Below are 57,375 nucleotides of genomic sequence, written 5' to 3'. Positions count from 1 at the left end.
GAGGCTGGGCGCGATCTGCTCGGCGATGAGCCAGCGGGCGAACGCCTCGGCGCCGGGGAGGGCGAGGGATTCGGTGATCGTCTCGACGTCGGCGAGGGCGCCGAGGTAGGCGAGGGTGGAGTGGACGCCGTTGAGGGTGCGGAGTTTCAAGCGCTCCCAGCCGGCGACGTCGTGGGTGTAGGTGGCGTCCCAGGCGGGGCGGGGCCCGGCGAAGTCGTCTTCGATGACCCATTGGGTGAACGGTTCGGCTTCGACGGCGGCGAGGTCGGTGACCCCGAGTTCGCTTAGGGCGCGTTCGTAGGTGGCCTGGGTGGAGGCGGGGACGATCCGGTCGACCATGGAGGACGGGAAGGTGACGTTCGCCTCGACCCAGGCGCGGGTGGCACCGTTTTTGGAGGCGCTGTCGAGGAGGGGTTCGACGGCGGCCCTGGTGGTCTTGCCGTTGTCGGGCAGGTTGTCGCAGCACAGGACGGTGAGGGGCGGGCCGCCTCGGGCGGCGCGCTTGGCGAGTCCGGCGGCGAGGAGGCCGGGGACGCCCTGGGCGTCGCGGTAGGCCTTCTCGGTGACGGTGAGGGTGACGACGTGGGTGGTCTCGGCGGCGACGAGGTCGATGGCGCGGTCGCGTTCGGAGGCGATGTGGACGGTGTCCACGATCGAGCCGATGACGCGCATCGAAGCGCCCTCAGGGCCGAGGGTGGCGACGGAGAAGAGGCCGTCCTGTTCGGCGAGGGCGTCGATGACGCCGCGCGAGTTCGGCGCGGCGACGGTGATGCCCCAGTCGGTGTCGTCGGTGTAGACGGCCTGGTGGGCGCGGTGGAAGGCGCCCGCGCCGAGGTGGAGGACGCCGGCGGTCTGGGGGCGGTCCCCGGGGACGCGCACGTCCCCGGGGAGCCGCTTCAAGACCGAATTGCTTAGGCGTTCCATGCGGGCCCGTTCGGGAACGAGAACTCGGCGATGGACTCGTCCTTGAGCGTCACGGAGTATCCGGGCTGGGTGGGCAGCCGGTAGCGGCCGTCCACCACGGTGACCGGGTCGGTGTAGTGCTCGTGCAGGTGGTCGACGTACTCGATCATGCGGCCCTCCAGGGTCTTCCCCACTCGAAGGTATTCGAACATGCCGAGGTGCTGCACGTATTCGCAGAGGCCCACGCCGCCGGAGTGGGGGCAGACGTCGACGCCGTGCTTGGCGGCCATGAGGAGGGTGGCGAGGACTTCGGGGATGCCGGCGACGCGGCAGGCGTCGATCTGGCAGACCTGGATGGCCTCGGCCTGGAGGAGCTGCTTGAAGATGACGCGGTTGGCGGCGACCTCGCCGGTGGCGACGCGGATGGGGGCGACGGCCTTGGCGATCTTGGCGTGGCCGAGGATGTCGTCGGGGTGGGTGGGCTCCTCGATCCAGTACGGGTCGAAGGCGGCGAGCTGCCGCATGTTGGCGATGGCCTCGGGGACGGACCAGATCTGGTTGGCGTCCATCATGAGCTTGCGGTCGGGGCCGAGGACGTCGCGGATGATGCCGGCGCGGCGCACGTCGTCGGCGACGTCGGGCGAGCCGACTTTCATCTTGGCGGCGGTCCAGCCTTCGGCGACGGCCTGTTCGGTGAGGGCGCGGACCTTGTCGTCGGAGTAGCCGAGCCAGCCGACGGAGGTGGTGTACGCGGGGAAGCCGTCGTTCTGGAGGACCTTGAGGCGGTCCTCGTAGCCGTTGCGGCCTTCGTCGAGGATCGCTTCGGCCTCGGCGGGGGTGAGCTCGTCCTCGATGTGCCGGTAGTCGATCTGGGCGGCGAGTTCGGCGGAGTCCATCTCGGCGAGGAGCTGCCACATGGGCTTGCCTTCGAGCTTGGCGCGGAGGTCCCACACGGCGTTGACGATGGCGCCGACGGCCATGTGGGTGGCGCCCTTCTCGGGGCCGAGCCAGCGGATCTGCGGTTCCTGGATGATCGAGCGGGAGAACTCGACCGGATTGGCGAAGATCGCTTCGACGGTCTTGCCGACGACGAGGTGGGCGAAGGCCTTGACGGCGGCGGCGACGATCTCGGTGCCGCGGCCGCCGGTGAAGGTGAAGCCGGTGCCGGTGGGGCCGCCGTCGGTGAACAGCTCGACGTAGCACGCCGAGTAGTCGGCGCGGTTGATCGAGTCGGAGCCGTCGCCGGCGGTCGCGGTCGGGAACCGCACGTCGTGGACTTCGAGTCGTTCGATGCGGGTCACTTAGCTGTCCAATCCGTAGATCTTGCGGGGCTGGTGGTAGGCGAGGTCGATCGCGACCTCGGCGGCTTCCTGCTCGGTCATGCGGTGCTCGGCGACGAGGCGCGCCAGGTAGGCGGCGTCGATGCGGCGGGCCACGTCGTGGCGGGCGGGGATCGAGCAGAACGCGCGGGTGTCGTCCACGAACCCGGCGGTGTTGTAGAACCCGGCGGTCTCGTGCACGGCTTCTCTGAAGCGGCGCATGCCTTCCGGGGAGTCGAGGAACCACCAGGGCGCGCCGAGGAACACCGCCGAGTAGCCGCCGGCGAGCGGGGCGAGCTCGCGGCTGAACACGGTCTCGTCCAACGTGTACAGGACGATGCGGAAGCGCGGGTGGTTGCCGAACGCGTCCAGGAGCGGTTTGAGCGCGCGCGTGTACTCGGTGGCGTGCGGGATGTCGCCGCCCACGTCGCGGCCCCAGCCTTCGTAGAGCCACTGGTTGTGGTTGCGGTTGGCGCCCGGGTGGAGCTGCATGACCAGGCCGTCCTCGACGCTCATGCGCGCGAACTCGGTGAGCATGAGCGCCGGGAAGCGCAGGATCTCGGTCTCTGCCGCCTCGCCCTTGAGGGCCTTGGCGTAGATCTCGGCGGCGGCCTTCGGGTCGTCTTCCGTTGCGGCCGTGAGGTTGCCGTGGTCGGTGCAGGTCGCTCCGGCGGCGATGAAGTCCTGGCGGCGCCGGCGGAGCGCGGCGAGGAAGCCGTCGAAGGTGGACGTGTCCTCGCCGGTGATCTCGGCCAGGCGCTCGACGCGCTCGAGCCAGCCGGGCCAGCCGGGTTCGACCATGTTGTCCGGGCGGAACGTGGTGACGACCTTGCCGCCCTTGCCGCCCCACGTGCGGCCGCCGGTGGCGGGCATCGCGGCCAGCGCGGCGTGCGGCTCCAGCGAGTCCACCGGGGACTCGGTGGTGGCGAGCACTTCGATGTTGAAGCGGTCGAACAGGGCCCGGGGCCGGTAGGCCGGTTCGGCGAGGCGCGCGGAGAGGTGGTCGTAGAACTCGTCGGCGGTGTCGGGGCCGAGCTCCTTGTAGATCCCGAAGACCTCCGCGAAGGTGTAGTCGAGCCACATCTTCGAAGGGGTGCCGCGGAAGAGGCGGTAGTGCTCGGCGAAGCGGCGCCAGATCGCGCGTCCGTCGACTTCGGACGGTTCGTCGTCGACGGAGGGGACGCCCATCTCGCCGGGGGTCACGCCCTGGCTGTAGAGCATCCGGGTCAGGTAGTGGTCGGGGACGACGAAGAGGCGGGCGGGGTCGGGGAACGGCCGGTTCTCCGACATCAGGCGGGGGTCGACGTGCCCGTGGGGGCTGACCAGCGGCAGGTCCGCGGTGCGCTGGTGGAGTTCCCTGGCGATGGCGCGCGTGCGCTCGTCGGCTGGGAACAGCCGGTCGGGGTGCAGAGTCATTGAGGTGTCCTACTTCAGGAGGTCGGCGACGTCGACCGGCTGGCCGGTGGCGATGGAGGCGTTCGCGGCGAGGCCGGCGGCGAGGGCGTTCACGCCGTCCTGCGCGTTCGCGGAGCGGTCGTGCGGGTCGGTGTCGCCGTCGAAGAGGACGCCGAGCATCCGCACGTCGCCGCCGCCGTGCCCGGCGCGCTGGTAGTCGCCGAGGTCGATCTTGGCGGGCTTGGTCCAGAAGGGGTGGAGGGTCAGCTCGTACCAGCCCTCTTCGGGGGATGCGTCCGTGCCGTGCAGGCTGGCGCCGTTGGGGCCCTTGAGGGCCGGGTTGACGTGGTCGTTCTCGACGACGAGGAGTTCCAGGCGGCCCTGGGTGCCGTTGAAGTGCACCCGGTAGCCCTCCCAAGGGGAGTAGGCGGTGAGCCGGTAGGAGAGCGTGACGCCGGAGTCGTAGTCGACGAGGGCCATCATGTCGTCGTAGATGGTGATGCCGGGGGCGAACACGGACTGGTCGCGGATGTAGCCGTCCTCGTCCTCCGCGTCGAGGTACATCTCCTTGAGGCCAGGGTTGTCGGCCATGTGGAGCGCGAAGGGGTCGTCCGAGGCGAGCGCGGAGCCGTGGACGCGGGCGTAGCCGCGGTCGTGGCCGGTGCGCTTGCCGTTCTCGCCGTAGAACGCGAGCTTGCCTTTCGCGAAGGCGCGCACGGGGGCCGCGTCGAGCCACCAGTTGACGAGGTCGAAGTGGTGGCCGGACTTGTGGACGAGGAGGCCGCCGGAGTTCTCGGACTCGCGGTGCCAGCGGCGGAAGTAGTCGGCGCCGTGGCGGGTGTCGAGCAGCCAGTCGAAGCCGACGGAGGTGATCTCTCCGATCGCGCCGTCGCGCAGGAGCTCGGCGACCTTCTCGTGCAGCGGATTGTAGCGGTAGTTGAAGGTGACGTGGACCGTGCCCTTCGACCGCGCCTCGGCTGCGAGGATCGCGGCGGCGTGCTCACCGGTGGTCGTCAGCGGCTTCTCGCAGATGACGTCCTTGTCGGCGGCGAGCGCGGCGAGGATGTACTCGTGATGGGTGGCGTCGACCGAGGTGACGATGACGGTGTCCGGGTCGGTCTCGGCGAGGAGCTTGTCGAAGTCGGCCGCGGCGTACGCGGCGGGGGCGGGCAGGCCCGCCGCCTCGATGGCTTCGCGGTGGCGGGCGATGCGCTTGGGGTTGGTGTCCGCGAGGGCGACGAGGCGGGCTTTGTCACTCCGCTCGGTGATGGCCTTGCGGTACATCGTGGCGCGTGAGCCGGTCCCCACGAGGGCATAGCGATGCGGCGTGCCAGGCATGTGACTCCTTCGTCGGCGAGTTTTGGTAAACGCTATCGGAGAAACTTGCCGCAATCAAGAGCCGGGTCTCGCTGGGCTTACTTCGGCGTGGCTTTCGTGAAGGGCGGCTTGACGACTCGAATTGGCAACCGGCGGCCACGCACATCGAGCTCAAGCTCGGCGCCCGGCTTGTACGACGCGTCGAGCAGGGCCAGCGCGACGCCCTTCTTCAGCGTCGGCGCGTGCGTGCCCGATGTGGTCTCCCCCACTGTGTCGTCGCCGTCCATCACGGCCATGTGCGCGCGCGGCACCCCCTTGCCGGTGGCCTCCAGGCCCCACAGCCGCCGCTTCGGGCCCGCGGCGCGCTCGGCCTCGAGCGCCTCCTTGCCCCAGAACTCCGGCTTGTCCCAGCCGATCGCCCAGTTCAGGCGCGCCTGCACCGGCGTGATCTCCAGGCTCAGGTCCTGGCCGTGCAGCGGGTAACCCATCTCCAGGCGCAGCGTGTCGCGCGCGCCGAGCCCGCACGGGACCGCGCCCGCCACGAGGATCCCGTCCCACAGGTCCACGGCCGCCTCGTTCGGCACCACCAGCTCGAAACCGGTCTCGCCCGTGTAGCCCGAGCGGCAGACGATCACGTCCGCGGTGTCCACCAGGTGCTCGCGGAAGGTCATGTACTCGTGGTCGTGCGGCAGGCCCAGGTACTCGAGGATCCGCGGCGACTCCGGGCCCTGCACCGCGATCACCGCGAACCCGCGGTGTACGTTCCGCACCTCGATCCCCTCGGGGGCGGCCTCGGTCAGGCGGCGCGCGACCTCGGCGGTGTTGGCGGCGTTGGGGATCAGGAAGACCTCGTCGTCCGAGAACCGGTACGCGATGAGGTCGTCGACCACGCCCCCGCTCTCGTCCAGGCACAGCGTGTACTGCGCCCCGCCCGGCCCGATCCGGTCGAGGTCGTTGGCCAGGCAGCGGTTCACGAACGCCGCCGCGCCCGGCCCGGTGACCCAGACCTTGCCGAGGTGCGAGACGTCGAACGCGCCCACGCCGGTGCGCACCGCCTGGTGCTCGGCGAGGACCCCGCTCGCGTACTGGAGCGGCATGTTCCAACCCGCGAACTCGGCGAACTTCGCGCCGTGGACCAGGTGGCGTTCGTGCAGGGGCGAGGTGAGCAGTGTCTCCGACATGGCACAGAGACTATCTCCCCCGTCTCAGTGATTAGGATCGGAGCATTTGGTCCCCAGAACAGCTAAGGATGGATCGTGACAGCTCTGATCTCCGCCTCCGGCGACATCGCCACGGCTGACGCCGAAGTGCTCGTCGTCGGCGTCTTCTCCGGCGAGGACGCCCCCGCGCTCCCCGAGAGCCTCGCGGGCGTCGACGCCGCCTTCGGCGGACGCCTCGCCGAGCAGTTGGCGGTCCTCGGCAACACCGGCGGGGCCTCCTCCCTCACCCGCCTCCCCGCCCCCGCGGGCCTCGCCGCCAAGCTCGTCTACGCCGTGGGCCTCGGCGACGCCGACGACCTCGACGACGAGACCCTCCGCCGCGCCGCCGGCACCGCCGTCCGCGCCGCCTTCGGCAAGGCCAGCGCGGCCATCGCGTTCGAAGGCGACCCCGAGGCCACCGCCGTCGGCGCCGCCCTCGCCGCCTACCGGTTCGAGGGGTACAAGACCGACGGCAACGGCGACGACGCCCCCGCCGAGATCCGCGTCTACGGCGCGAACGAGACCGCCGTCACCAAGGCGACCGTGCTCGCCGAGAGCGTCGCTCTCGTCAAGGACTGGGCCGACGCCCCCGCCAACCTCCTGCGCCCGCCCACGTTCGCGATCGAGATCGAGCAGGCCGCCGCCGCGGCCGGCCTCGAGGTCGAGATCCTGAACGCCGAAGCACTCTCCGAAGGCGGTTACGGCGGCGTCCTCGCCGTCGGCGGCGGCTCCTCCGCCGAACCGCGCCTCGTGCGCCTCTCCTACCGGCCCGAGGGAGCGACCAAGCACGTCGCGCTCGTCGGCAAGGGCATCACCTTCGACTCCGGCGGCATCAACATCAAGCCCGGCGCCGGCATGTGGGACATGAAGGGCGACATGGCCGGAGCCGCGGCCGTCGTCGGCGCGACCCTCGCCGCCGCGAAGCTCGGCCTGAACGTCAACGTGACGTGCACGGTGGCGCTGGCCGAGAACATGCTCTCCGGCTCCTCGTTCCGCCCGTCCGATGTGATCACCATCCGCAACGGCATGACCGTGGAGGTGCTCAACACCGACGCCGAGGGGCGGCTCGTGCTCGCGGACGCGATCTCGCGCGCCCTCGAGGACGAGCCCGACGCGCTCTACGATGTGGCGACGCTCACCGGCGGGCAGCTCATCGCCCTCGGCCGGCGCACCATGGGCCTCATGGGGACCGACTCGGAGACCGAGCGGCTGCGCCGCCTCGGCGAGGTCACCGGCGAGCACGGCTGGCCGATGCCGTTCCCCGAGGACATCGTGAAGCTCATGGAGTCCCCGATCGCGGACGTCTCGCAGTGCGCGACCGGCCTGAAGCGCGACGGGCACATGGTCCAGGGCGGGATCTTCCTGTCCAAGTTCGTGCCCGAGGAGCTGCCGTGGGCGCACCTCGACATCGCGGGCCCGGCCGACTCGGACTCGACGTACGGGTACATCGCGAAGGGCGCCACCGGCTTCCCGGTGCGCACGCTCGTGGCGCTGCTCGAGGAGTTCGCCGCGGAGTAATCAAGTGGTGTGAGCGAGGGCCCGGCGAATGCCGGGCCCTTTCGCGTCCGTTCGCCCTCACCACCAAGTGGCGGGACGGTGCGGTGAATATTGCGCAATCGTTGTCTTTCCGGGGGCGGAAACCGCTAGGAACGGCGCTGCTGCTCGAGCTTGCGGCGGGCGTCGTAATCGCGCTTACGCTGCGGATATCCGGTCTTCGCGACCTCGTACACGGGGGTGTTGTACTTGCGGCCCAGGGCGAACGCGCCCGCCGGGCCGTCGACGCGGCGTCGCGTCCACTCGCCGTCGTGCGCGATGAGCATGACCGTCGTCTCGGTGACGGTGGTCTTCGGCTCGAGGTAGGCCTCGACGCCGACCCGCGTCTTGATGAAGTCGATGAGATGCCGCTGGTCAGCGTTGTCAGAGGCTCGGTCCAGCGTTCCCTTGCCCTGTTTCTTCTTGCGTCCGAACAAGCCCACGGCCTAATCCTCCAGCACCACTCGAGGCGTGATTTCCAAGCGTACACATGCGCTAGGACACCTGTGTCCAGCCGCACACGAAGGGGACTTTCCGAATGCTCACAGCAAGCGGTTGAATGGTGTTGCACACTCCAACCACCGGGTCTGGACGATCACGAGTCGCCGCCGGTGGAAGGATGGGCTCCGAACCTAAGCATCGTTAAGTGGGGAGAGCAATGAGCGACCCGAACGCAGGATACGACGTCGTCATCCTGGGCGGCGGCAGCGGCGGCTACGCCGCGGCCTTCCGGGCGGCCGAGCTGGGGCTGTCGGTGGCCCTGATCGAGAAGGACAAGGTCGGCGGCACCTGTCTGCACCGCGGCTGCATCCCCACCAAGGCGCTGCTCCACGCCGGCGAGGTCGCCGACACCGCCCGCGAGTCCGAGCAGTTCGGCATCCTGGCCGAGTTCAAGGGCGTCGACATGCCGGCGGTCAAGAAGTACAAGGACGACGTCGTCTCGAAGCTGTACAAGGGCCTCCAGGGCCTGGTCAAGGCCCACAAGGTCGAGTTCATCCAGGGCACCGGCAAGCTCGTCGGCCCGAACACGATCGAGGTCGACAACGGCCAGACCGTCACCGGCAAGAACATCATCCTCGCCACCGGCTCGTACTCCAAGACCCTTCCGGGCCTTGAGATCGACGGCGAGAAGATCATCGCCTCCGAGCACGCGCTCGAGCTCACCGAGCTGCCGAACAAGGCCATCGTCATCGGCGGCGGCGTCATCGGCGTCGAATTCGCCTCCGCCTGGAAGTCCCTGGGCGTCGAGGTCGAGATCATCGAAGGCCTCCCCCGCCTCATCGCGGCCGAGGACGCCGACTCGTCGAAGCAGCTCGAGCGGGCGTTCCGCAAGCGCGGCATCAAGTTCCACACCGGCAAGTTCTTCGAGAAGGTCGAGAAGACCGCCACCGGCGTGCAGGTCACGATCCAGGGCGGCACCGTCGTCGAGGGCGACATCGTGCTCGTGGCCGTCGGCCGCGGCCCGGTCACCGCGAACATCGGCTACGAGGAGCAGGGCATCACGCTCGACCGCGGCTTCGTCCCGGTGAACGAGCACCTGCAGACCAGCGTCCCCGGCGTCTACGCCGTCGGCGACATCGTCCCCGGCATCCAGCTCGCGCACCGCGGCTTCCTGCAGGGCATCTTCGTGGCCGAGCACATCGCCGGCCTCAACCCGAACCCGATCGACGAGACCGGCATCCCGCGCGTCACCTTCACCGAGCCCGAGGTGGCCTCCATGGGCCTCAACGAGGACAAGGCGAAGGAGAAGTACGGGGCCGACAAGATCAAGTCGGTCAACTACAACCTCGCGGGCAACGGCAAGTCGAACATCCTCAAGACCCAGGGCTTCATCAAGCTCGTGGCGGTCGAGGACGGCCCGATCGTCGGCGTCCACATGGTCGGCGCGCGCATCTCCGAGCAGATCGGCGAAGCCGAGCTGATCTACAACTGGGAGGCCTACGCGACGGACGTCGCCAACCTCATCCACATGCACCCCACCCAGAACGAGGCGATCGGCGAAGCGGCGATGCTGCTGGCCGGCAAGCCGCTGCACGCCCACGACTAATCCACAACCGCAGGAGTTGAACGAACGATGCCGACATCGGTAACGATGCCCGCTCTCGGTGAGTCGGTCACCGAGGGGACTGTCACCCAGTGGCTCAAGAAGGAAGGCGACACCGTCGAGGTCGACGAGCCGCTGCTCGAAGTGTCGACCGACAAGGTCGACACCGAGGTGCCTTCGCCGGTCGCCGGTGTGCTGCTGAAGATCGTGGTCCCCGAGGACACGGATGTCGAGGTCGGCGGCGAGCTGGCGATCATCGGCGACCCGTCCGAGGCCTCCGGGGACGCCCCGGCCGCCCCGGCCCCGGCCCAGGAGCCGCTGCCCGAGCCCGAGCCCGAGGCGAAGACCGAGGCCCCGGCCCCGGCCCCCGCCGCTGAAGCCCCCGCCGCCCCCGCTCCGGGTGCCGTGGAGGGGACCGAGGTCGTGCTCCCCGAACTGGGCGAGTCGGTCACCGAAGGCACCGTGACGTCGTGGCTCAAGGCCGTCGGCGACACCGTCGAGGTGGACGAGCCGCTGCTGGAGATCTCGACCGACAAGGTCGACACTGAGATCCCGTCCCCCGCCGCGGGGACGCTGCTGGAGATCCGGGTCGCCGAGGACGAGACCACCGAGGTCGGTTCCGTGCTGGCGATCATCGGCTCCGGTTCCGCCGCGCCCGCCGCGGCGCCGACCCCCGCCGAGCCGACCCCGGCTGTGAAGTCCGAGCCGGCCTCGGCGACGCCTGCGAGCCGTCAATCAGCTCAGTCCGCTCCGGCGAAGGCCGAGTCCACGCCGACCGCTCCGGCCCCGGCCGCGCCCGAGGTCGCCCAGGCCCCGGTCACGGCTCCGGCCGCTCCCGCCGCGTCGAAGCCGTCCGGCTCCTACGTGACGCCGCTGGTGCGCAAGCTCGCCTCCGAGAACGGCGTTGACCTCTCCGAGGTCACCGGTTCCGGTGTGGGCGGACGCATCCGCAAGGAGGACGTGCAGGCCGTCATCGACGCGAAGAAGGCCCCGGAGCCCGCTCCGGCCGCCGCCGCGCCGGCGAAGGCCGCCCCGGCCCCGGCCGAGGTGAGCCCGCTGCGCGGCCGCACCGAGAAGATGAGCCGCCTGCGTCAGGCCGCCGCCAAGGCGCTCCTGAACTCGATGCAGTCCACGGCGCAGCTCACGACGGTGCGCGAAGTGGACGTCACGAAGGTGGCGAAGCTCCGCGCGGCCAAGAAGGACGAGTTCCTCGCCCGCCACGGCGTGAAGCTCTCCTTCCTGCCGTTCTTCTCGATCGCCGCGATCGAGGCGCTGCAGCAGTACCCGGTCGTCAACGCCTCCATGAACATGGAGGAGAAGACGATCACCTACCCCGAGGCCGAGCACGTGGGCTTCGCGGTGGACACGCCGAAGGGCCTCATCGTCCCGGTCGTCAAGAACGCCGGCGACCTGAACATCCCGGGCCTGGCCAAGCGGATCGCCGAGATCGCCAAGAAGGCCCGCGACGGCGGCCTGGCGCCCGACGACCTGTTCGGCGCCACCTTCACCATCACCAACACCGGTTCGGTGGGCGCGCTGTTCGACACGCCGATCGTCCCGCTCGGGCAGTCCGCGATCCTCGGCACCGCCGCGATCGTCAAGCGCCCCCGCGTGATCAACGACCCGGAACTGGGCGAGGTCATCGCGGTGCGCTCGGTCATGCACCTGACGCTGAGCTACGACCACCGCCTCATCGACGGCGCCGACGCGGCCCGTTACCTCGAAGCGGTGACGAAGCGCATCGAAGAGGGCAACTTCGAACACCACCCGGGCCTGTCCGGGGGCCCCGCCGCCCCGGCGGGGCCGCCGCTCACCCCCCCCCGCCCCCCCTTCCGTATGCAAGTGCCACACTCCTGCAGGTGCAGGCGGCCTCAACAAGGCGCGACTCCTACCCGTAACCGGCAAAGCGTGTCCTCGTTGTTCCTACAACCCACCTTTTGTGACCCCACGCGGAAGTTAGGAACTCGAATGTCGATCGAGTACAACGAACTCCTCGCCATGCTGATGGAGACCCGCCCCGAATTCGCGACCGAACTGTACAACTGGACCGACGGCCCCGACCTTCCCGACTACGACGCCATCACCGTCTCCCGCAGGACCATCACCCTCCCCGACAGCCTCCGCGTCTGCGTCGCGGCCTCCTACTCCAAATCGGGCGAACGGGTCGTCGCGCTCCTGTTCGACGCCGTCCTCGCACCCGACCCCGTGCAGGCCGAATCGTGGCTGCGGTTCATGACCGAGGCGCAGCGGGCGCTGAGCTGCATGGTCGCGCTCGTCGTCCTGTGCCGCGACGCGCAGACCGCGAAATGGGCCCTCACGTACAGCGCCGTCGGCGACATCGGCTGCTATGTACTGCCGGTGGTCATTCCCTCCTTGCTCGCGAACGCCTAGAATGGAACCCGGCCCTCGCCGCCGTCCCCACCACGGCAGCGGGGGCCGCTCGCCTTCCCGCGGCTCGCCGCGTCACCGCAGAACCTCATGGGACGCTTGCGAACGGGGGCGCCTTCCCGCCGCGCGATGCGAAGACCGACCCCGGATCCGCCCCAGCGCACGCCTAAACCCGTTGCGACGCAGCCCCTCCCCGTCCACACTCTTCCCATGTCCCGATTCGGACCCACGGTCCCCTACGACGCCACCGCCGTCCGCGCCACCTGGTCGACCCTCCCGCCGTACGTCCAGCAGCGCATCATCGCCGAACTCGGCGGCGAGCCCGCCGACATCCGCATGGCCGGCGGCGGCTTCAGCGGCGGCTTCGCCGCCCGCGTCCGCGCCGAATCCGGGGCCGAGCTCTTCGTCAAGGCCGCCGGCCGGGACAAGTCCTGGGCGCTCGACGCCTACCGGCAGGAAGCGCGCGTCAACACCGCACTCCCCCAAGGCGTCCCGGCCCCGCGCCTCGAATTCGCCGCCGACTTCGAGGACTGGACCGTGCTCGGCTTCGAAGCCGTCGACGGCCGCGCCCCGACCCTCCCGATGAGCCCCCGCGACCTCGACCTCATGCTCGACGCCTGGGCGCAGGCGGCCGCCGCCCTGACTCCGGCCCCGCAGGCGCTGCTCGACCTCGGCGTGAGCGCCCTCCCCATCGCCGATGACCTCCGGCTCTTCTCCCGTATCGCCGCCGGTGAAGCGGACCCGTTCCCGGTCCCGCCCGCGCTGCAGAATCGCATCGATGAACTCGCCGAAATCGAGAGCGGCATCGACGAGGCCATGGCCGCCGACTCGGTCATGCACTTCGACCTGCGCCCGGACAACATGATCGTCGGCGCCGACCGGGCCTGGATCTGCGACTGGAACTGGGTCCAGGTCCACGCGACCTGGTTCGACACCGCGTGCTTCCTCGTCGCGGCCCACGGCGACGGCCATGACGCGGACGCCCTCTTCTGGGCCCACCCGACCGCCGCAGGCGTCACGCCGGACCAGCTCGACACCGGACTGGCCGCGATCACCGGCTACTACCTGGCCCGGTCCGCCGAACCCCCGATCCCGGACGTCTCCCCGCACCTCCGCGCCCACCAGCGCTGGAGCGGCCTCGCCGCGGCCGACTGGCTCGCCCAGCGCCGAGGGTGGACGTGACGGACTCCGGGCGCACGTTCCGCGGCGCCGAACCGCTCGACTACGCCGACACCGCGATCCGGCCCTCATACGCGTCGCTGCCCGCGTCGGTGCGCGCCCGCATCGCGGTCGAACTCGGCGGCGAACCGGTCGCCGTCACCGTCGCGGGCGGCGGCTTCACGACGGGTTTCGCGGGCCGCGTCCGGTCCGCGTCGGGGGCCGAGCTGTTCGTCAAGGCGGCCGGGGCGCACCCGCCGGAGGTCCACGGCCTCTACCGGGACGAAGGCCGCATGACGGCCGCTCTGCCGCCCGAAGTGCCGGCCCCCGCCGTCCGTTTCCACGCCGACGTCGACGACTGGACGGTCACGGGATTCGAAGCGCTCCAAGGCGAGCCGTTCAGACTCCCCATGCGGCCGGAAGCGCTCGACCTCATGCTCAGCGCTTGGGCGGTGGCCGCGGCGGCCCTCGATCCGCCCCCGCCGGAACTCGTCGCGGCGGGCATCCGCCCGAAGACCGCGGAGAACCTCCGCGTCTTCCAGAAGATCGCGAACGGCGAGAAGGCGCCGATCGCACTGCCGCCCAAGCTGGAACGCCGATCGGTGGACCTCGCGGCCATCGAGTCCGGCATCGACCGGATCTTCGTCACCGACCAGGTGACCCACGGCGACCTGCGGCCGGACAACTTCGTCCTCGGTCGCGACCGCGCCTGGATCTGCGACTGGTCGAAGCCGAGGTACACGCCGCCTTGGGTCGACACCGTGAACGTGCTGATCGTCGCCAACGGCGACGGCCATGACGCGGATCGGCGCTTCTGGACTCATCCGACCGCCGAAGGCGTCACCGGCGACGAACTCGACACCGTGCTCGCGGCGATCACCGGCGCGCTGCTCGACGGCTGGGACGACGCCCCGAGGGCGATCGTCTCCCCCGCGATCCACGTCCACATGCGCTGGGCCGCATCTGCGGCGGCCGACTGGCTCGCGCAGCGGCGCGGCTGGGTCTAGTCCTCGTCGAAGAGCTCTGCCGCGTTCGCGATGAACGGGGCCTTGAACAGCCAGGACTCCACGAGCGCGTCGTCGGTGCAGGAGGCCACCCGCGCCCGCTCGTCCTCGCTCACCCGCACGCCGTTCCCGTCGAGGAACGCCAGGACCGCCCTCACCAGCCTCGCCCGCGTCTCGACGCGGACCGTTTCACGACCCGCGGCGTGGGCTTCGACGCGGCGCTCCAGTGGGAGGTTCCTCATGGCATCACGTTAGGCGGCAACGGGACGAAGGCCGGGCATCCCGATCCCGTGTCGCCTGTCGAGTTCGCGACACTCCACAAGATCATCGTTCCATTATTCAAGAAACAGCTCCCACATTCTAGGCAGCGCTCGATAAGGTCTCCCCATGGCGAAAGAGACTGCGACCTACATCCACGGCCACCACGAGTCGGTCCTGCGTTCCCACGCTTGGCGTACGGCGGAGAACTCGGCGGCATACCTGCTGGCGGAACTGCGACCGGACAGCACGATCCTCGACATCGGCTGCGGCCCGGGCACCATCTCGGCCGACTTCGCCGCGCTCGTACCGGACGGCCACGTCACGGCCGTGGACTACGCGCCGGCCATCGTGGACCAGGCCGCGAAGGAGGCCGAGTCCCGCCGCCTGGCGAACATGACCTTCGGGGTAGCGGACGTGCACGAGCTGCAGTACGGGGACGGCACTTTCGATGTGGTGCACGCACACCAGATGCTCCAGCATGTGGGCGACCCCGTCCAGGCCTTGAGAGAGATGCGACGGGTGACCAAGCCGGGTGGCGTCGTCGCGGTGCGCGACAGCGACTACCGGGCGTTCACCTGGTTCCCCGCGTCCCAGGGCCTGGCGAACTGGCTGGACCTGTACGAGGAGGTCGCGAGGGCCGGCGGCGGCGAACCGGACGCGGGCCGCCACCTCAAAGCATGGGCGCTGCGAGCCGGCTTCAAAGAGACCTCGGTCAAGGCCACCTCGACGACCTGGACGTTCAGCAATGAGCAGGAACGCGACTGGTGGGGCGGACTCTGGGCCGACCGGGCGCTGCACTCGGACTTCGCGAAGCAGGCCGTCGCGGGCGGTTACGCGGCCCAAGCCGACCTGGAGGCCATCTCCGAGGCATGGAAGGCCTGGGCCAGGAATCCGGAGAGCTGGCTGATGATCCCCCACGGAGAAATCCTGGCGAGAGTCTGACCTCATCAAACCCTTGGGGCGGAAGGCTTTTACCTTCCGCCCCGAAGTCTGTTCGGAACCCCGCCCAGCGCTGGCGAGCAAAACTGTCAGTGCCTGTCTCTACACTTTCCGCAACGTGGCGATCTCGCCCGACACAACTGCACAACAACTGGAGGCACCGATGTCCGCACCCGAACTCGAGCACCTCGCCGATTCCATAACCGCACTCGCCGGCGCCCGCAAGCGCATCCCACTCAACCACCTGCTCCGCGAGACCGCGCTCAACATCCTCATCCTCGCCCGCATCGCCTCGAACCGCCTGGACGACCGGCTCCGCCGCGAGGACATCGAATCGGCAGCGGACCACCTGGTGGCCCAGCTCCGCCACGCCGCCTGGGAACTCCCGGCCCCACCCGAGATCGCGCCGCCCTCACCGCCCGACCCCGCACCGCCACCGGCACTGCCTCCGGCGCGCTGACCTGATGCGGCCGCGGCTCACTTCGCGCTGTTGAGGCGGGTCGCGGCCGTCCACTGCAGCAGCCACTCGGGCACCTGCAGCTCAGTCGGGAAGCCGCCCGCGAGCTTCTCCAGCTCGTCGTGCTCGACCGATCCCCCGGACTTCTTGAGGAACCGGGTCCGCACGAAGGCCTGGGCGTACACGGTGCTCCCGACGCAGAAGGTCTGCTCGATGTACCCCCACCGCTCGTCGAACCCGAGCACGCGGGTCCGCAGCTCGAACAACTGCCACGGCCGCAACGACTTCCGGTACGTGATCGTCTGCCCGGCCACGACCGGGTACCAGCCCTGCGCCTTCATCTTCGACCAGAACCCGGACCGCATCATCAGATCGATCCGTCCGACGTCCATGATCGTCAGATACCGGCCGTTGGTCATGTGCCCCAACGGATCAAGGTCCGTCGGCACGACCCGGAAAGGAGTCTCGGCCGTATCCCACAACGCCAGCGGACCCCGCCGGCGCAGTCGCAGCAACAGCATGAGCAGCCGAAAGTAGAGGTTCATCAAGCACCACCGAAGTCAGACCGGCATCGTTACCCGCCAACAAAGTTACCCGAGAGTAGCATAAGTTTCACCGCGTTCCGCGGCGTGGAAGGCATCGAGCACGCGTGCATGTCCCCCACGACGGCCGCGGGTGCGCACCGCTCCGGAGAAAAGCTCGGCTCGCAGCCTGTTGCAGCCGTTACGATCCGAAGATGATCGAGCTCACGGACCACTTCAGCGGCGACGCGGCGGCCACCTACGACCAGAGTTCCGCCGAGATGTTCGCACCGGAAAAGGTCGACCCCGTCGTCGACGTCCTGGCCGACCTCGCCGGCAACGGCCGCGCCCTCGAGTTCGCCTCCGGCACCGGCAGAATCGCCCTCCCCCTCGCCGCCCGAGGCGTCCCGGTCAGCGGCATCGACCTCTCACCCGACATGACCGCGCAACTCCGCGCCAAACCCGGCGGCCAGGACATCGCCATCACCATCGGCGACATCACCTCCACCCGCGCCGAGGGCACCTTCAGCGTGGTCTACCTCGTCTTCAACACGATCGGCAACCTCACCTCCCAGGACGCCCAAGTCGCCTGCTTCGAGAACGCCGCCGCCCACCTCGAACCCGGCGGCTGCTTCGTCATCGAAACCGGCATCCCCAGACTCCGCGAACTCCCGCCCGGCCAAGAAGCCGTCCCCTACGCGATCGGCCCCCGCCGCTTCGCCTTCGACCGCTACGACTGCGCCACCCAGCAGATGAGCTCCAACTACATCACCCTCAACGACGACGGCACCGCCCGCCAGAAGTCCATCCCCTTCCGCTACACCTGGCCCGCCGAACTCGACCTCATGGCTCGCATCGCCGGCATGACCCTCCGCACCCGCTGGCAGGACTGGCACGCCACCCCCTTCACCCACGAAAGCAGAACCCACATCTCAACCTGGCAAAAACCCGCCTAGCTCCCGCCGACCGGCCAACCTACGAAGGCTCCGTTCTCTTCGTAGACGAGGGCGATCCCGACCGACTCGATGAGGCTGCGAAGATCCGGCTCCGGCGCTTCAGGAAGCAAGATTGCCAACAACGGCGACGGTTCGATCGAACGGCGGTAGTCGAAGAGCTGCCCGATCGCCATCCTCACCGAGTTTCGATCGGCCTTGCCCTTCGCCTCATACAGGACATTCGCGGTGTCATCGAACAGGTCTGTCTGGAAGCCCCGCCGATGACCGCGAGGGCTGACGAACCACCGCTTGGCGACGTGTTGCCTCTTGGCCAGGAATTCTTCAAAACGGTCAACAAGCGCGCCTTCACGGCGTTCGATCTTCATTTCGGAAGTCGCCCTGCGAATGAATTCGCCCGCTGAATTCTTTTCAAGCTCGATCAGCTTGCTTGATGCTTCGTCGATTGGATCAAGCAGAGGCCCCGGGTGAGTCTCCGTGTAGGTCGTTTCGATGGTCACCGGCATGTAGTCGATCGGCGGCTTCGCGATAGCCCCCACTGGCCGTAGCCGGAAGACGTAGACGTCGCGCTCGCCATCGCTGCCATGGTCAGCGCGCAGGAAGTACGGCCTGGTCTTGTCGACCGCAAACTTGCCGACATACTGGTGGCGTCTTTGTTTGCGACCTTCGACTTCACCAACCGCCCAGAAAAGCAGCAGGTCTCGTCCTTCAGCGCGATGGTTGAGGATTGCGCTGTTCCCATCGCTAAGCTTCTGCGTGCCCTGAGACCGTTGACCTTCACCGCTGTAATACGCAAGTGCTCCAAGCTCGTCCTCTTCGGCATCCAAGCTGTCGTGGTAACCGTGCCCCCTGCCTTTCGAGGGGTCTGCGTACAGGAGGACATACGGGCCCTTCGATGCGCGGGCGATTCCCCTCATACGGCGGCCGCCGAAGATGGCTTCCAGATCGTCGCGGGTGTAGATGCCGCCGAGCTGCAGATGCTGGTCCTCATCCATCGGATGTTGCTACCTCCTTGGGGCCCTTCATAAGCGGAGAGGCCAGTCTAGTTCCGTGGAGCGCTCGCCGGGGTCCGGAAGCGCGAGGTCGATTTTTGGCCAGCGGGGGTGGGGGTGGGGCGGGTTGAGTTGGGGCTCTCGGTTCAGTTGGAGGGCGTCATGCATGTTGAAGCGGATCTGAAGGTGTTGTACTTCGGAACGCCGGTGGTGTTGATCAGCAGCCGGAACGGGGATGGGTCGGCGAATGTGGCGCCGATGTCTTCGGCGTGGTGGTTGGGGCAGTCGGCGATGTTGGGCATGGGGAATCGGTCGAAGACGACGGAGAACCTGTTGCGGGAGCGGGAGTGCGTGGTCAATCTGGTGCCGTCGGCGCTGGTGGATGCGGTGGACCTGCTGGCGCCGTTGACGGGGCGGGATCCGGTGCCGGATACGAAGGTCGCCAAGGGGTACCGGTTCGAGGCGGACAAGTTCGCCGCCGCCGGGTTGACGCCGCAGCGGTCCGAGGTGGTCGGGGCGCCGCGGGTGGCGGAGTGTCCGATTCAGTTGGAGTGCGCGGTGGAGCGGGCGCATGACTTCTCGGGCACGGCCACGGCGTTCGAGGTGCGGGTGGTGCGGGCGCATATCGAGGAGGGGCTGCTGGTGCCAGGGACGGACTATGTGGACCCGGTGGGTTGGGACCCGCTGATCATGAAGTTCTGCGAGTACTTCGGGGGCGCGGAGAACCTGCGGCCGTCGACGCTGGCGGAGGCCTGGCGGATGCCGCATCAAGGGCTCCGTAAGGAGGAGACTCCGATCAGTTGACCGGGCGTCGCGAGGCTGGCATATTGACGCTACGCGCCAGTAGGCGTCGTGTGCTGCTGGGGAGGCGTGGGCGATGGACAGTGACGTCATCGTTGTCGGGGCGGGGTTGGCCGGGTTGGCCGCTGCTGTCGAGCTGGTCGGGCTCGGGAAGAGCGTGACGGTGCTCGAGCAGGAGGGCGAGCAGTCGCTCGGGGGGCAGGCGTTCTGGTCGTTCGGGGGGTTGTTCCTGGTCGATTCGCCGGAGCAGCGGCGGATGGGGATCAAGGACTCGCACGAGCTCGCGTGGCAGGACTGGCTCGGGACGGCCGGGTTCGACCGGCCGGAGGACGAGTGGCCGCGGAAGTGGGCCGAGGCGTACGTGGACTTCGCATCCGGGGAGAAGCGGGCCTGGCTGCACGCCATGGGAGTGCGGTTCTTCCCGGTGGTCGGGTGGGCCGAGCGCGGGGGTTATACGGCGCAGGGGCACGGGAACTCGGTGCCGCGCTTCCACATCACCTGGGGCACGGGACCGGGGATCGTGGAGCCGTTCGCGCAGCGGGTGCGGCAGGCCGAGCGGGACGGGAAGCTGCAGCTCAAGTTCCGCCATCGGGTGGATCAGCTGGTAACGACCGATGGGGTCGTCACGGGCGTCTCGGGGACGCTCCTCTCCCCGGACGAGTCGGCGCGCGGGGTGGCGACGACGCGGGAGGCGCTGGGCGAGTTCGAACTCGGCGCCGAGGCCGTGGTCGTCACGTCGGGCGGGATCGGCGGGAACTTCGACCTGGTGCGGCAGAACTGGCCCGAGCGGCTGGGAAAGCCGCCGAAGCGGCTCATCTCGGGCGTGCCGGCGCATGTGGACGGCCGGATGCTCGGGATCGCCGAGGCGGCCGGGGCGAACCTCATCAACCGCGACCGGATGTGGCACTACACCGAGGGCATCGAGAACTGGGACCCGATCTGGCCGCACCACGGCATCCGGATCCTGCCCGGGCCGTCGTCGCTGTGGCTGGACGCGACCGGGAAGCGGCTTCCGGCGCCGCTGTTCCCCGGGTTCGACACGCTGGGCACGCTGGAGCACATCATGACCACGGGCCACGAATACACGTGGTTCGTGCTGACGCAGAAGATCCTGGAGAAGGAGTTCGCGCTCTCCGGGTCCGAGCAGAACCCGGATCTGACGGGCAAGGACATCAAGCTGCTGCTCAAGCGGGTTCTGCCGGGCGCTCCGGCGCCGGTGGAGGCGTTCAAGAAGCACGGCGCGGACTTCGCGGTGGCGGCGACGCTGCCGGAGCTGGTGGCGAAGATGAACGGCATCACCGGCGAGGGGCTGCTCGACTACGAGACGGTGCGCGCGGCGGTCGAGGCGCGGGACGCCGAGATGGACAACAAGTTCACGAAGGACCTGCAGATCACGGCCCTGCGAGGGGCGCGGAACTACCGCGGCGACAAGCTCATCCGGGTCGCGAGCCCGCACCGGCTGCTCGACCCGAAGGCCGGGCCGCTCATCGGGGTCCGGTTGAACCTGTTGACACGGAAGACCTTGGGCGGCTTGCAGACCGATCTGGACGGCCGGGTCCTGCGGGCGGACGGTTCGGTGCTGCCGGGCCTGTACGCGGCCGGCGAGGCGGCCGGGTTCGGCGGCGGGGGGATGCACGGGTACCGGTCGCTGGAAGGCACGTTCCTGGGCGGCTGCCTGTTCTCGGGGAGGCAGGCCGCGCGGGGCGTCGCGAAGGAGGCGGCCGGGTAGCAAGGTGAACGGCAGGGCCGCGGGGGGTGCTGCCGGGTGGTGACGGTGTGTACCGGTTCGTCACCGGCGTGCCGGTTACCGTGTGGCGGTAAGGGTCTAAGGTGGTCGATAAGCGGCCTTCCTCACCCGGGAAACCGAGCACTCCTCGCCTACCGGGCGTGGTCCGCTAACATCCAAGGTTCTGCGGGCGCCAGCCTAACTGCTCCTCAGCAGCGCTCGCCGAAGCCGATCGCAGGCCGCACGCCGCGGGTCGGCACCTCACAACTCGTGGATGGTTGAGCATGAGCGACTTTCAGCACCCTGCCCCGCACCACCAGGCCGGTCCCCCTCCAGGCCCGCGGGTAGGTCCTCCGGCGGGTCCGCCCGCCGGACCGCCGGTCGGCCCTCCTGCCGGTCCTTCCTACGGTCCCCCGCCCGGCCCTCCCGCCGGTGCTCCCTCCGGCGCTCCGGTGGGCCCGCCGTCGGTCGCCGGCGGCGGCAACATGGGCCGCGCGTCCGTGGTCGGCGCGGCGAAGCCGAAGCCGGTCCCCGGCGCGGCGAAGCAGGGGCGCAAGAAGAAGAAGAAGAAGATGTCGGTGCGCCGCCGCCGCGTCTACGCGGCGCTCATCATGGCGTGCCTGATGTTCCTCGGCGCGATCACCGTGGCCGGGTCCTGGTTCTTCCAGAGCGTCCCCGCCCCCGAGGACCTCGAGTTCGGCGAGTCCACCACGTTCACGCTCGCGGGCAGCGAGACGCCGATCGCCGGCTACGGCGAGTACACCCGCAAGCTCGTGGACGACTACGAGGACATCCCCGACCAGGTCATCTGGTCGCTGCTGGCCCTCGAGGACAAGGACTACTTCGAGCACGAGGGCGTCGACTACAAGGGCACCATGCGCGCCCTGGTCAACAACCTCAAGGGCGGCGACACGCAGGGCGCCTCGACGATCAGCCAGCAGTACGCGGGCATGGTCACCGACATCCGCGGCGACATCTCGTACGGCCGCAAGGCCCGCGAGGCCGTCATGGCCATGAAGCTGGAGCAGGACAACTCGAAGGAGACGATCCTCCTCCACTACCTCAACCTCAACTTCTACGGCCGCGGCGCGTACGGCATCGAGGCCGCCGCCGAGGTCTGGTTCAACAAGAAGGTCGAAGACCTCACCTGGGCCGAGGGCATGATGCTGGTCATGCAGGTCAAGGCCGGTGACGGCTCGTTCGACCCGCTCATCGCCGACGAGAAGAGCACCGCCCCGCTCGACCGCTGGACCTTCGGCATGGAGTCCCTGCTGACGCTGACCGACGACCTGAGCGATGAGCAGCTGGCGGAGATCCAGACGCAGTTGGACGCCGGCATGCCCGAGACCCAGAAGGCGCTGCAGAACCCGGGCACGTGGGGCCACGACACGCCCACCGGCTTCATCACCAACCCGACCGACGGCTACGTCTGGGACGAGCTGGAGAGCCGCTACGGCCTCACGCAGGAGGACTTCTACGGCAAGGAGGCGAACACCGGCGGCTACACCGTGGAGCTCACCCTCGACCCGGACATCCAGGCCGAGGCCGTGTCGACCGCGGGTCGCGGCGACCTCAAGCGCCAGGAGAACGAGGCGGGCGAGCCCGTCGACGACGACGGCAACCCGGTCGGCGTGGAGAACGCCGCCGCAGCGGCCGAGTACGTCAACGACGACGGCTACTTCGAGTTCGTCAACAACAACAAGGACGCGGCGCTCTACGAGTACAACGCGTCGATGGCCAGCGCCGTCGTCGCGGTCGAGCCGGGCACCGGCCGGGTGCTGGGCTACTACGGCGGGCAGAACGGCCTCGGCATCGACAAGGCCGGCCTGGAGAACCCGCACCCGCCGTCGTCGACGTTCAAGATGATCACGGCGGCGACGGCGATCGAGAACGGGGCGTCGATCGACTCGTGGTGGAACGCCCAGTCGCCGCGCGAGTTCGAGTCCCTCGCCGACTTCGAGGACCCCACGATCTCGAACGCGGGCTCGAACACGAACGGGCCGGACCACATGACCCTCACCGAGGCGGTGCGGCAGTCCAAGAACACCCCGATGTACGCGATCGCCGAGAAGTACGGCGCGACCTCGATCCTGAAGACCGCGGTCGACATGGGCCTGCGGCAGTTGACGCAGACCGATGAGAACGGCAACGCGGTCACGTACCGGTTCTACCGCGCCGCGGACGGGACGATCACCTACTCGCGGCACGGTGTCATCGAGCACGAGGACGGCTCGTTCGAGACGGACGCGAACGGCAACATGGACCTCTACGCCTCGCTCGACGGCTACGAGGACGACGGTGTGACGCCGAAGAAGACCGAGTTGGACCTGGACTCGAAGAACTCGCCGTTCTACTACCACATCAGCTTCGGGCAGTACCCGACCTCGGTGTCGTACATGGCGAGCGTGTACGCGACGATCGCGGCCGACGGCAAGTACAACGAGATGCACTATGTCGAGGCGGTGTACGACCGCGACGGCAACAAGGTCCCCGAGCAGCGGAAGCTCGAGTCGTACCAGGCGATCGACGCGGGCATCGCGCGCAATCTGCAGTTCGTGGGTTCGACCATCACCGGTGAGGGCGACAAGATCGACGGCGATCGGCCGCTCACGGGCAAGACCGGTACCTGGCAGGCGGGCGACGAGTACGGGGACGCGAACGCGCACACCTGGTACGTGGGCGCGATCCCGCAGTTGAGCATCGCGGCCTGGGTGGGCAACGCGACGGCGGAGTCCGCGCCGCTGCTGAACAAGGACGGCGGCACGGACGGCGTCTACGGTTCGAAGCTCAGCTACCCGGTGTGGATCAAGTTCATGAACGGCGCGATCGAGTCCGAGGGGTATGAGGTCAAGGCCTGGTCGGAGGCCACGCACGCGGGCAGTCCGATCGTGGATGACATCCTGAACGACCAGGGGAAGATCGACGCGAGCAGCGCGTACTGCGTGGCGAACCCGGGCGACACGAAGTGCGTGGCGGCGACGCCGCCGCCGGGCCAGGACACGTGCGACCCGTTCTCGCAGGCGCTCGGCCTGTGCGAGCCGGGTGGCGGAGGCGGCGGCGGTGGCGGCGGCGGCCGCAACCACGACTGATCGATGCACGCGGAAGGGCCCGGCGGGAATCCCCGTCGGGCCCTTCCGCGTTGCGGCGCTCAGGCGAAGGCGTGGCCTTCGCCGCGGTAGGTGGGGACCTCGTCGACGAGTTCGCCGTTCCGGACGAGGTGGATCGTGTTGACGCGCTCGGCGAGTTCGCCGGCTTTGGCGTGGCGCATCCAGACCCGGTCGCCGATGGCGAGGCCGTCGGCCGCGCGGCCCTTGAGCGGGGTCTGGACCTCGCCTGCGCCTTCGGTCTTCGAGAAGCGCATCCCGGCGGGGAAGGTGGGTTTGGGGAGCCGGTCGGGGCCAGGCGCGCCCGAGGCGATCCAGCCGCCGCCGAGGGCGGTGACGATGCCCGGGCGCGGGCGCCGGACCACCGGCAGTGCGAAGAACGCGGCGGGGATCGGGCGGATCGACCGGTAGCCGTCGAAGAGGGCGGGCGAGTACAGGCCGGAGCCGGCGGCGATCTCGGTGACGGACGGGTCGGCGGCGGTGGAGATGACGGAGCCGGTGCCGCCGCCGTTGACGAATTCGAGGTCGGCGACGCTGCGCACGGCGGCGACGGCCTCGGCGCGGCGTTCGGCGAGTTCGATGCGGGAGACGCGCTGCATGAGCCGCACGAGCGGGGATTTCAGGGCGGCGGCGGAGAAGGCGTCCTGGACGCCCGCGATCTGGCCTTCGTAGCCCATGATGCCGACGAGGTCGACGCCTGGGCGCTTGTCGATCTCGTGGGCCATGTCGAGTGCGTGTTCGGGGGTGCGGACCGGGGAGCGGTGCGCGCCGATGTGGACGCGGCCGCCGAGGAGTTCGAGCGAGACGTCGAGTTCGAGGCAGAGGCGCAGCGGCCGGGACGGGTTCGGTTCGACGTGGCAACGTAGGAAGTCCAGGTGCTCGACCGAGTCGACCATGAGGGTGACGCGGCGGGCGAGCTCGTCGTCGGCGGCCAGCGCGCGCAGCGCGTCGGTGTCGGCTGTCGGATAGGCGACGACGATGTCCTCGAACTCCTCGGCCAGCCACAGGGCTTCGGGGAGGGTGAAGCCGAGGATGCCTTTGAAGCCGGGTTGGGCGAGGGCGCGGCGCATGAGGGCGCGGCAGCGCAGGGACTTGCTGGCGAGGCGGAGGGGTTTGCCGATGGCGTTGCGGCGCAGGATGGCCGCGTTGGTGTCGAAGGCGGCGAGGTCGACGACGGCGAACGGGGGTTGGAGCCCGGCCGTGGCGCGGCCGAGTTCGGCGAAGCGGTGTTCGAGCGCGGCGGGGGCGTCGGCCCCGCTGATTCGCTGGTGGCCCATCCGACTTCCCTTCGGCAGCGTATTTGGGGTTAGATGAAAGCTACCGTGAAGTTCGCCTCACATTCAACCGGAGTAGCTATGGGAGCTGCCGTGGGATCCTCGATCTGGCAGAACTGGTCGGGCACCGAGACCGCCGACCCCGCCCGCACCGTCAGGCCCGCGGGGGTGGAGGAGCTGGCCGCGGCGGTGGCCGCGGCGGCCGCGGACGGGTTGCGGGTGAAGGCGGTCGGGGCGGGGCATTCGTTCAGCGGGATCGCGGTGGCGGACGGCGTGCAGGTCGACATGGGCGGTCTCGACCAGGTCGTGGCGGTGGATCCGCGGTCGGGGCTGGTGACGGTGGAGGCGGGGATGCCGCTGTGGCGGTTGAACGAGGTCCTCGACGCGCACGGGCTGGCGCTGGAGAACATGGGCGACATCGACCGGCAGACGATCTCGGGGGCGATCTCGACGGGGACGCACGGCACCGGTGACCGGTACCGGGGGTTCGCGTGGCAGGTCAAGGGGTTGAAGCTGATCCTCGCGGACGGCTCGGTCGTACATTGTACGGAGTTCGAGCGGCCGGAGTTGTTCGCGGCGGCCCGGCTGGGGCTGGGGGCGCTCGGGGTGATTATCGAGGTGACGCTGCAGTGCGTGCCGGCGTTCCGGTTGAAGGCGGTCGAGCGGCCGGAGCGGCTGGACACGGTGCTGGACAACCTGGACGAGCTCGTCTCGGAGAACGACCATTTCGAGTTCTACTGGTTCCCGCACACGGCGCGGACGCTGACGAAGCGGAACAACCGGTACGCGATGTCGGAGCCGAGCCGGGCGCCGAGCCGCCTGTCGTACTGGTGGAGCGAGGGTTTCACCGAGAACACGCTGTTCGAGGCGAGCAACCGGGTGGGCGTGCGGTTCCCGGCCATGGTGCCGAAGCTGAACAGGTTGGCGGGCCGGGTGTGGAGCGCGCGGGAGTACACGGACGTGTCGCACCGGGTCTTCGCGTCGCCGCGGTCGGTGGTGTTCCGGGAGATGGAGTACGCGCTGCCGCGGGAGGCGCTGCCAGGGGTGCTGCGGGAGCTGCAGGCGACGGTGGAGCGGGAGCGGCACCTGGTGTCGTTCCCGGTGGAGGTGCGGTTCGCGGCCGCGGACGACATCTGGCTCTCGACGGCGCAGGGCCGGCGGACGGCGTACGTTGCGGTGCACCAGTACCACCGGCACGACCACGAGCCGTACTTCAAGGACTGCGCGGCGATCTTCGACGCGGCGGGCGGGCGCCCGCACTGGGGGAAGATGCACGCGCTGGACGCCGAGCGGCTGGGCGACCTGTACGAGCATTTCGACGACTTCCTCGCGGTGAGGAAAGAGGTCGATCCCGACCGGCGCTTCTCGAACCCGTACTTGGAGCGGGTCCTCGGGGACTGAACGGTTCGCCTTGCGCTCAGTGGCTTCGGTCGAACGGCAGGATCTCGAACGCGTCGAACCCCGGGGTGAGCGGCTTGATCGCGCGGAAGTCCCGCTGGTCGAGCGTAAAGATCCTGTTGACGCCGTACCGTCCCGCCAGCGCGACGCCGACCGTGTCGGCGAGATCGAGTTCCAAACCGTCGTGATCCTTGCGGGTCCGGTGCGCGGTCTCAAGGTCACCGTCGGGAGCTGTGATATCGATGTCGGGGCCGTGGGCTACCTTCTTGCCGTGGCAGAGGTGCGGTTCCGAAAACTCGATGAGATGACCGACGACGAGGTCTACGCGGCGTACGCGCCGCCCGCCGCCGACTGGCTGCGGGTCAACTTCGTCTCCAGCGCGGACGGCGCGGCGACCCTGGAGGGCCTCTCCGGTCCCCTTTCGGGTGAAGAGGACAAGCGGGTGTTCAAGGTCCTGCGGGCGCGCTGCGACGTGCTCCTGGCGGGCTCGGGAACGGTTGCGGCCGAAGGGTACGGGCCGCTGGTCCTCTCCGCCGAGCGGATGGCCTGGCGCCGCGCGCAGGGCCTGCCGGAGGTGCCGGTCATGGCCGTCGTCTCGCGCAGCCTCGCCGGGCTGGACCCGGAGGCGGGGATCTTCACGGAGGCGCCGCGCCGCCCGATCGTGGTCGTCCCGGCCGACCTGCCCGAGACGCAGCTCGAACCGTTCCGGGAGGTCGCCGACGTGGTCGCCGCGGGCACCGGAGCCGTGGACCTCCCGGCCGCGGTCGCGGCCCTGCGCGGGCGCGGGCTGCGCCAGATCCTCTGCGAGGGCGGGCCCCGCGTCTTCGGCGACCTCATCGCCGACGACCTCGCCGACGAACTCGACCTGACGATCTCGCCGCTGCTGGTCGGCGCCGGTCCCGTGCGCGTCGCCGAAGGCCGCGCCGCGGCCGAGGCGCGGCCCCTGGAGCTGCGACACGTCATCGAAGCCGGGGGGAACCTCATCCTGCGGTATCTGCGAGGATCGACCGATGAGTGAATCGGTGGGCCGGGTGCTCGGCACGGAGGACGCGACGCCCCTGTCGTTCTGGGTCGGCGTCGGACCGGAGGCGTACGCCCAGCTCGACGACGTGCTCACCACCGAGCGCCAGGTGCCCGGGGTCGGCACGGTCCGCATCTCCGGCGTGGTCACCTCGGTGCGCTCGCGTCACGAAGGGGCGCAGTTCGACTCGGACGTGTTCGACATCGCCGGGGGCCTGCTGCCCGCGCAGGTGCAGGAGGCCGCCGAGGTCACGGTGACGCGCGTCGAACCCGAGGTGTTCGTGCCGCCGCGCCCGGGCGCCGAGGTGCAGCGCGCCGCCGGCGAGGACCGCGACCGGGCCCTCTACTTCGACGGCATGGCCCGCCAAGTGCCCCTCGGGTTCTCGCGGGACGGGCAGCCGGTGTTCCTCAACCCGGACTTCCTCGACGGCACGCGCGGCGCGCACGTCTCCATCTCGGGCATCTCCGGCGTCGCCACGAAGACCTCGTTCGCGACCTGGATGCTCTACTCGCTCCTGCACTCCGGCGCGCTCGGCGCGGAGGCCGCGAACACGAAGGCGCTCATCTTCAACGTCAAGGGCGAGGACCTGCTGCTCCTCGACCACGACAACACCAAGATCGACGAGACCGTGCGCGACTCCTACCGCCGTCTCGGCATGGAGCCCGGCGCGTTCAAATCCGTGGAGGTCCTCGCGCCGCCCCGCGAAGGCGACGCCAACGGCATCCCCGACGTGGCCTGCCGCTCGACCGGGGTGGACGCGTTCTACTGGACGCTCGCCGAATTCTGCCAGCTCAGCCTGCTGCCGTTCGTGTTCGCCGACGGCGACGACGACCGCCAGCAGTACACGATGGTCGTCCACCAGGTCGCCGCCCGCCTCCGCAAAGAGGCCCGCCCCAAGGACAACGGCGCCATCAGCGTCGACGGGCAGCTGCTCACCAGCTACCGCGACCTCGTCGACCTCATCTGCGAACGCCTCTCCGACGACGAGACCCGCACCGAATGGGCCGGCTCGGCGATCGGCCTCGGCACCGTGAACGCGTTCATCCGCCGCCTCATCGCCTCCGGGCGCGACATCGGGCGGCTCATCCGCGGCGACCTCCCGCCGAAGGGCGCCGTGCTCACCTCGGACGCCCAGGTCACCGTCGTCGACCTCCACAACCTGCCGGACAGGGCGCAGCGCTTCGTCGTCGGCGTCGTGCTCCGCACCGAGTTCGAGCGCAAGGAGAAGGCCGGCACCGCCCGCCCGCTCCAGTTCGTCGTCCTCGACGAGCTCAACAAGTACGCGCCGCGCGAGGGCACCAGCCCCATCAAGGACATCCTGCTCGACATCGCCGAACGCGGACGCTCCCTCGGCGTCATCCTCATCGGCGCCCAGCAGACCGCGTCCGAAGTGGAGCGGCGCATCGCCTCGAACTCCGCGATCCGCGTCGTCGGCCGCCTCGACGCCGCCGAGGCGACCCGCCCCGAGTACGGGTTCCTCACGCAGGCCCAGCGCATGCGCGTGCTCATGGCCAAACCCGGCACGATGTTCGTGGCCCAGCCCGAACTCCCCGTGCCGCTCGTGGTGAACTTCCCGTTCCCCGCCTGGGCCACCCGCCCCGCCGAGGCCGGGTCGGCCCCGGCCCCCACCGCGCGGTCGGGCCGCGCCATGTCCCCCACCGCGAAGGTCGACCCGTTCGACCTCGCCGGGGACGACGAAGACGACATCCCGTTCTAGAGTCGGGCCACCAGACCGTCCAGAGGAGCAAGCCTTGCGGATTCTCCACACGTCCGACTGGCACGTCGGCGTCACCATGAAGGGCCGCTCGCGCCTCGACGAGCAGCGCGCCGTCTTCAAGCAGATGGTCGACATCGCCCGCGACGAAGCCGTCGACCTCGTCATCGTCGCCGGCGACCTCTTCGACACCGCCTCGCCCTCGGCCGAATCCCAGCGGCTCCTCTTCTCCGCCCTGTCCGCGCTGCGCGGCACCGGCGCCGAAGTCGTCGTCATCGCCGGCAACCACGACAACGGCAAAGCCCTCGAGGCCCTGCGCCACTGGGCCCACGCCGCCGGCATCCACCTGCGCGGCTCCCTCGGCAAGGCCTCCGACCACCTCGTCACCGGGGAGACCGCGAGCGGCGAACGCTGGCGCTGCGCCGCCCTCCCGTTCATCGCCCAGCGGCACGCCGTGCGCGCCGCCGAACTCTTCGAACTCGGCGCCGCCGGGGCCGAAGCGAACTACGCCGACCACCTGCGCCGCCTCGTCTCCGCGCTCACCCACGACTTCACCGCCGACACCGTGAACCTCTTCACCGGACACCTCACCGTCGTCGGCGGCAAAGTGGGCGGCGGCGAACGCGAGGTCCACACCGTCGCCGACTACGCCGTCCCCGCCGCGATCTTCCCGCCCACCACTTCCTATGTGGCCCTGGGACACCTGCACAAGGCCCAGGCGATCCAGGGGCCCTGCCCGATCCGCTACTCCGGCGGGCCGCTCGCCGTCGACTTCGGCGAAGAGGACCACACGCCCAGCGTCGCCATCGTCGACGTCGCCCCCGGCGTCCCCGCCCGCCCCCGCACCGTCCCGCTCACCGCGGCCGTGCCGCTCCAGACCGTGCGCGGCACCCTCGAACACCTCGCCAAGGCCAAAGTGGACGAACGCGCCTGGCTGCGCGTCTTCGTCACCGAACCCGCCCGCGCCGGACTCCGCGGCGAGGTCGCCGACCTCTTCCCCCGCGCCGTCCAGATCCACATCGACCCCGTGATGCGCGCCGACGACGCGAAACCGCGCGAACGGCGCTCCGGACGCAGCCCCGGCGACCTCTTCGCCGCCTACCTCACCGAGCACCAGCACGACGACCCCGCCGTCACCAAGCTCTTCGCGCAGCTCTACGAAGACACCCAGACCGTCACCGAGGAGGCCTGATGCGGCCCATCCGACTCGACCTCCAGGGTTTCGGCTCCTACACCGGGTCCGAGACCTTCGACTTCACCGACGCGGAGTTCTTCGCCCTCACCGGTCCCACCGGCGCCGGCAAGTCCACCGTGCTCGACGCGATCTGCTTCGCGCTGTACGGCCGCACGCCGCGCTGGCCCAAGTCCGCGACACAGAACTCCCTCGCGCCGTCCTCAGTGGAGGGACGGGTGCGGCTGGTGTTCAGCGCCGCCGGGCAGCACTACGTGGCGACCCGCATCCTGAAGCGCGACCGCAACGGCAAGGTCAAGACCACCACGGCCGCGATGGAGCAGCTGCCCGAGGGCGTGAACCCCGCCGAGGACACCGAGCTCGTCGAAGGCCTCGGGAAGGCCTTGGGCGGCAGCCCGAACGAGGTCAACTTCGCCGCCGAGCGCATCATCGGCCTGCCGTTCGAGCAGTTCACGAAGTGCGTGCTCCTCCCCCAGGGCGAGTTCGCGGAGTTCCTGCGCGCCTCCTCGGCGGACCGGCGCAACATCCTCGAGAACCTGCTCGGCCACAGCGTGTACCGCGCGATCCAGCAGCGCGCCCGCACCCGCTTCGTCGACGCGGACGCGAAGCGCCAGGCGTACGAGACGCAGCTCGCGGGCATCGCGCCCGTCACCGAGGAGCAGATCAGGCACGCCGCCGAACGCGTCGAGCGCCTCGAGAAGCTCTCGGAACCGGTGCGGGACAAGTCGAACGCGCTCGACGGCCTCGCCGCGGCCGTCGAGACCGCCCGGCGCCGGCTCAACGAGGCCGAGGCGAACCTCGCCTCGCTCACCTACATCAAGCAGCCGTCCGGGGTCGCGGACATCGCCGCGCAGGTCGCCGCCGCGGCGAGCGCCGTCGCCGAGAAGGCGGCCGAAGTCGAGGCCACCGAGACCGAGGACGAGCGACTGCGGTCCGAACTGGACGGACTCGACCTCGGCCTGATCGAACGGCAGCTCAAGGCCTGGGCCGAACTCGCCGAGACCGAGGCGAAACTCAAGACCGGCCTCGAACTCACCGAGGAGCTGCGCGACCAGTTCGCCGAGGCGAAAGAACTCGAAGAGGCCGCCTCGGAAGAGGTCGAGATCCAGCACGCGGTGCTCCACAAGATCCGCATGGCCGAACTCGCCGGGACCCTCAGGGCGGGACTGGAAGTGGGCGACGAATGCCCCGTCTGCGACCGTCCCGTGGACGAGGTGCCCGAACACGACCTCTCGGAGTCCATGCAGCAGGCGGAAGAAGCCTCCCGTACGGCCACAGTGGAGTTCCGAGACGCGCAGGCCGCGGTGGTGGCGATCCAGACGAAGCTCGAGAACTACGAGGAGCGGCTCACCGAGCTGCAGCTCGCCGAGCGGCGGCTGAAGAAGAAGCTCGAGAACGTCCCCGAACCCGTTGTGCTGCAGCAGCAGCGAGCGAACTCGGAAGAGGCCCGGCAGCAGCTCGCGGGCACCGGCGCGGCCCTCAAGGCCGCGCGGCGGGCGCTGCGCGAGGCCGAGAAGCGCAAGGCGACCGCCGACGAGCGGCAGCAGCGGGCGTGGAAGGAGTTCCAGCACGCCCGCGACCAGGTGGCCGTGCTCGGCCCGCCCGCCGCCGGGGACGAGCTGGCCGCGAGCTGGAAGGCGCTCGTCGCGTGGGCCGAAGCGTCCCTCGAACGTGCCGGAACCGAACGCGAGGCCGCCCGCACCGAGCTCGCGGGCCTCGACGGCCGCGCCGAGACGTTGCGCGGGGAACTCCGGTTCGCCTTGGGCGAGTTCAACGTCGAAGTGCCGCGCAACGGCACCGGCGGGGATTACGTGGCGCGGCACGCGACCGCCGTGGAGGTGGCGCGGGCCGATGCGGCCGCGCTCACCGAGGCGCGGAAGCGGCGCATCGACCTCGACGCCGAGATGCGGCGCTTCGCGGGCGAGGCGCTGGTGGCGAAGGAGCTCGCGAGGCACCTCGATGCGCGGAAGTTCATGGAGTGGCTGCTCAGCGAGGCGCTCGACGAGCTGGTGGCCGGTGCGACGGTGATGCTCAACCGGATCACGGGCGGACAGTACGACCTGGTCTACCGCGAGCAGGACTTCTGGGTGGTCGATCATCATGACGCGGACATGCCGCGCCCGGCGCGGAGCCTGTCCGGCGGCGAGACCTTCGCGGCCTCGCTCTCGCTGGCGCTCGCATTGAGCGATCAGTTGGCGAGCCTGTCGCGGCACGGGGCGAGCCTGGAGTCGATCATCCTCGACGAGGGCTTCGGGACCTTGGACCCGGAGACGCTGGACGCGGTCGCGACGACGCTTGAGGCGCTGACGCTCTCCGCGGGCCGCACGGTCGGCCTGGTGACGCACGTCGCCGAACTCGCCGAACGGGTCCCGGTGCGGTTCCGGGTCACCAAGGACGCCAAGGGATCCCACGTCGAGAAGACCTGGACCTGACCGGCGGGAGCGACCGGACCTGAATCGGCACGGCGCGACCCGAACCCGCCCGCTGGCCCATGCCCGGCCTCGACCCGAACCTGGCCGGCCCCTGTCCGGCACCACCTGAACCGCCCCGGTCCGCCCGGCTCGGCTCGCTTGACGTTGCCCGCACTCGGTCGCTGCTCACTCGATCGGGTGAGTTCCCGGCTTGTGCCGAAATGAAGGCGGTTTCTTGTCGGACCCGCGCGACAGGATTGGATCGGGGTCGCCCCCCTGGGAGGGCGGGGGACTGCCTCGGGACGGTTCAACGGCTCGGCGACGCCTTCGGCGCCGGGCCGCCCGGTCAGCGCCGCCTCTCGGCCTTCGCCTCCCTGGCCGTGAGCACCAGCCCGATCAGCGTCAGCGCGATGAGCGCGTACGCGAAATCATCGATCGCGGTCCCGAGCCCGATCGCGTCCGAAAGGTACCCGAGCCCGAGCGACAGCCCGCCCGCGAGCGCATAGATGCTGATGTTGAACGCCGCATTGGCCTCCGCGAGCGCCGTCGCGGGCACCGCCTGGTTCAGCATCGACAGGCCGCCGAGGAACCCGAGACCCTGCGCCGCGCCGGCGAACGCCGCCGCGACGAGCAGCACCGCCGGAGCCGCGGTCGCGACCGCCGCGAGCAGGCCCGCCGCGCATGCGATCGTCCCGGCCGCCGCAGTGACCATGAGCCGCGCGACCGTGAGCCGCTTCAACGCGACCTGGCTCAGGATCGAAGCGGTGAACGCCACCGCGGCGACCGCGCCCGCGACGACCCGGTTGTCCGTCCCCAGTTGCTCGCTCAGCAGCGACGGCGCGAGCGAGAGCATGAACGAAGTCGTGGCGAGCGCCGGACCGGCGACCGCGACGGCCGCGAGCAGCCGGCGCCGCGACTCGGCGGGAACGCGCGGCACCCGGATCCAGCCGCCGCTGCCGGAGTCCGCCGGGCGGGCCAGCGGCATCCGCGCGACCACCCCGATCGCGGTGAGCAGCAGGGCGATCTGGATCCAGAACACCGTGGACGTCGGCGCCGGCAGCGTCTCGGAGACCACGCCGCCCCACAGCGGGCCGAACCCGGTGCCGACCGCGACGCCGACCGAGCCGAGCAGCGCGGCCAGCCGCTTGCGTCCCGGCCCCGCGAGGTCGGTGACGGCGGCGGCGCCCGCCGAGACGAGCGCGCCGTTCGCGGCCCCGGCGAGGACGCGGCCGATCGAGAGGGCCGGCACGCCCTCGGCGGTGGCGAACAGGACCGCCGCCACGAGTCCGAGGCCGAGCGCCGGGAGCAGGACCGCCTTGCGGCCCAAGCGGTCCGAGACGCGCCCGGAGACGAGGAGCGAGACGGCCATGCCGACCATGTACCAGCAGAAGATCGCCGTCAGCGTGCCCTTCGAGAACCCGAACTCCGCCTGCCAGACGACGTACAGCGGGGCGGCGACGTTGGCGAGCATGAAGACGGAGGCGATGGGCCAGGCGGCGAGCCAGGCCCACGCGGCGGCGGGGGCGTCGAGCGGTCGAGCACTGACGTGCGGCGGGGCCACGGGGGGCGCTTCCACGACGGATTCCTTCACGGCGGGGCTCCTTCACGGATGGAAGTACGAGTAATGTCGAACTAGTTCGAGTAGAGTCGAACATAGTTCCGTAGTACGATGCAAGTCGTACTAGCCGTCCGTGAGATACGACACCGGGAGCTCCGATGCCGACGCCAGCCGCCGCCGAGTCCGAGACCGGCCTCCTGCCCGAGCCGACCAGGGAGGAGATCCGCCTCGAGAAGGTCCTCAGCGCCCTGAGCGACCCCCTCCGCCTCGGCATCGTCCGCGCGTACCTGCGCGACGGGGACGGCGAGGAGCGCGCCTGCGGGTGGTTCAAGATCGACCGTCCGAAGTCGACCAGGACCCACCACTGGAAGGTCCTCCGCGAGGCCGGCGTGGTGCGCCAGCGCCAGGTGGGTCTGGAGCGCCGCAACGTGATCCGCGAAGACGACCTGAACGCGCGCTTCCCCGGCCTGCTCGATCTCGTCGTCGCATGGGAGCCCGACGAGACCGACGTCACGTGAAGGATGTTCACGTGTCGTTCAACTTGAAGGCTCAAGTACCTATGAGGAAATGAGCACACTCCACATTCGCGGCAATCGCCGCGCACTCCTCACCACCGCCGGGGCCGCAGGCCTCGGCGTCGTCTCCGTCTTCGCCCTCGACGCCTGCAGCGCCGACGGCGGCGGCATCGGCGGCGAGGACGCCGCGGCGCAGACCGCCGGCGTCCCCGACCTGCAGGACCTCGAGAACGCCGAGGACATCTGGCAGGCCCTCCTCGACGGCAACCAGCGCTGGGCCGACGGCGCGGCCGTCCACCCCCACGCCGACGTCCAATGGCGCGAATCCCTCGTCGAAGGCCAGGCGCCCCGCGCCGCCGTGTTCAGCTGCGTCGACTCCCGTGTCGCCCCCGAACTGATCTTCGACACCGGCGTCGGCGACATCATGGTCACCCGCACCGCCGGAGAGGTCTTCGACCCGCTCGTCTCCGAGTCCGTCTCGTACGGCCCGGCCGCGCTCGAGGCGCCGCTGCTCGTCGTCCTCGGCCACCAGAAGTGCGGCGCGGTCACGGCCGCCCACGAGGCGCTGCTCGCGGCCGAGGAGGGCACCGAGCTGGAGGAGCACGAGTACGCCCTCCCCGAGACCGTCGAGGCCCTCCGGCCCGCCTACGAGGCGGCGAAGGGCGAGTCGGGCGACCCGGTCGACGCGATGATCAAGGCGAACGTGCTGCTCACCATCGAAGCGCTCAAGGGGCACCCGAACCTGGCCGAGCTGGTCGCGGACGGCGAGCTCACGGTGGTCGGGGGCGTGTACTCGCTCGAGACCGGCCTGGTGACCGAGATTTCGTAGCGCGGCCCGCGAGGGCGTCGACGGTGAGCAGTAGTCTGGGCCGCAATCGTTCTGGAAAGCAGGTGCGCCTTGCAGATCACCGTCGACGCCTGGGACCCGTCCTTCGCGGACAACCCCGAGTCGCCCTCGCGCTCGAACCAGGCCATCGTGAACGCCGGGGTCGAGCTCGAGCCGGCCGACTGGCGGCCGGTCGACGCGCCCGCTTCGGGGCCGCGCCGGATCGTCGTGGTCGACGGCGTGCGCCGCATCGACGCCCGCGTGGAGCTGTTCGAGGACGGCGAGCGCTGGCCGGGCGTGTGCGTGTCGTGGGCGGCCGGGGCCGTGGCGTGCGACCTGGACGGGCACGCGTCGCCTGAGGCGGCGGTCGTGGAGGTCGCGGTCGAGCGGGGCCTGTTCGCGGCGGTCGATCCGGGCGCCGATTTCGGGCGCTACCCGTTCCGCAAGGCGGAGTCGGCGGATCCGGGCGAGCTCATCGCGACGGCCCAGGCGGCGATGGCCGAGCTGGAGGCGAAGGTGTCGTCGCTGGTGACCATGGACGCGGAGCTGTCGGTGCTCGACGGCCCGCTGCGGGGGCGCACGCGCCTGCCGCATTCGGTGGGGTACATCAAGAGCCATCACCGCTCGTATCTGCAGGGCGAGTTGAACGCGGTCGTGGAGCGGCTGCGGCCGGGCCAGCGGACGCCCGTCTTCCATCTCATGTCGGGCTGGCCGCGGTACACGTGGTATCTGCGGCTGCCGGGCACGTCGTCGCGGGGCTGGGCGGGGATCGCGCGGCTCGAGGCGGCGGACGATCTGAGCGAGGAGGCGGCGATCGCGCTCGCCGACGCGACCGCGGCGTCACTGCCGCCGCTGGGCTCGGCGGCGCACAAGGACGCGCGGGCGCCGCAGAACCTGACGCCGATCGCGGGGCTCGAGCGGCGTCTGAAGCGGATGCTCGGGGACCCGCGGCTGCTGCTGCGCTCGGTGCGGGCGGCGTCGCTGGAGACCGGGGACGGCGGCCCGGGGCGCTAGGCTCGGCGCATGGCAGAACAGCGCACGGACGCCTTGGCGGGCAATGGGATCGACCGGGTCGTGCACGGCACGGCGGTGCACTCAAGGGTGCTCGCGGCGGCTCCGGACCGGGTGTGGGCGGCGTTCGCGGAATTCCCGCTGCGGGACCGCTGGTTCCGCATCCCCGGCGAGGACGCGGCGCACGAGCTGGATTTCCGGGTCGGCGGGGGCGAGACCGCGCGGGCGCTGTTCGCACCGTCGGGGACCCCTGAGTTGGTGGAGTGGCGGTCGCACTTCTTCGACCTGGTGGCGCCGCGCCGGCTCGTCTACGGCTACGAGTTGCAGGTCGACGGGGTGCGCCGGACCGTGTCGCTGGTGACGGTGGAGCTCGCGCCGGAGGACGGCGGGACCCGCCTGGACTACACGGAGCAGTTCGCGCTGACGGCGCTCATCGGGGACGGCTCGCAGGACGAGGCGCATCTGCGCGGCAGCCTGCAGTTCCTGTTCAACCGCCTGGAAGCGGCGCTGGACGGGCGAGAGGCCCCGGCGCGGATGCGCTAGGGCCTCTCTCGGGTCAGCGAACTCCGGGTCCGCTTGCTTTCGTTTCGAGCTTAGGCGTGTTCTAGTACCAGCCGTTGGACTCGCTGTGCGACCAGGCGCCGCAGGGGCTGCCGTAGCGGCCTTCGATGTAGTCGAGGCCCCAGGCGATCTGGGTGGCCGGGTTGGTCTCCCAGTCGTCGCCGTTGGCGGCCATCTTGTCGCCGGGGAGCGACTGGGGGATTCCGTAGGCGCCGGAGCCGGAGTTGTAGGCGGTCTCGTCCCAGCCGGACTCGCGGTCCCAGAGGCTGATGAGGCAGCCGACCTCGTCCATGTCCCAGCCGGCCTCGAGGGTCATCGTGCAGCCGATGGCCTTGTTGCCGGAGTACTCGGAGCAGTCGGCGGCGATGTCGACGCTGCCGCCGCCGTCGTCGGAGGACTCGGTGCTCTCCTCGGCGGGCGCCTCGGGCTCGGGCTCGGGTTCGGGCTCGGGGACCTCGGCGGCAGCGGTCTTCTCGGTCGGCTCGGCCGACAACGCCTTGACGGGGAGGATGCTCTCCATCGGGGCGACCTGGTCCCACTGGCGGTCGCTGCTGCCGGCGTCCGCGACGATCTCGGCGGCGATCTGCTCCTCGGGGGTCGGGTCGTCGGTGTTGATGATCGCGGCGCTCGCGCTGCTGGCGGTGCCTACAGCGAAGAGCACGGCGGCAGCGGAGACGAGGACGCGCTTGCGGGCGGGGTGCCGCTCGGGGTCTTCGGCTCGGTGCCGCGCACGGGAAGGCTTCATGCGGGTAAACATCGGGGCAACCCTAGGGGCCCCGAAACCTCCGACCGTACCGCTGAGTAATCGCCCCAATACGGCACATCTCCACATGCGAGCGAACCTATCGGGTGCCCGTCTCGCCCGATAGCGCCGGTATCGCGCGGTCTGCGGCACCCCTCCTGGGACCCGGGCGGCGGGCCTCCTCCGAACGGCCGATTGACACCGCCCCGCCCCGGCAGACCTTCTGCGCCGGAGGTCCACTGAGATCAATGTCATAGTGGAACGTGAACATGGCCGAATCGTCCTGAAAGACCGGAAACGGCCCCGCCGCGCGGCGGGGCCGGTCCTCGGGTTACTCGGTCGGCGAGTCGCTTGGGGTCTCGCTCGGGGCGGGCGCGGTCGACTGCTCCGCGCCCGCGCTCTCGGTCGGGAGCTCGCTGCTCGCCTGCTCCTCCGCCGTCTCCGACTCGGACGGGGCGATGCCGTCCGCGCCGTCCGCGCCGCCCGCGCACAGCGGGTACTGGTAGCCGAGGGCGTCGTCGGCGGTGGCGGTCGGCTCCTCGAGCTCGTTGCCCCATTCGTCCGTGGGCGGCGCGTCGAACGGGTTCCCGGGGGCGGTCTCGCACGCGTACGGGTCGCCGATCCACAGCGGGTTGCCGTTCTGGTCGAACAGGTACACGCCCGTGAGCGGGTTGCCGTTCTCGTCGTAGGCGTAGATGTCGGTGACGTCCTGGCCCTGCGTGTACGTGTACGTGTCGTCCTCGTAGCCGGCCGACGAGATGAGGTCGACCGAGGAGGCCGTGTAGAGCCACGCGAACTGGTAGCCCGCCAGCGCGACGAGCGCGATCCCGCCGGCGATCATCCAGCGGCGGCGGCGGCCGCGCCATTCGAGGGACTTCGCGCCGAGGCGCATCGAGGCCCACACGCAGACGAGCAGCACCGCGGCCATGAGCAGCAGGCCCGGGAGGGAGCCGAAGATCGAGTACCCGGTGACGCCGTACTGGGCGGCGGAGAGCCAGTAGACGAAGAGGGCGGCGGCGATCGCGCCGCGCAGGACCCACCAGCCGGGGCGGAGGCGCTCGCGCAGTTCGGCGGCGTCGGCGTGGCCGGTGCTGGCGGCGTACCGGTCCGCGGCGCCCTTGAGGCCGGCGAGGGCGGGGGCGGCGGTCTCGGAGAGCTTGCGGCGCATGCGGGTGGTGACGGGCTCCTTGTCGACCTCGGCGGTCTCGCGCAGTTCGCGGGCGTAGGCCTCGGGGCTGCCGAGGAGGTCGCGGAGGACGGCGCCGGGTTCGAGGTCGGCGGCGACCTCGGTCAGGTGGGCGTCGAGTTCGGACATGAGGTCCTGCCGGATGTGGGAGGGCAGGTCGTTGAGGTGCCGCTCGACCGCGGCCAGGTAGGACGCGATCTCGGTGGACCGGTCGGGTGTGGTCGTCATGGTGCTGCCCTTCTTGGCTGACCGTTGCAGGCTGCGGGTGGAAGTCGGGTGGTGCTCATGCTGTGAAGACCGGTCGCGGCGGCGGCGCCGTTGCATGGTCGTGCGCGAAGGTTTCGAGGGCGCTGCTGAAGCCGAGGACGGCGGCGGCGCACGCTTCGGGGCTGCCGAGGCGGTGCTCGAGGGTCTCGCCGGGCCGGAGTCCGGCGGCGACGTCCGCGAGGTGGGCGCGCAGGCCGGCGGCGAGGTCGAGGCGGATCTCCTGGAGAAGGACGTCGAGGTGGCGCTCGACGGCATCGCGGTAGTCGGCGTCGGTCGGGGTGTGGGTCATGGTCGGCCTTCCGTGGGCACGTCGAACAGCACTCGCATCTTGGCGCTCACGTCCTCCCAGGCCTCGCGGGCCTGGCGGAGGTACTTCCGGCCGGGTTCGGTGAGCGCGTAGTACTTGCGGTGCGGGCCCGAGTCGCTCGGCTGCACGTAGGTGGACAGGTAGCCGGCGCGGTAGAGCCGCCGGAGCGTGCCGTAGACGGAGGCGTCGCCGAGCTCGTCGAAGCCCGCGGCGCGCAGCCGGTTGAGGATCTCGTACCCGTAGCCGTCCTGGCGCTCGAGGACGCGCAGGACGATGATGTCGAGCAGGCCCTTGAGCAGTTGCGATCTGTCCACGCAATCCACAGTACCATGCAATGCACAGTAGTGGACGCGTGCGAACGCGGACGGCCCCGTCCGCATGGACGGGGCCGTTTCGCTTGCGGCGCTTAGAAGGTGGCGCGGGCCGCGCGCAGGCGCGCGAGGCTCACGTCCTTGCCCAGGAGCTCCATCGACTCGTACAGGGGCGGCGAGACGGTCTTGCCGCTGATCGCCACCCGCACCGGGCCGAAGGCCTTGCGGGGCTTGAGGCCCAGGCCGTCCACGAGCGCGGCCTTGAGGGCCTCCTCGATCGCCGCGGTGGTCCAGTCGATGCCCTCGAGGGACGCGATGGAGGCGTCGAGCACCTGCGCCGCATCGTCCTTGAAGGTCTTCTTCGCGCTGTCCTCGTCGAGCTCGACCTCGGTGCCGCAGAACAGGAACCGCAGCATCTCCACGGCCTGCGCGAGGGTCGTGCACCGCTCCTGCACGAGCGGCACGGCCACCTCGAGCACATGCGACTGCTCGGCCGTGACCTCCGCGCCGAGCAGCCCGGCGTCCTGGAGGCGCGGCACGAGCATCCCGATGAGCTCCCCGGCGTCGACCGCCCGGAAGTGGTCCGAGCAGATCGCGTCGAACTTCTTCTCGTCGAACCTCGCCGGGTTCGACTTCACGTCGTGCAGGTCGAAGGCCTCGAGGAACTCCGCCACGGTGAACACGTCGCGGTCGCCCGAGATCGACCAGCCGAGGGTCGCCACGTAGTTGAGCACGCCCTCGGGCAGGTACCCGGCCTCCTTGTACTGCAGGAGGTTCGAGCGCGGGTCGCGCTTGGACATCTTCTTGCCGCGCTCGTCCACGATGAGCGGCAGGTGCGCGTACTCGGGCTCGGCGTCGGCGATGCCCAGCTCGACGAGCGCGCGCCACATGACGATCTGGCGCGGCGTCGAGGGCATCAGGTCCTCGCCGCGGGTCACCATGTTGACCTTCATGATCGCGTCGTCGACCGGGTTGGTGAGCGTGTACAGCGGCGAGCCGTCGCCGCGCGCGATCACGTAGTCGGGCACCGTGCCGGCCGGGGTCGTCACGTCGCCGCGCACCGCGTCCCGGAAGGTGATGTCCTCGTTGGGCATCCGCATCCGGTACACGGGGTTGCGGCCCTCGGCGCGGAAGGCGGCCTTCTGCTCGTCGGTGAGGTCGCGGTCGAAGTTGTCGTACCCGAGCTTCGGGTCGCGCCCGGCGGCGCGGTGGCGGGCCTCGACCTCCTCGTTGGTCGAGAACGCCTCGTAGGCGTATCCGCCGTCGAGGAGCCGCTTGATGACGTCCGCGTACACGTCGAGCCGCTGCGACTGCCGGTACGGTGCGTACGGCCCGCCGATGTCGGGCCCCTCGTCCCAGGTCATGCCCAGCCACGAGAGCGCCTCGACCAGCTGGTTGTAGGACTCCTCGGTGTCGCGGGCCGCGTCGGTGTCCTCGATGCGGAACACGAACTCGCCGCCCTTGGCCCGGGCGTAGCCCCACGAGAACAGGCAGGTGCGCACCAGGCCCACGTGCGGGGTCCCGGTCGGGCTGGGGCAGAAGCGGGTGCGGACGTTACTCACTGGGAACCACCTTGTTGGACAGTGTGCCGATGCCGGCGATGGAAACGGAGACGGTCTCGCCGGCCTGGAGCGGCCCCACGCCGGCGGGCGTGCCGGTGAGCACCACGTCGCCCGGCAGCAGCGTCATCACCTGCGACACGTAGGCGACGATCGCGGCCGGGTCGAAGACCATGTCCTTCGTCGAGCCGAGCTGCCGCACCTCGCCGTTGACCTCGCATCGGACCTCGGCGTCGGCCATGTCGACCTCGGGCGAGGTCTCGATCCACGGCCCGATCGGGCAGAACGAGTCGAAGCCCTTCGCGCGCGTGAACTGCACGTCCTGGCGCTGGATGTCGCGCGCCGTCACGTCGTTGGCGCAGGTGTACCCGTAGATCGCGCTCTTCGCGGCCTCGCGGTCGAGCCCGCGCGCGCCGTGCAGTCCGATCACGACGGCCAGCTCGGCCTCGTGCTCGACCTGGTCGGCGACGGCCGGGAGCCGGATGGCCTCGCTCGGGCCGATCACCGAAGTGGACGGTTTGAGGAAGATCAGGGGCTCCTTGGGGACCTCGTTGCCGAGCTCGGCGGCGTGGTCGGCGTAGTTGCGCCCCACGCACACCACTTTGGACGGCAGGATCGGGGCGAGCAGCCGCACGTCCTCGAGCGCCCAGCGCTGGCCGGTGAGCTTGATCTGCGCGAACGGGTGGCCCTCGATCTCGGCCGCGGTGGCACCGGAGCCCTCGCCTTCCAGGACGGCGAAGGACATGCCGGTGGGTTGAGCGATCCGCGCGATCCGCACAGTCGGCCCCTCTCTGAAGACTGGTTTGACCTTGCGGCCTCAGCTTAGTTCGGGGTCGGGGCGGGGTCGACGCACTACCGCGCGGAGCGCGGCTGAATCACGCTGTCGCCGGCCGCGCGGTGCCTGCAGCGCGCTAGCGCACGAGCAGGAAGATGCCGCCGATGATCACGGTGCCGACGAGCGCGCCCACGACGATCCCCATGCCGAGGCGGCGGACCTTCCCGAACATGCCGATCAGGAAGCCGAGCACGAAGGTCAGCGGCGTGGCGACGAGCAGCGAGAGGCCAGTGGCGCCGAAGCGGACCTTCACGGTCTCGCCGATGTCGCCCACGAGGACGAAGCCGAAGGCGAAGGCCGCGATCACGAGGATCACGAAGCCGAGGAAGAAGCCGGTCGCGAAGCGGCGGCGTCCGTACACGGCCGAATCCGCGGCCATCGCCGCCGCGCGGGCACGATCGGTCTTGTAGGAAGTCACACGTCAACTCTAGTACGGCCGCACCAGTCCTGCGGTGACGCGTGCACCGCGTTCCGCGCCCGCGAACGCGAGGCGTGCGCCGTCTCCATTGGAAAACGCCCATCCACAGGGAAAGGGAGTCACACCACCGTGACGCGCCGTCGCGGATGCGTGGAGAGTGCCCGATTGCGTGCAACACTGCCGAGATGCGTCGTTTGATCACACTCTTCGTCCTGCTCGGGGCCCTGTTCCTCGCGCAGACGCCGGCCGGGGCGATCGACTCCAGCCTGCCGCAGACGTCCGCCTCGTTCAACGACCAGGTCTACAAGGTGGACTACGACGGCGACGTCGTCTACTCGGGCGGGGCCTTCACCCGCGCCCGCAACATGGACGGCACGTTCGCGCCGCGCAGCTACCTGGCGGCCGTGGACTCGACCACCGGGGCGCTCCTGCCCTTCGCGCCGGTCCTCAACGGATCGGTGCACGAGGTCAAGACCGGCGGCGGCTTCCTGTACATCGCCGGGAAGTTCACCGAGGTCGACGGGGTCGCCCGCTCCCGCGTGGCCCGCTTCTCGCTCGAGACCGGCAAACTGGACACAGCCTGGAACCCGAAGCCCTCGGCGACGGTGTACGCGATCGAGCCGGTCGGCTCCACCGTGTACCTGGGCGGCACGTTCCTCACCGTCGGCGGCTTCGCGCAGCCCGCGCTCGCGGCCGTCAGCGCCGTCGACGGCGCGCCCGTCACCACGTTCAAGCCGGCCGTGGCCGAAGGGGCCGTGCGCGACCTGCAGTACGGCCACGACCGCCTGTACGTCGCCGGCGCGTTCGCGACGATCGCGGGCGAGAAGAAGTACGGCAAGCTCGGCGCCGTGAACCCGTCCACGGGCGCGGTCGACCCGGGGTTCGAGTCCAAGGTGTACGTCCTGACCCGCGAGGTCGTCGTCGCCGGCGACCGCGTGTACGCGGCGCTCGACGGGCGCGGCGGCGAGATCCGGGCGTTCACGACGACCGGCGAGACCCTCTGGTACCAGGCCGTCGACGGCGGCATGCAGACCGTCGAGGTGTGGGGCTCCACCGTCATCGGCGGCGGCCACTTCGACAAGGCCTGCGTCAACAACCACGCCGGGCCGCTCGGCCAGTGCGTCGACGGGGTGCGCGCCCAGCGCGGCAAGCTCCTCGCGGTCGACATGAACGGCAAGCTCCTGGACTGGAACCCGGCCGCGAACGGCGTCGTCGGCGCCTGGGACGCGACCGCGAACCCGTCCGGCGCGAACCTGGCCGTCGGCGGGTCCTTCACCACCTTCGGCGGCGGCACGCAGGAGCAGAAGCGCCTCGCCGTCTTCGACTGAGCGGCGCAGCGCAAAGGGCCCGATCTGCTGATCGGGCCCTTTTTCTCGCCTTCCGCGCGATCGGCGCGGTTCAGGCTCGGACCTGGTCTCGTGGACCGGGCCGGCTCGGTGCCGCGCCCGCCGTCGTGAGGCGGCGCGCGGCGCGGTAGGAGGTCAGGACTTGGACGGCTTGCGCCGGTTGAGGCCGTACGCGAGACCGTCGGCCAGCGCGTTCCAGGAGGCCTCGATGAGGTTGGGGGCCACGCCGACCGTGGTCCACTCGGCTTCGCCATCGCTCATCGAGATGAGGACGCGGGTGACCGCGTCCGTGCCCTTGGAGCCGGCGAGGATGCGGACCTTGAAGTCGGAGAGGGTGAGCTCGGCGAGGCGCGGGTGGCGGGCGGCCAGGGCGCTGCGCAGGGCCGCGTCGAGGGCGTTGACCGGGCCGTTGCCCTGCGCGGTGGCGATCCTGTGCTCAACGGCTTCGCCGTGTTCACCGTTGATGTCCAGGCGGACGGTGGCCTCGGCGACGGTCGCGCCGTTCGGGTCGTGGTCGACGATGACGCGGTAGGTGTCGAGTTTGAACGGCCGGGGCAGGCCGCCTTCCACTTCGTCGCGCACGAGCAGTTCGAAGGACGCGTCGGCGGCCTCGAAGGACCAGCCCTTGGATTCGAGTTCCTTGACGCGCTTGGTGATCCGGTCGAGCGCTTCCTTGTCGCCGGAGAGGTCGATGCCGAGTTCGCGGCCTTTGAGCTCGACGGAGGCGCGGCCGGCCATCTCGGTGACGAGGATGCGCATGTCGTTGCCGACGACGGTGGGGTCGACGTGGTTGTAGAGGGCCGGGTCGGCCTTGATGGCGGAGGCGTGGATGCCGGCCTTGTGGGCGAACGCGGCGTGCCCGGTGTAGGGGGCGTGCTCGTCGGGGATCATGTTGGCGATCTCGGCGATCGCGTGGGAGATGCGGGTGAGCTGCTCGAGGCCGCCGTCGGGGAGGACCTTCATGCCGAGCTTGGTCTCGAGGTTCGCGATGACGCTGAAGAGGTTGGCGTTGCCGGGGCGCTCGCCGTAGCCGTTGGCGGTGCCCTGGACGTGCATGACGCCGGCCTGGACGGCGGCGAGGGTGTTGGCGACGGCGCAGCCGGTGTCGTTCTGGGCGTGCATGCCGAGGCGTACGCGCTCGCGCGGGAGGACCGCTTCGAGGCGGCGGCGCAGTTCGGTGACGGCCTCGGTGATGTCGGAGGGGATGCGGCCGCCGTTGGTGTCGCAGAGGACGACCGCTTCGGCGCCGGCCTCGAGCGCGGTGCGCACGACGAGGGTGGCGTACTCGGGGTCGTGGCGGAAGCCGTCGAAGAAGTGCTCGCAGTCGATGAAGACCTGGCGGTCGTGCTCGCGGCCGGTGCGCACGGAGTCGGCGATCATCGCCAGGTTCTCTTCGGCGGTGGTCTTGAGGGCCTGCTCGACGTGGCGCATGTCGGACTTGGCGACGAGGCAGAGGACGGGGGCGCGGGAGTCGAGGAGGGCCTGGAAGCCGGGGTCCTCGGCGGCGCTGGAGTGGGCGCGGCGGGTCATGCCGAAGGCGACGAGCTTGGCGTGCTTGAAGTTCAGCTCCTCGGCCGCGCGGGCGAAGAACTCCGTGTCCGAGGGGATCGCGCCGGGCCAGCCGCCCTCGATGTAGTCGACGCCGAGCTCGTCGAGGAGTTCGGCGACGGCGAGCTTGTCGGCGACGGAGTAGCGGAGGCCCTCCATCTGCGCGCCGTCACGGAGCGTGGTGTCGAAGACGTGGAAGTCCCCGCCGCTGTTCGCAGGGTCGCTGCCGGTTTGCGGGTCTGGTTGCGTCACTTGGTGCTCCAGGTTTCTATCTCTTTGGTCGGGCCGCTGCGGGGCCCACCTGAACGTTCGTTTGCCCTGAACGAAAAAGACCCCCTGCGGGCAGCAGGAGGTCTGGCGTTCGGCGGCGGCATCTAACGCAGATGCTCCGCGGAACGCCCGCAGCTAATCATGAGCTGGAAGGTCACGAAAAGTAGTATGCCACCGGCCGGTCACCCGAACCACCATTTCCCATATCATGGGATTCAGTGTGTCGTGAGGATTTGTCCCGAAGGCTTGCGCGCCTTGGGTTCTCACCAGTCCGAGCGGAGCGCGCGGCGGCGCTGCCACCACAGGACGAGGGCCGCGCCGCCCGCGAGCGCCGCCGCGCCGGACCCGACGGCGACGCCGACGGCGGCGCCGGTGGTCGGGAGCGCGGCGACCGGGACGGCCTCCTCAGGGGAGGTCTCCGGGACGGCCTCGGAGGCGGTCGCCTCGTTCGAGCTCGGGTCGGACGGGTCTGGGCCGGGCGGCGGCGTGGCCTCGTCCTGGGACTCGGTCAGCCATTCGTGGAAGTGCAGGCTGTCGCCCGGATCCGAGCGGACGGCGAGAACCTCGGCGCCGTCGACGGCGTCGGCGCGTTCGCGCAGGCCGAGGAGGTAGTCCCCCGCCGCGACGAAGCGGAAGTCCCGGTGGCCGGCCTTGTCGTAGACGATCGTCCAGGAGATCGCGGTCGCGCAGTCGGCGAGGGCCACCGGGACGGTCGCCCCGCCGCCGCTCGTGTCGGCCGTGAGGCACTGCCCCGTGGCCTGGTGGACGATCTGGGTATCGCCGAGGTCCTGCATGGGACTGGCCTCGCCGCCGAGCTCCCAGAGGTCGCCGTCGGCGGAGAGCCGGGGGCCGCCGTCGGCGGCGGCCATCGGCAGCTCCGGGTGGTCTTTGAGGAACAGCTTGACCGCGCTGTCGGGGACGGGGTCGGCTTGAGCTGGGGCGGCCGCGGACAGCAGGATCGCGGCTGAGCACGCGGCGGCCTTGAGCATGAGCGTCTTCATCTTGAAATTACACCAAATGAGACAAACTCATATATTTACGCAGGTTGCGGGCGTGGCGGGGCACTCACCCAGTCGGCGGAGGGCCGACGCTCCCGCGGATCTCGCTCGCCGCGACCCCCGCCGCCCGGAGCCGGTCGGCGGCGTCCGTGAGCAGGTCCAGCGTCTCGTCCGCACGGTGGGCCGACAGCGCCTGCTGCAGCCCGATCGAGCCGGCCAGGCACTCCCCCGCCGCGCTCACCATGTCCTCGTAGGCGGCCACGCCCGTCTCCAGGCGCTCCACCATCCGGTCGAGGTTCGCGCCCAACCCGGCGCGCTTCACCTCGGGCGCGATCGCGATCGCCGCTTCGACGTCCTTGACGCCCAACGCGAGCCGGTACAGCTCCTGCCCGGCCTTCGACGCCCCGGCGAGGATCGCGACCGCCTCGTCGTTTCCTTCGAGCCGCTTCGCCATCTGCTCGGCCGCGATCGAGGCCCGCTCCAGGCGCTCGTACGGCTGCAGGGCGCGGCTGCGGCGGAACTGCGCGCGGATGCGCCCGCGCCGGATCGCCTCGGCCGTCTCGCCGAACAGGCCGCGCGCCTCCTTGGACAGCTGCGCGGGGCCGTGCAGCTCCAGGGACGCCCGCTCGGCGGCCGGAATCACCCGTGCGAGGCGCCGGTAGTCGAGCCAGCGGACGACCGCCATCGCCGTCGAGAAGCCCGCGATCGTCACCCAGACGCCGTCGGGCGCACCGAGACCGGCGTAGGGCATGAAGAAGGCGCTGCCGGCGGCAGCGCCTCCCGCTGTCGTGGTCCAGAACTTGGCGGAGGACAACCGGGAGCGCAGGCGCTTCAACGCGCGCTTGCGGTCCTTCGCGTCCACCGGGGGTCCCTCCTGGATCAGCTCTTGGTCTTGTCGGCCTCAGGCTCGGCCGTGCCCTCGTCGTTGCCGAGGGACGCGCGGATGTCCGCGAGGCGGGCGTTCGTGACCGACTCCTTCGACTCGATCGCCGGGCCCGCGGCCTTCCCGCCGGAGAGCTGCTCGCCCTCCAGGGACGCGCGGATCTGGTCCAGGCGCGAGGCGCCGGCCATGTCGCGCGTGGCGCGGTTGACCTCGAGGAGGCGGCCCTCCACCGAGTTCGAGGCGAGCTCGGCGCGGCCCATCGCGGACGCGTAGCGGCCCTCGATCTTGTCGCGGATCTCGTCGAAGTTCGGCACGTTGCCCGGGGCGGCGGTCTGCGACATCGACTCCAGCGAGGACGCGATCGTCTCCTGCATCTTCGCCTGCTCGAGCTGGCCGAGCAGCTTCGTGCGCTCCTGCAGCTTCTGCTGCAGGATCATCTGGTTGTTCTCGACGGCCTTCTTGGCCTGGTCCGCAGCGGTGAGCGCCTGGTCGTGCATCACCTTCATGTCCTCAAGGGACTGTTCGGTGGAGACCAGCTGACCCGCCAGGATCTCGGCGGTGGACTCGAACTGCTGCGCCTTCTGCTCATCGCCGTCGGCGCGCGCCTTGTCCGCCAGCACCAGGGCCTGGCGCGCCTGCGCCTGCAGACGCTCCACTTCGGCCATCGAGCGGTTGAGCTTCATCTCCAACTGGCGCTGGTTCCCGATCACAGAAGCCGCCTGCCCCACCAACGCCTGGTGCTGCTTCTGCGCTTCCTCGATCGCCTGCTGGATCTGGATCTTCGGGTCGGCGTGCTCATCGATCTTCGCACCGAAGAGCGCCATCATGTATTTCCAGCCCTTGACGAACGGATTGGCCATTATCGGGGTCCTTCCGGTGATTGCAACGCCGACATGCTTCTAGTGTCGGGCATCCGCGCCACGTGCGTGGGACAGGGTGACGCCTCAATCGCCAAAACTACATCATGGGTCGGTTTCAGGCCGCCGCGCGGACCACCGAATCGGTCACCTCGCCACGACGGTGCCGGGACCGGACCTGCGCGATGGAAGGGGGCGCGGCCGACAGCGCACGGCGGCGGCGGAGCACCTCTTCCTGCGCCTCTTTGTCCCGGAGCGGCAGCACCGCGACCTGGCGGCCCTGCGGCGTCTCTTCCCCGCGTTCGTGGATCGCGACCTCGCGCGAGACCTCCGCCAGCACCTCGGAGAGGCGCACCTGCAGCGCGCCGCACACCGAGGCGAGCAGCTCGCTCGAGGGCTCCTTGTGGCCGCGCTCGATCTCGGAGAGGTAGCCCAGACTCACGTTGGCCTGCTTCGACACGTCCCGCAGCGTCCGCTTCTGCGCGCGGCGGCGGCGCCGCAGGGTCTCTCCCAGCAGTTCCCGCAACAACACCATAGGATTCTCCTCCGCGCCGCGATAGCTCATATGAGCTTAGGTGGGTCCGGCAAGCCTAGCTCGCCCGGTCCGTTTCGCTCTTCTCTGTTTTGAATGCTTTCCAGAGGTAATCCATTCCCGTCGCCACGGTGAGAACCAGCGCGGCCCCCATCAGCCACGGGCCCACCGCGTCCATCGGCGACGGCCACGGCCACAGGTACCAGGCCACGGCCGTGATCTGCAGGACCGTCTTGAGCTTCCCGCCCCGGTCCGCCGCGATCACCTTCCGCCGCAGCACCGCCACCCGCAGCGCCGTGATCCCCAGTTCCCGCACGAGGATGACCACGGTCACCCACCAGGGGATCTGGTCGTAATAGCTCAGCAGGACCAGCGACGTGCCGATGAGGACCTTGTCCGCGATCGGGTCCGCGAGCTTCCCGAAATCCGTGACGAGCCCGCGCGAGCGCGCCAGCCAGCCGTCCACGAAGTCCGTCGCCGAGATGAACACGAACAGCGCGCACGCGGCCATCCGCCAACCCGAGTGCTCCATCCCCGAAAGGACCACGAACACCGCGAAGACCGGCACCAGGAAGATCCGGGCCACCGTCACCACGTTCGCGATGTTCCACGGCGAGACCGGCCTCTCCTCAGTGGTCACCAGGCCTCCTCGACGATCTCCGCCACGAGGTCGACGCCGTTCGAGTCGATCACCTTCGCGGTCACGAAATCGCCGACCTCGAGACCGTCGACCTCGCCCACCAGGGCGATCGTGCCGTCGACCTCGGGGGCCTGGTGCGCGCCGCGCCCGTCCACGCCGTCGTCCTCCACGGACTCGACGAGGACCTGCATGACCTCGCCGACGCGGTCGGCGGCGCGCTGGCTCACCAGCTCGTCGACGAGCATCGAGACGCGGGTGTGGCGCTCGGAGACGACGTCCTCGTCCACGTGGCCGTCGAGGGCGACCGCTTCGGTGCCGTCCTCGTCGGAGTAGGCGAACACGCCCGTGGAGTCGAGGCGGGCCTCTTCGAGGAAGCCCATGAGCTCCTCGACGTCCTCCTCGGTCTCGCCGGGGAAGCCGACGATGACGTTGGTGCGGGCCCCGGCGAGCGGGGCGACGTCGCGGATCTGCTTGAGCAGGGCCAGGAAGTTCTCGGTCGAGCCGAAGCGGCGCATCCGGCGCAGCACCTTCGCGGACGAGTGCTGGAACGAGAGGTCGAAGTACGGCACGACTTTCTCGGTGCGGTGCATCGCCTCGATGAGGCTCGGGCGCAGCTCGGCCGGCTGCAGGTAGGAGAGGCGGATCCACTCGATGCCGTCGATGGCGGCCATGTTCTCGAGCAGGTGCTCGAGCGCCTGGGAGTCCGCGAGGTCCTTGCCGTAAGAGGTCGTGTTCTCGGAGACGAGGTTGAGCTCCTTGACGCCCTCGGAGGCGAGCCACGCGGCCTCGGCCAGGATCTCCTCGGGGGTGCGGGAGACGAACGACCCGCGGAAGGACGGGATCGCGCAGAAGGTGCAGCGGCGGTCGCAGCCGGACGCGAGCTTGAGGTTCGCGACGGGGCCGTCGGTGAGGCGCTTGCGCACGACCGCGAGGTGCTGCGGGGCACCGGCACCGAGGTGGGCGGCGTCCGCCTGGGCGGCCCGCGAGTGGCCGGGGACGACGGCGGCGGCGCTCTGGCGCGCGGCCGGGGCCAGCGGCAGGAGCTTGCGGCGGTCCGAGGGCTGGTGGGACTCGACCGTGCGCCCGGCGAGGATGTCGTCGAGGCGGGCGGCCATGTCCGGGTAGTGGTCGAAGCCGAGCACGGCGTCGGCCTCGGGGAGGCTCTCGGCGAGCTCGCGGCCGTAGCGCTCGGCCATGCAGCCGGTCGCGACGACCTTCGCGCCGGTCGAGGAGGCGTCGAGAAGGACGTCGATGGACTCGGTCTTGGCCTGCTCGATGAAACCGCAGGTGTTGACCATGACGACGTCGGCGTTCTCGCCGTCGTCGCTGATGCGCCAACCGCCGGCGGCGAGGCGGGCGGCCAGCTCCTCGGAGTCGGTCTCGTTGCGGGCGCAGCCGAGGGTCAGGAGCGCGACGCTCTTGCCGGCTTCGCGTGCGGTCGAATCCTCGGAACGGGTCGAATGAGCTGCAGACACCAGGAAAGCGTACCTACCGGCGGGGCGCGAATGCCCCCGGCGGCGGGGCGGGCCACAGTGACACTGGTCGACATGGGGACTGACGCCGTGAGCGGACTTGCCTACCGTGCGCCGATCGGGTCGTTATAGGCGATTACGGAGCGGACAATCCGACCTATTCACGGTGGGTCTGGGCAGGGGCAACAGTGGATCACCGCCCGTGGCCGCCATACCCTAGGCTTGTCCCATGTCCCCCAAAGACATCGCCCCAGCCCATCACCGTGCCCTCCGCCGCTCCGTCCTCGCACTCGGCGCCACCGCCGCGGTGCTGGCGGTCGCCGCGTGCGGCGCCCCGCCCACCGGCACGCTGCACACGCGCGCCGGCTACGCGCTCTCGAGCGACGAGATCCCGGTCTCGGTGTGCCCCGCCGACGACGAGTCGCGGTTCGCCGGCGACGAAGGCCTCCTCCTGGGCGCGCACTTCGCGCTCCGCGTCGAGTGCGTCGCGTCCTTCGACGCCCTGCCCGAGGGCTTCCAGCTCGACTACCTGTTCGGCGAGCAGGCGAACCTGTACTCGCCCGAGCCCGGGTACGAGTTCACCCTCGTCCAGTTCGCGCCCGACCCCGGGGCCACGGCCCCGTACACCGCCGAGGCCGGCGAGCTCTCCGCGACGCTGAAGATCGGCGACCGCGCGTGGGACTTCGACGGCGAGGTGCCCGCCCCCGGCGAGGTCTTCTTCACCGTCGCGAAGAAGGACGCCCCGATCACCCTCGAAGTGGTCGACGCCGAGCGCACGCAGACCATGGACCTGCGCGAACGCACCCGCGAAGGGCTCATCCAGGCGCTCTACACCGGCACGACCGCGGTCGACACCGAGATGGTGGAAGGCTCGGTCGACGGCTACACGACCAAGGGCAGCTACGAGTACTGGTTCGACGACTGGGTCTACCAGACCCAGTTCTCCCTGACCCGCGAGGTGTTCCAGCCCGGCACGGGCTGGGTCGCCGAACCGGACCGGGCGCTCCTGACGATCGAGTTCGGGTGGCTCCAGTCGGCCAGCGGCCTCGAATGGGGCATCGACCTCGACGACGCCCTGAAGGTCGCGGGCCCCGACGGCGCCGCGCTCACGGCCCTCAGCGCCGACCACGCGGACGAGGACCTGAGCAACGGCGTCTGGCGCACGTTCACCCTCACGTACGACGTGCCCGCGGACGCCCTCGCGTTCACCCTGAACTTCCACCCGAAGGGCCCGGTCAAGTGGCCCGAGGAGGACATCTCGCTGCCGATCACCGGCGACAAGAACCACGAGATCGCCGTCAGCTTCGAATAGCGAACGTGAAAGGGCCGGTCCGCGGACCGGCCCTTTCACGTTCGTTCAGCCCTGCAGCGAGGCGATGACGCCGTCCAGTTCCTCGGGCTTGACCAGCACGTCGCGGGCCTTCGTGCCCTCCGAGGGCCCGACCACGCCGCGCGTCTCCATGAGGTCCATGAGCCGCCCGGCCTTCGCGAACCCGACGCGCAGCTTGCGCTGCAGCATCGAGGTCGAACCGAACTGCGTGGTCACGACCTGCTCGATCGCCTGGATGAGCAGCTCCAGGTCGTCCCCGATGTCCGGGTCGATCTCGCGGGTCGAGCCCGGGGTCGCGGTGACCTCTTCGATGAACTGCGGCTCCATCTGGGATTTCACATGTTCCACGACCGCCTCGATCTCGGCGTCGCTGACCCACGCGCCCTGGATGCGCTCGGGCTTGGACGCCCCCATCGGCAGGAAGAGCCCGTCGCCGCGGCCGACCAGCTTCTCCGCCCCGGGCTGGTCGAGAATGACCCGGGAATCGGCGAGCGAGGAGGTCGAGAACGCGAGTCGCGAAGGGACGTTGGCCTTGATGAGGCCGGTGACGACGTCCACTGAGGGCCGCTGCGTGGCGAGCACCAGGTGGATGCCGGCCGCGCGGGCCAGCTGGGTGATGCGGACGACCGACTCCTCGACGTCCCTGGCCGCGACCATCATGAGGTCCGCCAGCTCGTCCACGATCACCAGCAGGTACGGGTGCGGGCGCAGCTCGCGGCCCGAGGCCGGGTCGGTCTTCAGCTCGCCCGAGCGCACCTTCCGGTTGAAGTCGTCCACATGGCGCACACCGGCCTTCGCGAGGTCCTCGTAGCGCATGTCCATCTCTTTGACCACCCACTGGAGGGCGTCGGACGCCTTCTTCGGATTGGTGACGATGGGATGGACGAGGTGCGGCACGCCCTCGTAGTTGGTGAGCTCGACCCGCTTGGGGTCGATGAGCAGCAGCCGCACCTGCTCAGGCGTGGCCCGGACCAGCATCGACACGAGCAGAGTATTGATGAGGCTCGATTTGCCCGAGCCCGTGGCGCCGGCGACCAAGAGGTGCGGGGTCTTCGTCAGGTTGGTGAGGACGTAGCCGCCCTCGACGTCCTTGCCCAGGCCGACGATCATCGGGTGGGCGTCCGATTGCGCCAGCGGCGAGCGCAGGACATCGCCGAGCGCCACGTCGTCGCGGTCCGTATTGGGGATCTCGACGCCGACCGCGCTCTTGCCCGGGATCGGGTTGATGATGCGGATGTCGGAGCTCTTGACGGCGTAGGCGATGTTCTTCGAGAGCTGGATGATCCGCTCGACCTTCACCGCCGGCCCCAGCTCGACCTCGTAGCGGGTCACGGTCGGACCGCGCGTGAACCCGGTGACCGCCGCGTCCACTTGGAACTGCGCGAACACCTCCTGGAGCGCGGCGATGACCGAGTCGTTGGCCTTGGAACGCTTCTTGGCGGTCGGGCCGACCGGGAGCAGGTCCATCGACGGGAGCCGGTAGTCGCCGTCCATGGCCGCGCCGCCGTCCGACAGGGTCGGCTGCTCGATGCGCTTGGGCGGCGGCGAGTGCTTCGGCGGTTCGCGCACCGGCTCGGGCTCGGCTATCGGGGTCGAGTCGCGGGCCGCGACGTGCTCGGAGTTGAGCTCCGGGACCTCCTCGGGGGCGAGGCGCGGCAGGACGGTCGTCGCGCGGTGGACCCGGCGGGCCTCTTCCTCCTTGAGCCGCTTCGCCTCGCGGCTCTCGGCGCGGGTCTTGCGGGAGGCGGGCTCCTCGCCCTCCTCGTCGTCGTCCTCATAGGCGTCGACCCGGCCGGTCGCCAGGTCCCAGAGGCGGCCGAGCTTGTACGGCACCTGGTTCAGCGGCGTCGCCGTCACCACCAGCACCCCGAAGAGCAGCAGCAGGATCAGCAGCGGGAACGCCACGTACGCCGAGACGCCCAGCGCGAGGCCGCCGCCCACGATCCAGCCGATCTGGCCGCCCGCGACCATGCGCTCGCCCATATCGGACGGCAGGCCCGAGATCAGATGCAGCAGACCGAGACTCGAGAGCCAGATCGAGGTCCAGCCGACGAGCGAGCGGCCGTGCGCGTCCTCCGGCGGCACCTGCCGCATGACCCGCAGTCCCCACAGGACCAGCAGGACCGGCAGCGCGCGGGTGGCGAGGCCCAGCAGCCAGTCGAGGATGAACGCGAGGCGCTCCCCGATCGGCCCGGCCACGTCGAACCAGACCGCGCAGGCCAGGACGATCGCGATGGCGATGAGGAAGAGCCCGAGGCCGTCTCGACGGTGCGCGGGATCGATGTCGCGGGCCGTGGCGGCCTCCTTGCCGACGGAACGGGCCATCCAGCCCGTAGAGCGGGCGGTGCCGACCCACAGGCCGCGCAGGCCGAGGCCGAGCGCTTCGAGCGGCCCGGGGACCGCGTCCATGCCTTTGCGCTTCGCGGCCGGCGTCTTTCTCGAGCTCTGCTTGGCGGCGCGCTTGGCGGTGGTCTTCTTGGCGGCCGTCTTCTTCGAGCTCTGTTTGGCCGCCTTGCGGGGGGCGGGCTTCGCAGGCGATTTGGCGGCGGAGGTCGGCTTGCGGCGCGCCGCGGGTGCACTGCTCTTGCGGACCGTGCCCCCCTTGCGGGCGCCGCCCGAACTGCCGCTCGTCCTGGCCATCATGCCCCATACGTTACCGCCCTCATGCCGAGCGGAGTCGGACCGAAGGCAACCATGAAAACGGTTAATGTGACGGCATGTCGAAAACGATTCTGGTGACCGGCGCGGGCCGCGGACTCGGGCGCACCCTGGCCGAGCAGCTCACCGCGCGCGGCGACAAGGTGATCGCGCACGCGCGCAGCGAGTCCGCACTGGATGGCGTGCCGCATGACCGGAAGCTCGTGGTCGACCTGGCCGAACCGGCAGCGATCGCGGACGCGGTGGCCGCGCTCGGCCTCGAACGGCTCGACGGCGTGATCCACAATGCCGGCATCGCCCACATCGGCCTCATCGCAGACCAGCCGCTCGAGCACTGGGAGCGGACGCTCGCGATCAACGTGACCGCCCCGGCCGAACTGACCCGGGTCCTGCTCCCGGCCCTGCGCGCGGCGCGCGGCCACGTCGTCTTCGTCAACTCGGGCGCGGGCCTCAGTGCCGGACCGAAGTGGAGCTCGTACGCCGCGAGTAAGCACGCGCTGAAGGCGCTGGCGGATGCGCTGCGCGGCGAGGAGCAGCCGAACGGTGTGCGGGTCACCAGCGTGTACCCCTCGCATTTCGCGACCGACATGCAGCGCAGCGTGCGCGAGCAGTACGACGCGGACTACGACCCGTCGCGCGCCACGAGCCCGGAGTCGATCGCGCAGACCATCATCGGCCTCCTCGACACCCCAGAGGACATGGTCGTCAACGAACTCCGCATCGAGCCCCCGAACCCGCTCCCGATCCGCGCGAGAAACTGACAAATCCCGCTTTAAGCTGATAAATCCCCCTTAAGGGACCCCTGGCACAAAAATAGCGCGAGGGACTGACACTGCACGGACTCCCAGGTCGGGGCCGCACCCGCCGGACACTTGAGACACGCTCGTGAATTGCGGGGACCCCTTAGGATGCTTCCGGATGCCCCTGTCCGAAACGACAACTCACGTTAGGTGTGATCCTTCCCTTGAGTGACAACGCTGCCCAGCAGCCTCATTACTCCTCGCAGCCCCCGCCCCACCCCCAGGCGAGCCAGCCGCAGCAGCCCGCCTTCCAGCAGCTCCTCCCGAGCGGCCCGGACCGCCCGACCCCCATCGGCCTCGGTCTCGCCGGCGCCGGCCTGCTGCTCCTCGCCGTCGGCTCCCTGATCCCCCAGATCTCGCTCGGCGGCAGCGACGCCGACGAAATGGGCGGCTTCGGGATCGACACCGCCGGCGTCGGCCTGCCCGGCCTCGCCCCCGCGCTCGTCCTCATCGTCCTCGTCGGCTGGGCCGCCGCCGGCGTCAAGCCCGGCCTCCAGTGGGCCGCGAAGCTCGGCGGCATCGGCCTCGCCGCGATCACCGCGGCCGCCGCGCTCCACCCCGTCATCGAGCTCAACGGCGCCTTCGGGAACGACGCATGGGAGGACGTCGACATCGAGGCCAGCGCCGGCGGGGGCATCTGGCTCTACATCCTCGCCGCAGCGCTCCTGGCGGTCAGCATCTTCCTGATGCGCTGGAGCCCACCGAAGCAGCCCGCCCAGCCGCAGTACGCGCCGCAGCCGTACCAGCAGCACCCGCCGCAGACCACGCAGTTGAACGTGCAGCAGGCGCCCCCGCAGCAGCCCGGCAACGGCTGGCCGGGGCACAACCCCCAGCAGTAGCAAGCAGAAAGCGGCGGGGGGGGGGCCCGCGGGGGGGGGGCCCCCCGCGGGGCGGGGGGGGGGGGGGCGGGGCGGGGGGGGA

The 57,375-nt window shown here is 70.2% G+C and carries 50 protein-coding genes and 1 pseudogene (1 of these 51 only partly in view); 24 read left to right on the top strand and 27 right to left on the bottom strand.

What is annotated here, in order from left to right; translation table 11 throughout:
- From O2L01_RS20375 to gcvT, 5 genes are all read right to left on the bottom strand, one after another.
- Positions 1-900, bottom strand: the 5' portion of a protein-coding gene (locus O2L01_RS20375; protein ID WP_270123875.1) for a mannitol dehydrogenase family protein. The gene continues 450 nt to the left of window position 1, outside the view; the window shows 900 of its 1,350 coding nt (coding positions 1-900); the start codon lies at positions 898-900; its stop codon lies off the left edge, out of view.
- An 11-nt stretch (positions 901-911) separates the two neighbouring features.
- Entirely contained in the window at positions 912-2,204 is a 1,293-nt protein-coding gene (locus O2L01_RS20370; RefSeq protein ID WP_270123874.1) for an enolase C-terminal domain-like protein, read from the bottom strand.
- Positions 2,205-3,638 (bottom strand): glucuronate isomerase, encoded by a 1,434-nt coding sequence (gene uxaC, locus O2L01_RS20365; protein WP_270123873.1) that lies wholly within the window; start codon positions 3,636-3,638, stop codon positions 2,205-2,207. It lies immediately after the preceding gene.
- 9 nt (positions 3,639-3,647) lie between these two features.
- Positions 3,648-4,955: a Gfo/Idh/MocA family protein gene (locus O2L01_RS20360; RefSeq protein ID WP_270123872.1), complete on the bottom strand. Its 1,308-nt coding sequence runs from the start codon at positions 4,953-4,955 to the stop codon at positions 3,648-3,650.
- A 77-nt stretch (positions 4,956-5,032) separates the two neighbouring features.
- The gene (gcvT, locus tag O2L01_RS20355; protein ID WP_270123871.1) at positions 5,033-6,115 is read right to left on the bottom strand and encodes a glycine cleavage system aminomethyltransferase GcvT; all 1,083 of its coding nucleotides are present in this window, start codon (positions 6,113-6,115) and stop codon (positions 5,033-5,035) included.
- Positions 6,116-6,190: 75 nt separating this feature from the next.
- Between gcvT and O2L01_RS20350 the strand changes: the two genes are divergently transcribed.
- On the top strand, positions 6,191-7,651 hold the full coding sequence (locus O2L01_RS20350) for a leucyl aminopeptidase (RefSeq protein WP_270123870.1): 1,461 nt from the start codon (positions 6,191-6,193) through the stop codon (positions 7,649-7,651).
- A 125-nt stretch (positions 7,652-7,776) separates the two neighbouring features.
- On the opposite strand, the gene O2L01_RS20345 is transcribed toward O2L01_RS20350, so the two are convergent.
- Positions 7,777-8,109 (bottom strand): oxidoreductase, encoded by a 333-nt coding sequence (locus tag O2L01_RS20345; protein WP_270123869.1) that lies wholly within the window; start codon positions 8,107-8,109, stop codon positions 7,777-7,779.
- A gap of 215 nt (positions 8,110-8,324) precedes the next feature.
- Here O2L01_RS20345 and lpdA point away from each other — a divergent pair, with 215 nt between their 5' ends.
- The 4 genes from lpdA (at position 8,325) to O2L01_RS20325 (ending at position 14,263) form a co-directional block, all read left to right on the top strand.
- Positions 8,325-9,713 carry a dihydrolipoyl dehydrogenase gene (gene lpdA, locus O2L01_RS20340; RefSeq protein WP_270123868.1) on the top strand — a complete coding sequence of 463 codons (1,389 nt, stop codon included), beginning with the start codon at positions 8,325-8,327 and terminating at the stop codon, positions 9,711-9,713.
- Positions 9,714-9,740: 27 nt separating this feature from the next.
- Positions 9,741-12,101 (top strand): 2-oxoglutarate dehydrogenase, E2 component, dihydrolipoamide succinyltransferase, encoded by a 2,361-nt coding sequence (gene sucB, locus O2L01_RS20335; protein WP_270123867.1) that lies wholly within the window; start codon positions 9,741-9,743, stop codon positions 12,099-12,101.
- Positions 12,102-12,308: 207 nt separating this feature from the next.
- Positions 12,309-13,280, top strand: a complete 972-nt coding sequence (locus O2L01_RS20330) for a phosphotransferase (protein WP_270123866.1) — start codon at positions 12,309-12,311, stop codon at positions 13,278-13,280.
- Positions 13,277-14,263, top strand: a complete 987-nt coding sequence (locus O2L01_RS20325; RefSeq protein ID WP_270123865.1) for a phosphotransferase — start codon at positions 13,277-13,279, stop codon at positions 14,261-14,263. Before O2L01_RS20330 ends, O2L01_RS20325 begins: the two co-directional genes overlap by 4 nt.
- On the opposite strand, the gene O2L01_RS20320 is transcribed toward O2L01_RS20325, so the two are convergent.
- The gene (locus O2L01_RS20320) at positions 14,260-14,502 is read right to left on the bottom strand and encodes a hypothetical protein (RefSeq protein ID WP_270123864.1); all 243 of its coding nucleotides are present in this window, start codon (positions 14,500-14,502) and stop codon (positions 14,260-14,262) included. The genes O2L01_RS20325 and O2L01_RS20320 overlap by 4 nt on opposite strands.
- 145 nt (positions 14,503-14,647) lie before the next feature.
- Here O2L01_RS20320 and O2L01_RS20315 point away from each other — a divergent pair, with 145 nt between their 5' ends.
- Positions 14,648-15,463, top strand: a complete 816-nt coding sequence (locus tag O2L01_RS20315; RefSeq protein ID WP_270123863.1) for a class I SAM-dependent methyltransferase — start codon at positions 14,648-14,650, stop codon at positions 15,461-15,463.
- 160 nt (positions 15,464-15,623) lie between these two features.
- Positions 15,624-15,920 (top strand): hypothetical protein, encoded by a 297-nt coding sequence (locus tag O2L01_RS20310; protein ID WP_270123862.1) that lies wholly within the window; start codon positions 15,624-15,626, stop codon positions 15,918-15,920.
- A gap of 17 nt (positions 15,921-15,937) precedes the next feature.
- On the opposite strand, the gene O2L01_RS20305 is transcribed toward O2L01_RS20310, so the two are convergent.
- A complete protein-coding gene (locus tag O2L01_RS20305) occupies positions 15,938-16,462 on the bottom strand; it encodes an acyl-CoA thioesterase (protein ID WP_270123861.1) in 525 nt (174 codons plus the stop codon).
- A gap of 191 nt (positions 16,463-16,653) precedes the next feature.
- On the opposite strand from O2L01_RS20305, the gene O2L01_RS20300 reads away from it, so the two are divergent.
- On the top strand, positions 16,654-17,394 hold the full coding sequence (locus O2L01_RS20300) for a class I SAM-dependent DNA methyltransferase (protein ID WP_270123860.1): 741 nt from the start codon (positions 16,654-16,656) through the stop codon (positions 17,392-17,394).
- On the opposite strand, the gene O2L01_RS20295 is transcribed toward O2L01_RS20300, so the two are convergent.
- Positions 17,391-18,386, bottom strand: a complete 996-nt coding sequence (locus O2L01_RS20295) for a hypothetical protein (RefSeq protein WP_270123859.1) — start codon at positions 18,384-18,386, stop codon at positions 17,391-17,393. The two genes, O2L01_RS20300 and O2L01_RS20295, sit on opposite strands and share 4 nt — an antisense overlap.
- A gap of 159 nt (positions 18,387-18,545) precedes the next feature.
- On the opposite strand from O2L01_RS20295, the gene O2L01_RS20290 reads away from it, so the two are divergent.
- The 3 genes from O2L01_RS20290 to O2L01_RS20280 all read left to right on the top strand — a co-directional run bounded on the left by O2L01_RS20290 (position 18,546) and on the right by O2L01_RS20280 (position 23,999).
- Positions 18,546-19,187 (top strand): flavin reductase family protein, encoded by a 642-nt coding sequence (locus tag O2L01_RS20290; protein WP_270123858.1) that lies wholly within the window; start codon positions 18,546-18,548, stop codon positions 19,185-19,187.
- A gap of 73 nt (positions 19,188-19,260) precedes the next feature.
- The gene (locus O2L01_RS20285; protein WP_270123857.1) at positions 19,261-20,913 is read left to right on the top strand and encodes an FAD-binding dehydrogenase; all 1,653 of its coding nucleotides are present in this window, start codon (positions 19,261-19,263) and stop codon (positions 20,911-20,913) included.
- Between the two features lie 449 nt (positions 20,914-21,362).
- Entirely contained in the window at positions 21,363-23,999 is a 2,637-nt protein-coding gene (locus O2L01_RS20280; RefSeq protein WP_270123856.1) for a transglycosylase domain-containing protein, read from the top strand.
- Between the two features lie 59 nt (positions 24,000-24,058).
- Here O2L01_RS20280 and O2L01_RS20275 read toward each other — a convergent pair whose 3' ends face one another.
- On the bottom strand, positions 24,059-25,291 hold the full coding sequence (locus O2L01_RS20275) for an amino acid deaminase/aldolase (RefSeq protein ID WP_270123855.1): 1,233 nt from the start codon (positions 25,289-25,291) through the stop codon (positions 24,059-24,061).
- Between the two features lie 90 nt (positions 25,292-25,381).
- Here O2L01_RS20275 and O2L01_RS20270 point away from each other — a divergent pair, with 90 nt between their 5' ends.
- Positions 25,382-26,689 carry a D-arabinono-1,4-lactone oxidase gene (locus O2L01_RS20270; RefSeq protein WP_270123854.1) on the top strand — a complete coding sequence of 436 codons (1,308 nt, stop codon included), beginning with the start codon at positions 25,382-25,384 and terminating at the stop codon, positions 26,687-26,689.
- Positions 26,690-26,705: 16 nt separating this feature from the next.
- Here the strand turns inward: O2L01_RS20270 and O2L01_RS20265 are convergent.
- A pseudogene (locus O2L01_RS20265) lies at positions 26,706-26,876 on the bottom strand (VapC toxin family PIN domain ribonuclease); the annotation flags it as partial.
- A gap of 114 nt (positions 26,877-26,990) precedes the next feature.
- Between O2L01_RS20265 and O2L01_RS20260 the strand changes: the two are divergent.
- From O2L01_RS20260 to O2L01_RS20245, 4 genes are read left to right on the top strand one after another with little or no spacing between them, the layout of a single operon-like run.
- Positions 26,991-27,704 carry a pyrimidine reductase family protein gene (locus tag O2L01_RS20260; protein ID WP_270123852.1) on the top strand — a complete coding sequence of 238 codons (714 nt, stop codon included), beginning with the start codon at positions 26,991-26,993 and terminating at the stop codon, positions 27,702-27,704.
- Entirely contained in the window at positions 27,697-29,424 is a 1,728-nt protein-coding gene (locus O2L01_RS20255; protein WP_270123851.1) for an ATP-binding protein, read from the top strand. The genes O2L01_RS20260 and O2L01_RS20255 overlap by 8 nt, the downstream gene beginning before the upstream one ends.
- A 34-nt stretch (positions 29,425-29,458) precedes the next feature.
- Positions 29,459-30,613 (top strand): exonuclease SbcCD subunit D, encoded by a 1,155-nt coding sequence (locus O2L01_RS20250; protein ID WP_270123850.1) that lies wholly within the window; start codon positions 29,459-29,461, stop codon positions 30,611-30,613.
- The gene (locus O2L01_RS20245; RefSeq protein ID WP_270123849.1) at positions 30,613-33,045 is read left to right on the top strand and encodes an SMC family ATPase; all 2,433 of its coding nucleotides are present in this window, start codon (positions 30,613-30,615) and stop codon (positions 33,043-33,045) included. The genes O2L01_RS20250 and O2L01_RS20245 overlap by 1 nt, the downstream gene beginning before the upstream one ends.
- 325 nt (positions 33,046-33,370) lie before the next feature.
- On the opposite strand, the gene O2L01_RS20240 is transcribed toward O2L01_RS20245, so the two are convergent.
- On the bottom strand, positions 33,371-34,600 hold the full coding sequence (locus O2L01_RS20240; protein ID WP_270123848.1) for an MFS transporter: 1,230 nt from the start codon (positions 34,598-34,600) through the stop codon (positions 33,371-33,373).
- Positions 34,601-34,740: 140 nt separating this feature from the next.
- Here O2L01_RS20240 and O2L01_RS20235 point away from each other — a divergent pair, with 140 nt between their 5' ends.
- From O2L01_RS20235 to O2L01_RS20220, 4 genes are all read left to right on the top strand, one after another.
- Positions 34,741-35,100, top strand: a complete 360-nt coding sequence (locus O2L01_RS20235) for an ArsR/SmtB family transcription factor (RefSeq protein ID WP_270123847.1) — start codon at positions 34,741-34,743, stop codon at positions 35,098-35,100.
- A 49-nt stretch (positions 35,101-35,149) separates the two neighbouring features.
- Positions 35,150-35,926, top strand: coding sequence for a carbonic anhydrase (locus tag O2L01_RS20230; RefSeq protein WP_270123846.1), 777 nt, complete (start codon positions 35,150-35,152; stop codon positions 35,924-35,926).
- 69 nt (positions 35,927-35,995) lie between these two features.
- A complete protein-coding gene (locus O2L01_RS20225; RefSeq protein WP_270123845.1) occupies positions 35,996-36,937 on the top strand; it encodes a hypothetical protein in 942 nt (313 codons plus the stop codon).
- Positions 36,938-36,946: 9 nt separating this feature from the next.
- A complete protein-coding gene (locus tag O2L01_RS20220) occupies positions 36,947-37,477 on the top strand; it encodes an SRPBCC domain-containing protein (protein ID WP_270123844.1) in 531 nt (176 codons plus the stop codon).
- A 61-nt stretch (positions 37,478-37,538) separates the two neighbouring features.
- Here O2L01_RS20220 and O2L01_RS20215 read toward each other — a convergent pair whose 3' ends face one another.
- From O2L01_RS20215 to O2L01_RS20185, 7 genes are all read right to left on the bottom strand, one after another.
- Complete coding sequence (locus O2L01_RS20215) at positions 37,539-38,240, bottom strand: aggregation-promoting factor C-terminal-like domain-containing protein (RefSeq protein ID WP_270123843.1); 702 nt, start codon at positions 38,238-38,240, stop codon at positions 37,539-37,541.
- Between the two features lie 328 nt (positions 38,241-38,568).
- On the bottom strand, positions 38,569-39,651 hold the full coding sequence (locus tag O2L01_RS20210; RefSeq protein ID WP_270123842.1) for an HAAS signaling domain-containing protein: 1,083 nt from the start codon (positions 39,649-39,651) through the stop codon (positions 38,569-38,571).
- Between the two features lie 55 nt (positions 39,652-39,706).
- Complete coding sequence (locus O2L01_RS20205) at positions 39,707-39,979, bottom strand: hypothetical protein (RefSeq protein ID WP_270123841.1); 273 nt, start codon at positions 39,977-39,979, stop codon at positions 39,707-39,709.
- Complete coding sequence (locus O2L01_RS20200) at positions 39,976-40,311, bottom strand: PadR family transcriptional regulator (RefSeq protein ID WP_270123840.1); 336 nt, start codon at positions 40,309-40,311, stop codon at positions 39,976-39,978. The genes O2L01_RS20205 and O2L01_RS20200 overlap by 4 nt, the downstream gene beginning before the upstream one ends.
- A 92-nt stretch (positions 40,312-40,403) precedes the next feature.
- Positions 40,404-41,870 carry a glutamate--tRNA ligase gene (gltX, locus tag O2L01_RS20195; protein ID WP_270123839.1) on the bottom strand — a complete coding sequence of 489 codons (1,467 nt, stop codon included), beginning with the start codon at positions 41,868-41,870 and terminating at the stop codon, positions 40,404-40,406.
- A complete protein-coding gene (locus O2L01_RS20190; protein ID WP_270123838.1) occupies positions 41,863-42,645 on the bottom strand; it encodes a fumarylacetoacetate hydrolase family protein in 783 nt (260 codons plus the stop codon). Before O2L01_RS20190 ends, gltX begins: the two co-directional genes overlap by 8 nt.
- A gap of 133 nt (positions 42,646-42,778) precedes the next feature.
- Complete coding sequence (locus tag O2L01_RS20185) at positions 42,779-43,120, bottom strand: hypothetical protein (protein ID WP_270123837.1); 342 nt, start codon at positions 43,118-43,120, stop codon at positions 42,779-42,781.
- A 185-nt stretch (positions 43,121-43,305) separates the two neighbouring features.
- Between O2L01_RS20185 and O2L01_RS20180 the strand changes: the two genes are divergently transcribed.
- Entirely contained in the window at positions 43,306-44,448 is a 1,143-nt protein-coding gene (locus O2L01_RS20180; protein ID WP_270123836.1) for a PQQ-binding-like beta-propeller repeat protein, read from the top strand.
- Positions 44,449-44,601: 153 nt separating this feature from the next.
- Here the strand turns inward: O2L01_RS20180 and cimA are convergent, their stop codons facing one another.
- The 7 genes from cimA to rimO form a co-directional block, all read right to left on the bottom strand.
- The gene (cimA, locus tag O2L01_RS20175) at positions 44,602-46,266 is read right to left on the bottom strand and encodes a citramalate synthase (protein ID WP_270123835.1); all 1,665 of its coding nucleotides are present in this window, start codon (positions 46,264-46,266) and stop codon (positions 44,602-44,604) included.
- A 281-nt stretch (positions 46,267-46,547) separates the two neighbouring features.
- Positions 46,548-47,285, bottom strand: coding sequence for a hypothetical protein (locus tag O2L01_RS20170; protein WP_270123834.1), 738 nt, complete (start codon positions 47,283-47,285; stop codon positions 46,548-46,550).
- Between the two features lie 64 nt (positions 47,286-47,349).
- Entirely contained in the window at positions 47,350-48,144 is a 795-nt protein-coding gene (gene pspM, locus O2L01_RS20165) for a phage shock envelope stress response protein PspM (RefSeq protein ID WP_270123833.1), read from the bottom strand.
- Between the two features lie 17 nt (positions 48,145-48,161).
- Positions 48,162-49,025 carry a PspA/IM30 family protein gene (locus O2L01_RS20160; RefSeq protein ID WP_270123832.1) on the bottom strand — a complete coding sequence of 288 codons (864 nt, stop codon included), beginning with the start codon at positions 49,023-49,025 and terminating at the stop codon, positions 48,162-48,164.
- A gap of 115 nt (positions 49,026-49,140) precedes the next feature.
- Positions 49,141-49,557: a helix-turn-helix domain-containing protein gene (locus O2L01_RS20155; protein ID WP_270123831.1), complete on the bottom strand. Its 417-nt coding sequence runs from the start codon at positions 49,555-49,557 to the stop codon at positions 49,141-49,143.
- A 55-nt stretch (positions 49,558-49,612) separates the two neighbouring features.
- Complete coding sequence (pgsA, locus tag O2L01_RS20150) at positions 49,613-50,197, bottom strand: CDP-diacylglycerol--glycerol-3-phosphate 3-phosphatidyltransferase (protein WP_374727677.1); 585 nt, start codon at positions 50,195-50,197, stop codon at positions 49,613-49,615.
- A complete protein-coding gene (gene rimO / locus O2L01_RS20145; RefSeq protein WP_374727676.1) occupies positions 50,191-51,672 on the bottom strand; it encodes a 30S ribosomal protein S12 methylthiotransferase RimO in 1,482 nt (493 codons plus the stop codon). The genes pgsA and rimO overlap by 7 nt, the downstream gene beginning before the upstream one ends.
- 223 nt (positions 51,673-51,895) lie before the next feature.
- On the opposite strand from rimO, the gene O2L01_RS20140 reads away from it, so the two are divergent.
- Positions 51,896-52,978 (top strand): hypothetical protein, encoded by a 1,083-nt coding sequence (locus O2L01_RS20140; RefSeq protein WP_270123828.1) that lies wholly within the window; start codon positions 51,896-51,898, stop codon positions 52,976-52,978.
- A gap of 45 nt (positions 52,979-53,023) precedes the next feature.
- On the opposite strand, the gene O2L01_RS20135 is transcribed toward O2L01_RS20140, so the two are convergent.
- A complete protein-coding gene (locus tag O2L01_RS20135; protein WP_270123827.1) occupies positions 53,024-55,639 on the bottom strand; it encodes an FtsK/SpoIIIE family DNA translocase in 2,616 nt (871 codons plus the stop codon).
- Between the two features lie 74 nt (positions 55,640-55,713).
- Between O2L01_RS20135 and O2L01_RS20130 the strand changes: the two genes are divergently transcribed.
- Entirely contained in the window at positions 55,714-56,415 is a 702-nt protein-coding gene (locus O2L01_RS20130; protein WP_270123826.1) for an SDR family oxidoreductase, read from the top strand.
- Positions 56,416-56,618: 203 nt separating this feature from the next.
- Positions 56,619-57,293, top strand: coding sequence for a hypothetical protein (locus O2L01_RS20125; RefSeq protein ID WP_270123825.1), 675 nt, complete (start codon positions 56,619-56,621; stop codon positions 57,291-57,293).
- Positions 57,294-57,375: the final 82 nt, after the last annotated feature.

Origin of the sequence: Glycomyces lechevalierae (genome assembly GCF_027622945.1) — a bacterium.
In the GTDB taxonomy this organism is placed as follows: Bacteria; Actinomycetota; Actinomycetes; order Mycobacteriales; family Micromonosporaceae; genus Glycomyces; species Glycomyces rutgersensis.
The sequence above is the reverse complement of the archived record's forward strand: the minus strand, read 5'-3'. Positions and strand labels throughout refer to the sequence as shown.

What these genes read in the sequence shown, in the direction of transcription:
- O2L01_RS20330 (WP_270123866.1), top strand. Translation starts at nt 12,309, where the DNA reads ATGTCCCGATTCGGACCCACGGTCCCCTACGACGCCACCGCCGTCCGC.
- O2L01_RS20135 (WP_270123827.1), bottom strand. Translation starts at nt 55,639, where the DNA reads ATGATGGCCAGGACGAGCGGCAGTTCGGGCGGCGCCCGCAAGGGGGGC.
- O2L01_RS20235 (WP_270123847.1), top strand. Translation starts at nt 34,741, where the DNA reads ATGCCGACGCCAGCCGCCGCCGAGTCCGAGACCGGCCTCCTGCCCGAG.
- O2L01_RS20315 (WP_270123863.1), top strand. Translation starts at nt 14,648, where the DNA reads ATGGCGAAAGAGACTGCGACCTACATCCACGGCCACCACGAGTCGGTC.
- O2L01_RS20285 (WP_270123857.1), top strand. Translation starts at nt 19,261, where the DNA reads ATGGACAGTGACGTCATCGTTGTCGGGGCGGGGTTGGCCGGGTTGGCC.
- O2L01_RS20260 (WP_270123852.1), top strand. Translation starts at nt 26,991, where the DNA reads ATGACCGACGACGAGGTCTACGCGGCGTACGCGCCGCCCGCCGCCGAC.
- gcvT (WP_270123871.1), bottom strand. Translation starts at nt 6,115, where the DNA reads ATGTCGGAGACACTGCTCACCTCGCCCCTGCACGAACGCCACCTGGTC.
- O2L01_RS20215 (WP_270123843.1), bottom strand. Translation starts at nt 38,240, where the DNA reads ATGAAGCCTTCCCGTGCGCGGCACCGAGCCGAAGACCCCGAGCGGCAC.
- O2L01_RS20290 (WP_270123858.1), top strand. Translation starts at nt 18,546, where the DNA reads ATGCATGTTGAAGCGGATCTGAAGGTGTTGTACTTCGGAACGCCGGTG.
- O2L01_RS20220 (WP_270123844.1), top strand. Translation starts at nt 36,947, where the DNA reads ATGGCAGAACAGCGCACGGACGCCTTGGCGGGCAATGGGATCGACCGG.
- O2L01_RS20310 (WP_270123862.1), top strand. Translation starts at nt 15,624, where the DNA reads ATGTCCGCACCCGAACTCGAGCACCTCGCCGATTCCATAACCGCACTC.
- sucB (WP_270123867.1), top strand. Translation starts at nt 9,741, where the DNA reads ATGCCGACATCGGTAACGATGCCCGCTCTCGGTGAGTCGGTCACCGAG.
- O2L01_RS20210 (WP_270123842.1), bottom strand. Translation starts at nt 39,651, where the DNA reads ATGACGACCACACCCGACCGGTCCACCGAGATCGCGTCCTACCTGGCC.
- lpdA (WP_270123868.1), top strand. Translation starts at nt 8,325, where the DNA reads ATGAGCGACCCGAACGCAGGATACGACGTCGTCATCCTGGGCGGCGGC.
- O2L01_RS20245 (WP_270123849.1), top strand. Translation starts at nt 30,613, where the DNA reads ATGCGGCCCATCCGACTCGACCTCCAGGGTTTCGGCTCCTACACCGGG.
- O2L01_RS20300 (WP_270123860.1), top strand. Translation starts at nt 16,654, where the DNA reads ATGATCGAGCTCACGGACCACTTCAGCGGCGACGCGGCGGCCACCTAC.
- O2L01_RS20140 (WP_270123828.1), top strand. Translation starts at nt 51,896, where the DNA reads ATGTCCCCCAAAGACATCGCCCCAGCCCATCACCGTGCCCTCCGCCGC.
- O2L01_RS20295 (WP_270123859.1), bottom strand. Translation starts at nt 18,386, where the DNA reads ATGGATGAGGACCAGCATCTGCAGCTCGGCGGCATCTACACCCGCGAC.
- O2L01_RS20155 (WP_270123831.1), bottom strand. Translation starts at nt 49,557, where the DNA reads ATGGTGTTGTTGCGGGAACTGCTGGGAGAGACCCTGCGGCGCCGCCGC.
- uxaC (WP_270123873.1), bottom strand. Translation starts at nt 3,638, where the DNA reads ATGACTCTGCACCCCGACCGGCTGTTCCCAGCCGACGAGCGCACGCGC.
- O2L01_RS20205 (WP_270123841.1), bottom strand. Translation starts at nt 39,979, where the DNA reads ATGACCCACACCCCGACCGACGCCGACTACCGCGATGCCGTCGAGCGC.
- O2L01_RS20320 (WP_270123864.1), bottom strand. Translation starts at nt 14,502, where the DNA reads ATGAGGAACCTCCCACTGGAGCGCCGCGTCGAAGCCCACGCCGCGGGT.
- O2L01_RS20130 (WP_270123826.1), top strand. Translation starts at nt 55,714, where the DNA reads ATGTCGAAAACGATTCTGGTGACCGGCGCGGGCCGCGGACTCGGGCGC.
- O2L01_RS20230 (WP_270123846.1), top strand. Translation starts at nt 35,150, where the DNA reads ATGAGCACACTCCACATTCGCGGCAATCGCCGCGCACTCCTCACCACC.
- O2L01_RS20180 (WP_270123836.1), top strand. Translation starts at nt 43,306, where the DNA reads ATGCGTCGTTTGATCACACTCTTCGTCCTGCTCGGGGCCCTGTTCCTC.
- O2L01_RS20255 (WP_270123851.1), top strand. Translation starts at nt 27,697, where the DNA reads ATGAGTGAATCGGTGGGCCGGGTGCTCGGCACGGAGGACGCGACGCCC.
- O2L01_RS20275 (WP_270123855.1), bottom strand. Translation starts at nt 25,291, where the DNA reads ATGGGCCACCAGCGAATCAGCGGGGCCGACGCCCCCGCCGCGCTCGAA.
- O2L01_RS20305 (WP_270123861.1), bottom strand. Translation starts at nt 16,462, where the DNA reads ATGAACCTCTACTTTCGGCTGCTCATGCTGTTGCTGCGACTGCGCCGG.
- O2L01_RS20360 (WP_270123872.1), bottom strand. Translation starts at nt 4,955, where the DNA reads ATGCCTGGCACGCCGCATCGCTATGCCCTCGTGGGGACCGGCTCACGC.
- O2L01_RS20170 (WP_270123834.1), bottom strand. Translation starts at nt 47,285, where the DNA reads ATGAAGACGCTCATGCTCAAGGCCGCCGCGTGCTCAGCCGCGATCCTG.
- O2L01_RS20160 (WP_270123832.1), bottom strand. Translation starts at nt 49,025, where the DNA reads ATGGCCAATCCGTTCGTCAAGGGCTGGAAATACATGATGGCGCTCTTC.